Annotated in this window: 52 protein-coding genes and 2 pseudogenes (1 of these 54 running past the window's edge); 31 read left to right on the top strand and 23 right to left on the bottom strand. The window is 71.7% G+C overall.

The features are described 5' to 3' along the window. Positions 1–654, bottom strand: partial view of a ricin-type beta-trefoil lectin domain protein gene (locus tag AB0M95_RS00270; protein ID WP_363757660.1) — the 5' portion only. It extends 456 nt beyond the left edge of the window; only the first 654 of its 1,110 coding nucleotides appear in the window; it begins with the start codon at positions 652–654; the stop codon falls past the left edge of the window. A gap of 447 nt (positions 655–1,101) precedes the next feature. On the opposite strand from AB0M95_RS00270, the gene AB0M95_RS00265 reads away from it, so the two are divergent. After that, on the top strand, positions 1,102–2,967 hold the full coding sequence (locus AB0M95_RS00265) for a glycoside hydrolase family 15 protein (protein WP_363757658.1): 1,866 nt from the start codon (positions 1,102–1,104) through the stop codon (positions 2,965–2,967). 118 nt (positions 2,968–3,085) lie between these two features. Here AB0M95_RS00265 and dmpG read toward each other — a convergent pair whose 3' ends face one another. The 3 genes from dmpG to AB0M95_RS00250 are packed head-to-tail and all read right to left on the bottom strand — an operon-like array spanning position 3,086 to position 5,876. Beyond that, positions 3,086–4,111 (bottom strand): 4-hydroxy-2-oxovalerate aldolase, encoded by a 1,026-nt coding sequence (gene dmpG / locus AB0M95_RS00260; protein ID WP_363757656.1) that lies wholly within the window; start codon positions 4,109–4,111, stop codon positions 3,086–3,088. Continuing rightward, positions 4,111–5,055, bottom strand: a complete 945-nt coding sequence (locus AB0M95_RS00255; RefSeq protein ID WP_363757654.1) for an acetaldehyde dehydrogenase (acetylating) — start codon at positions 5,053–5,055, stop codon at positions 4,111–4,113. Before AB0M95_RS00255 ends, dmpG begins: the two co-directional genes overlap by 1 nt. Then, entirely contained in the window at positions 5,052–5,876 is an 825-nt protein-coding gene (locus AB0M95_RS00250; RefSeq protein WP_363757652.1) for a fumarylacetoacetate hydrolase family protein, read from the bottom strand. The genes AB0M95_RS00255 and AB0M95_RS00250 overlap by 4 nt, the downstream gene beginning before the upstream one ends. A 69-nt stretch (positions 5,877–5,945) precedes the next feature. Here AB0M95_RS00250 and AB0M95_RS00245 point away from each other — a divergent pair, with 69 nt between their 5' ends. Continuing rightward, positions 5,946–6,707, top strand: a complete 762-nt coding sequence (locus tag AB0M95_RS00245) for an IclR family transcriptional regulator (RefSeq protein ID WP_363757650.1) — start codon at positions 5,946–5,948, stop codon at positions 6,705–6,707. Positions 6,708–6,856: 149 nt separating this feature from the next. On the opposite strand, the gene AB0M95_RS00240 is transcribed toward AB0M95_RS00245, so the two are convergent. Continuing rightward, positions 6,857–7,582, bottom strand: a complete 726-nt coding sequence (locus tag AB0M95_RS00240; protein WP_363757648.1) for a hypothetical protein — start codon at positions 7,580–7,582, stop codon at positions 6,857–6,859. Positions 7,583–7,870: 288 nt separating this feature from the next. Here AB0M95_RS00240 and AB0M95_RS00235 point away from each other — a divergent pair, with 288 nt between their 5' ends. The 3 genes from AB0M95_RS00235 to AB0M95_RS00225 are packed head-to-tail and all read left to right on the top strand — an operon-like array spanning position 7,871 to position 10,509. Beyond that, positions 7,871–8,800 carry a zinc ABC transporter substrate-binding protein gene (locus AB0M95_RS00235; RefSeq protein ID WP_363757646.1) on the top strand — a complete coding sequence of 310 codons (930 nt, stop codon included), beginning with the start codon at positions 7,871–7,873 and terminating at the stop codon, positions 8,798–8,800. A 21-nt stretch (positions 8,801–8,821) separates the two neighbouring features. Continuing rightward, positions 8,822–9,616, top strand: coding sequence for an ABC transporter ATP-binding protein (locus AB0M95_RS00230; protein WP_358525863.1), 795 nt, complete (start codon positions 8,822–8,824; stop codon positions 9,614–9,616). Next, complete coding sequence (locus AB0M95_RS00225) at positions 9,613–10,509, top strand: metal ABC transporter permease (RefSeq protein WP_363757644.1); 897 nt, start codon at positions 9,613–9,615, stop codon at positions 10,507–10,509. Before AB0M95_RS00230 ends, AB0M95_RS00225 begins: the two co-directional genes overlap by 4 nt. Positions 10,510–10,521: 12 nt before the next feature. On the opposite strand, the gene AB0M95_RS00220 is transcribed toward AB0M95_RS00225, so the two are convergent. Together AB0M95_RS00220 and AB0M95_RS00215 are read right to left on the bottom strand one after the other, a co-directional pair. Next, positions 10,522–11,301: a TIGR03943 family protein gene (locus tag AB0M95_RS00220; protein ID WP_363757642.1), complete on the bottom strand. Its 780-nt coding sequence runs from the start codon at positions 11,299–11,301 to the stop codon at positions 10,522–10,524. Continuing rightward, the gene (locus AB0M95_RS00215) at positions 11,286–12,296 is read right to left on the bottom strand and encodes a permease (RefSeq protein ID WP_363757640.1); all 1,011 of its coding nucleotides are present in this window, start codon (positions 12,294–12,296) and stop codon (positions 11,286–11,288) included. The genes AB0M95_RS00220 and AB0M95_RS00215 overlap by 16 nt, the downstream gene beginning before the upstream one ends. 311 nt (positions 12,297–12,607) lie before the next feature. Between AB0M95_RS00215 and AB0M95_RS00210 the strand changes: the two genes are divergently transcribed. The 7 genes and pseudogenes from AB0M95_RS00210 to AB0M95_RS00180 all read left to right on the top strand — a co-directional run bounded on the left by AB0M95_RS00210 (position 12,608) and on the right by AB0M95_RS00180 (position 19,146). Continuing rightward, positions 12,608–13,699 carry a sulfite oxidase gene (locus AB0M95_RS00210; RefSeq protein ID WP_358525868.1) on the top strand — a complete coding sequence of 364 codons (1,092 nt, stop codon included), beginning with the start codon at positions 12,608–12,610 and terminating at the stop codon, positions 13,697–13,699. A gap of 319 nt (positions 13,700–14,018) precedes the next feature. Next, positions 14,019–15,404 carry an ATP-binding protein gene (locus tag AB0M95_RS00205; protein WP_363757638.1) on the top strand — a complete coding sequence of 462 codons (1,386 nt, stop codon included), beginning with the start codon at positions 14,019–14,021 and terminating at the stop codon, positions 15,402–15,404. Between the two features lie 77 nt (positions 15,405–15,481). After that, the gene (locus AB0M95_RS00200) at positions 15,482–16,264 is read left to right on the top strand and encodes a hypothetical protein (protein WP_363757636.1); all 783 of its coding nucleotides are present in this window, start codon (positions 15,482–15,484) and stop codon (positions 16,262–16,264) included. Between the two features lie 22 nt (positions 16,265–16,286). Next, positions 16,287–16,952: a response regulator transcription factor gene (locus tag AB0M95_RS00195; RefSeq protein WP_363757634.1), complete on the top strand. Its 666-nt coding sequence runs from the start codon at positions 16,287–16,289 to the stop codon at positions 16,950–16,952. Then, positions 16,949–18,289 carry an ATP-binding protein gene (locus AB0M95_RS00190; RefSeq protein ID WP_363757632.1) on the top strand — a complete coding sequence of 447 codons (1,341 nt, stop codon included), beginning with the start codon at positions 16,949–16,951 and terminating at the stop codon, positions 18,287–18,289. Before AB0M95_RS00195 ends, AB0M95_RS00190 begins: the two co-directional genes overlap by 4 nt. 208 nt (positions 18,290–18,497) lie before the next feature. Beyond that, positions 18,498–18,593 (top strand): annotated as a pseudogene (locus AB0M95_RS00185) (sulfotransferase); the annotation flags it as partial. Positions 18,594–18,951: 358 nt separating this feature from the next. Beyond that, on the top strand, positions 18,952–19,146 hold the full coding sequence (locus AB0M95_RS00180) for a sulfotransferase (RefSeq protein ID WP_363757630.1): 195 nt from the start codon (positions 18,952–18,954) through the stop codon (positions 19,144–19,146). A 33-nt stretch (positions 19,147–19,179) separates the two neighbouring features. On the opposite strand, the pseudogene AB0M95_RS00175 reads toward AB0M95_RS00180, so the two are convergent. Then, positions 19,180–19,559 (bottom strand): annotated as a pseudogene (locus AB0M95_RS00175) (DJ-1/PfpI family protein); the annotation flags it as partial. Positions 19,560–19,739: 180 nt separating this feature from the next. Between AB0M95_RS00175 and AB0M95_RS00170 the strand changes: the two are divergent. The 6 genes from AB0M95_RS00170 (at position 19,740) to AB0M95_RS00145 (ending at position 26,693) form a co-directional block, all read left to right on the top strand. Next, on the top strand, positions 19,740–21,263 hold the full coding sequence (locus AB0M95_RS00170; protein WP_363757629.1) for an iron ABC transporter permease: 1,524 nt from the start codon (positions 19,740–19,742) through the stop codon (positions 21,261–21,263). Then, on the top strand, positions 21,260–22,303 hold the full coding sequence (locus AB0M95_RS00165; RefSeq protein ID WP_363757627.1) for an ABC transporter ATP-binding protein: 1,044 nt from the start codon (positions 21,260–21,262) through the stop codon (positions 22,301–22,303). Before AB0M95_RS00170 ends, AB0M95_RS00165 begins: the two co-directional genes overlap by 4 nt. A gap of 174 nt (positions 22,304–22,477) precedes the next feature. After that, positions 22,478–23,746 (top strand): sensor domain-containing protein, encoded by a 1,269-nt coding sequence (locus AB0M95_RS00160; protein ID WP_363757625.1) that lies wholly within the window; start codon positions 22,478–22,480, stop codon positions 23,744–23,746. After that, on the top strand, positions 23,734–24,381 hold the full coding sequence (locus AB0M95_RS00155; RefSeq protein ID WP_363757623.1) for a response regulator transcription factor: 648 nt from the start codon (positions 23,734–23,736) through the stop codon (positions 24,379–24,381). Before AB0M95_RS00160 ends, AB0M95_RS00155 begins: the two co-directional genes overlap by 13 nt. Before the next feature lie 106 nt (positions 24,382–24,487). Continuing rightward, on the top strand, positions 24,488–25,678 hold the full coding sequence (locus AB0M95_RS00150; protein ID WP_363757621.1) for a serine hydrolase domain-containing protein: 1,191 nt from the start codon (positions 24,488–24,490) through the stop codon (positions 25,676–25,678). 208 nt (positions 25,679–25,886) lie between these two features. After that, entirely contained in the window at positions 25,887–26,693 is an 807-nt protein-coding gene (locus tag AB0M95_RS00145; protein WP_363757619.1) for a sporulation protein, read from the top strand. 126 nt (positions 26,694–26,819) lie between these two features. On the opposite strand, the gene AB0M95_RS00140 is transcribed toward AB0M95_RS00145, so the two are convergent. Genes AB0M95_RS00140 through AB0M95_RS00130 form a run of 3 tightly spaced genes read right to left on the bottom strand, consistent with a single transcriptional unit; the run spans position 26,820 to position 28,901 of the window. Then, a complete protein-coding gene (locus AB0M95_RS00140; RefSeq protein ID WP_363757617.1) occupies positions 26,820–28,091 on the bottom strand; it encodes a cytochrome P450 in 1,272 nt (423 codons plus the stop codon). Between the two features lies 1 nt (position 28,092). Then, positions 28,093–28,293, bottom strand: a complete 201-nt coding sequence (locus AB0M95_RS00135) for a ferredoxin (RefSeq protein WP_358525891.1) — start codon at positions 28,291–28,293, stop codon at positions 28,093–28,095. After that, positions 28,290–28,901, bottom strand: coding sequence for a TetR family transcriptional regulator (locus AB0M95_RS00130; RefSeq protein WP_363757614.1), 612 nt, complete (start codon positions 28,899–28,901; stop codon positions 28,290–28,292). Before AB0M95_RS00130 ends, AB0M95_RS00135 begins: the two co-directional genes overlap by 4 nt. Before the next feature lie 232 nt (positions 28,902–29,133). Between AB0M95_RS00130 and AB0M95_RS00125 the strand changes: the two genes are divergently transcribed. After that, positions 29,134–30,243, top strand: coding sequence for a sensor histidine kinase (locus tag AB0M95_RS00125; protein ID WP_363757612.1), 1,110 nt, complete (start codon positions 29,134–29,136; stop codon positions 30,241–30,243). A 24-nt stretch (positions 30,244–30,267) separates the two neighbouring features. Here the strand turns inward: AB0M95_RS00125 and AB0M95_RS00120 are convergent, their stop codons facing one another. The 4 genes from AB0M95_RS00120 to AB0M95_RS00105 all read right to left on the bottom strand — a co-directional run bounded on the left by AB0M95_RS00120 (position 30,268) and on the right by AB0M95_RS00105 (position 33,713). Further along, the gene (locus AB0M95_RS00120; RefSeq protein ID WP_363757610.1) at positions 30,268–30,744 is read right to left on the bottom strand and encodes an ATP-binding protein; all 477 of its coding nucleotides are present in this window, start codon (positions 30,742–30,744) and stop codon (positions 30,268–30,270) included. Positions 30,745–30,884: 140 nt separating this feature from the next. Continuing rightward, positions 30,885–32,144 carry an ROK family protein gene (locus tag AB0M95_RS00115; protein ID WP_363757608.1) on the bottom strand — a complete coding sequence of 420 codons (1,260 nt, stop codon included), beginning with the start codon at positions 32,142–32,144 and terminating at the stop codon, positions 30,885–30,887. Positions 32,145–32,371: 227 nt separating this feature from the next. Continuing rightward, the gene (locus tag AB0M95_RS00110) at positions 32,372–33,313 is read right to left on the bottom strand and encodes a M56 family metallopeptidase (protein ID WP_363757606.1); all 942 of its coding nucleotides are present in this window, start codon (positions 33,311–33,313) and stop codon (positions 32,372–32,374) included. A 10-nt stretch (positions 33,314–33,323) separates the two neighbouring features. After that, complete coding sequence (locus tag AB0M95_RS00105; RefSeq protein ID WP_363757604.1) at positions 33,324–33,713, bottom strand: BlaI/MecI/CopY family transcriptional regulator; 390 nt, start codon at positions 33,711–33,713, stop codon at positions 33,324–33,326. A gap of 127 nt (positions 33,714–33,840) precedes the next feature. Between AB0M95_RS00105 and AB0M95_RS00100 the strand changes: the two genes are divergently transcribed. Genes AB0M95_RS00100 through AB0M95_RS00090 form a run of 3 tightly spaced genes read left to right on the top strand, consistent with a single transcriptional unit; the run spans position 33,841 to position 35,801 of the window. Beyond that, positions 33,841–34,578, top strand: coding sequence for a DedA family protein (locus AB0M95_RS00100; protein WP_363757602.1), 738 nt, complete (start codon positions 33,841–33,843; stop codon positions 34,576–34,578). Further along, positions 34,575–35,414, top strand: coding sequence for an undecaprenyl-diphosphate phosphatase (locus tag AB0M95_RS00095; protein ID WP_363757600.1), 840 nt, complete (start codon positions 34,575–34,577; stop codon positions 35,412–35,414). The genes AB0M95_RS00100 and AB0M95_RS00095 overlap by 4 nt, the downstream gene beginning before the upstream one ends. A gap of 54 nt (positions 35,415–35,468) precedes the next feature. Then, positions 35,469–35,801, top strand: coding sequence for a hypothetical protein (locus AB0M95_RS00090; RefSeq protein WP_363757598.1), 333 nt, complete (start codon positions 35,469–35,471; stop codon positions 35,799–35,801). Between the two features lie 16 nt (positions 35,802–35,817). Here the strand turns inward: AB0M95_RS00090 and AB0M95_RS00085 are convergent, their stop codons facing one another. Then, positions 35,818–37,959, bottom strand: coding sequence for an acetate--CoA ligase family protein (locus AB0M95_RS00085; RefSeq protein WP_363757596.1), 2,142 nt, complete (start codon positions 37,957–37,959; stop codon positions 35,818–35,820). 307 nt (positions 37,960–38,266) lie between these two features. Here AB0M95_RS00085 and AB0M95_RS00080 point away from each other — a divergent pair, with 307 nt between their 5' ends. Next, entirely contained in the window at positions 38,267–39,982 is a 1,716-nt protein-coding gene (locus AB0M95_RS00080; RefSeq protein ID WP_363757594.1) for a GAF domain-containing sensor histidine kinase, read from the top strand. A gap of 15 nt (positions 39,983–39,997) precedes the next feature. Here the strand turns inward: AB0M95_RS00080 and AB0M95_RS00075 are convergent, their stop codons facing one another. The 3 genes from AB0M95_RS00075 to AB0M95_RS00065 all read right to left on the bottom strand — a co-directional run bounded on the left by AB0M95_RS00075 (position 39,998) and on the right by AB0M95_RS00065 (position 41,775). Then, positions 39,998–40,402 carry a pyridoxamine 5'-phosphate oxidase family protein gene (locus tag AB0M95_RS00075; RefSeq protein ID WP_358525913.1) on the bottom strand — a complete coding sequence of 135 codons (405 nt, stop codon included), beginning with the start codon at positions 40,400–40,402 and terminating at the stop codon, positions 39,998–40,000. 34 nt (positions 40,403–40,436) lie between these two features. Then, entirely contained in the window at positions 40,437–41,096 is a 660-nt protein-coding gene (locus AB0M95_RS00070) for a response regulator transcription factor (RefSeq protein WP_363757591.1), read from the bottom strand. Positions 41,097–41,214: 118 nt separating this feature from the next. Beyond that, the gene (locus AB0M95_RS00065; RefSeq protein WP_363757589.1) at positions 41,215–41,775 is read right to left on the bottom strand and encodes a hypothetical protein; all 561 of its coding nucleotides are present in this window, start codon (positions 41,773–41,775) and stop codon (positions 41,215–41,217) included. Positions 41,776–42,118: 343 nt separating this feature from the next. On the opposite strand from AB0M95_RS00065, the gene AB0M95_RS00060 reads away from it, so the two are divergent. Together AB0M95_RS00060 and AB0M95_RS00055 are read left to right on the top strand one after the other, a co-directional pair. Next, on the top strand, positions 42,119–43,126 hold the full coding sequence (locus AB0M95_RS00060; RefSeq protein ID WP_363757587.1) for a nitroreductase family protein: 1,008 nt from the start codon (positions 42,119–42,121) through the stop codon (positions 43,124–43,126). A 195-nt stretch (positions 43,127–43,321) separates the two neighbouring features. Further along, positions 43,322–44,077 (top strand): serine hydrolase, encoded by a 756-nt coding sequence (locus AB0M95_RS00055; protein WP_363757585.1) that lies wholly within the window; start codon positions 43,322–43,324, stop codon positions 44,075–44,077. 111 nt (positions 44,078–44,188) lie between these two features. On the opposite strand, the gene AB0M95_RS00050 is transcribed toward AB0M95_RS00055, so the two are convergent. Continuing rightward, the gene (locus AB0M95_RS00050; protein ID WP_363757583.1) at positions 44,189–44,626 is read right to left on the bottom strand and encodes a pyridoxamine 5'-phosphate oxidase family protein; all 438 of its coding nucleotides are present in this window, start codon (positions 44,624–44,626) and stop codon (positions 44,189–44,191) included. Between the two features lie 236 nt (positions 44,627–44,862). Between AB0M95_RS00050 and AB0M95_RS00045 the strand changes: the two genes are divergently transcribed. Both AB0M95_RS00045 and AB0M95_RS00040 read left to right on the top strand, forming a co-directional pair. Beyond that, positions 44,863–45,534, top strand: coding sequence for a CBS domain-containing protein (locus AB0M95_RS00045; protein WP_363757581.1), 672 nt, complete (start codon positions 44,863–44,865; stop codon positions 45,532–45,534). Between the two features lie 384 nt (positions 45,535–45,918). Then, positions 45,919–46,794: a universal stress protein gene (locus AB0M95_RS00040; RefSeq protein WP_363757579.1), complete on the top strand. Its 876-nt coding sequence runs from the start codon at positions 45,919–45,921 to the stop codon at positions 46,792–46,794. A 74-nt stretch (positions 46,795–46,868) separates the two neighbouring features. Here the strand turns inward: AB0M95_RS00040 and AB0M95_RS00035 are convergent, their stop codons facing one another. After that, positions 46,869–47,555 carry a CBS domain-containing protein gene (locus tag AB0M95_RS00035; protein ID WP_363757577.1) on the bottom strand — a complete coding sequence of 229 codons (687 nt, stop codon included), beginning with the start codon at positions 47,553–47,555 and terminating at the stop codon, positions 46,869–46,871. Positions 47,556–47,632: 77 nt separating this feature from the next. Beyond that, positions 47,633–50,284: a GNAT family N-acetyltransferase gene (locus AB0M95_RS00030; protein WP_363757575.1), complete on the bottom strand. Its 2,652-nt coding sequence runs from the start codon at positions 50,282–50,284 to the stop codon at positions 47,633–47,635. Between the two features lie 267 nt (positions 50,285–50,551). Between AB0M95_RS00030 and AB0M95_RS00025 the strand changes: the two genes are divergently transcribed. Then, complete coding sequence (locus AB0M95_RS00025; RefSeq protein ID WP_363757573.1) at positions 50,552–52,468, top strand: multicopper oxidase; 1,917 nt, start codon at positions 50,552–50,554, stop codon at positions 52,466–52,468. Positions 52,469–52,516: 48 nt separating this feature from the next. Here the strand turns inward: AB0M95_RS00025 and AB0M95_RS00020 are convergent, their stop codons facing one another. Next, positions 52,517–52,945, bottom strand: a complete 429-nt coding sequence (locus tag AB0M95_RS00020; RefSeq protein ID WP_363757571.1) for an ATP-binding protein — start codon at positions 52,943–52,945, stop codon at positions 52,517–52,519. A gap of 728 nt (positions 52,946–53,673) precedes the next feature. Here AB0M95_RS00020 and AB0M95_RS00015 point away from each other — a divergent pair. The 3 genes from AB0M95_RS00015 (at position 53,674) to AB0M95_RS00005 (ending at position 55,699) form a co-directional block, all read left to right on the top strand. Beyond that, positions 53,674–53,976: a hypothetical protein gene (locus AB0M95_RS00015; RefSeq protein WP_363757569.1), complete on the top strand. Its 303-nt coding sequence runs from the start codon at positions 53,674–53,676 to the stop codon at positions 53,974–53,976. A 653-nt stretch (positions 53,977–54,629) separates the two neighbouring features. Then, entirely contained in the window at positions 54,630–55,460 is an 831-nt protein-coding gene (locus tag AB0M95_RS00010; protein WP_363757567.1) for a helix-turn-helix transcriptional regulator, read from the top strand. Next, positions 55,439–55,699: a DUF397 domain-containing protein gene (locus tag AB0M95_RS00005; RefSeq protein ID WP_363757565.1), complete on the top strand. Its 261-nt coding sequence runs from the start codon at positions 55,439–55,441 to the stop codon at positions 55,697–55,699. The genes AB0M95_RS00010 and AB0M95_RS00005 overlap by 22 nt, the downstream gene beginning before the upstream one ends. Positions 55,700–56,180: the final 481 nt, after the last annotated feature.

Raw genomic sequence — 56,180 nt, 5'->3', positions numbered from 1 at the left:
CGCCATCTTGTCGTAGCCGCCCTGGTTGGGGTGCACGCCGTCGGCGAGGTCGGCGGTGGTGAAGCCGGTGTGCATGTCGACCAGGTGGGTCCTCGGCCCCTTCTGCGCGACGACGCCGGGGACGGCCGCGTTGAACGCCTGGATCCGCGACTCGGACGTCTGGTCGGCGGCCGGTGTGATCTGCGCGACGAAGAGCTCCACCATGGGCTCGGTCGCCCGGATCTTGTCGATGAGCGCCGACAGCCGGGCCGGGGCATTGGCGACGTCGTAGTTCTGTGTCATGTCGTTGGTGCCGATGTGCAGCAGGATCGTGCGGGGCATGTAGCTGTGCAGCCAGCCGACGATGTTCGCGTCGATCTGGTCGATGCGCCACCCGCTGTGGCCCTCGTGGTCGTGGTCGCCGAGGGGCGCGGGCCCGTTGAAGCCCGACCCGACGAAGTCGACGGTGTGGCCTCCGGCGGCCATCCGCTGCCACAGGTTGATCCGGTAGCCGCCGGGCACGTTGAAGCCGTCGGTGATGGAGTCGCCGAGCGGCATGACCCGCACGCCACCGTTGGACTCGGCCTGGGCGGGGACGGCGGATGCCATCACCGTGCCGAGGGCGGCGGCGAGCCAGAGCACGGCGGCGCAGAGCAGCCTGAATGTACGTCGCATGCTGATCCTTTCGGCCGCGCCCATGCCGAACTCGGCGGGCCGCGTGACGACCGCGACCTGCCGGACCGGGGGAAGTGGGCGCGTTGGGAGAGGGGGGTGGAAAGGCGTGCCGAGCGTGGCGCTCGACGTCGCAGCAGGGCGCCATTGACCGGCTACATCGAACATGGCACGACAATTACCATCGAAAATCAACATTGATCAGATGTCAACGTCCGGTTAACGCGGTCCGATCCCAGAACCGCCCTCAATCACCCAAACCATCCGACCGCCCCGCCAAGCCCCGACTTCGCTCAGCGAGGAGCGTCGAGGGCGAGGGTGAGCTCGTTGAGGTATCCGACCGCCCCTTTTGTGGGGTCCTAGCGTTCGTGATCTGGTCTCGTCGAACTCTGGTGTCCGCTTGACCTGACGCAGACCCGGGCAGGCGGGCGGCGAGCATAGCGTGAAGGCATGCCAGCAGTGAGGGGCGAGGCGCCGGCGGAGGGGTTCGCCGGGCGCTACCTGCCCATCGCCGAGCACGGGCTGATCGGGGACCTGCGCACGGTCGCGCTCGTGGGCACCGACGGCACCATCGACTGGTACTGCTCGCCCCGGTTCGACGCCCCCAGCGTGTTCGGCTCGATCCTCGACGCCCGCCGGGGCGGGGCGTTCGAGCTCACGGCGGACGTGCCGTCCACCACCCGGCAGTTCTACTTCCCCGACACCAACGTGCTGATCACCCGGTTCCTCGCCCCCGACGGCGTGGGCGAGGTGCAGGACTTCATGCCCATCCCGGACGATCCCCGCGAGGCGAACCGGCACCGGCTGATCCGCCGTGTCGTCTGCGTGCGCGGCTCGCTGCCGTTCCGGGCCCGCGTGGCCCCCCGGTTCGGATACGGCACCGAGCCGCACACCCTGCGGCTGGAGCCTGGGGGACCCGAGGGGCCCGGGGGGTACGGCCAGGCCGTCTTCGAGGCCCCGTCCATGGGCATGAACCTGGTCGCCACGGTGCCCCTGGAGGCTGACGGCGCGGACGTGCGGGCGCGGTTCAAGCTGCGGGAGGGCGAGACCGCCGTGTTCGCCCTCGACCGGATCGACGCGTCGGTCGCGCCGCGCGGATGCCCGATCACCGAGGCCGACGAGCAGTTCACCGCCACGGTCGCCTACTGGCGGCGCTGGCTCGCCAACTCCCGGTACCGGGGCCGGTGGCGCGAGATGGTGCACCGCTCCGCGCTCACGCTGAAGCTGCTCACCTACGCCCCGACCGGGGGCATCGTCGCCGCGCCGACGAGCAGCCTGCCCGAGCGGATCGGCGGCGGGCGCAACTGGGACTACCGGTACGTGTGGATCCGCGACGCCGCGTTCGGCGTGTACGCGCTGCTCAGGCTGGGGTTCACCGAGGAGGCGGAGGCCTTCATGGGCTTCCTGTCCGAGCACGTCACCCTCTGCGACGAGGGCCCCTCCGGCCCACTGCAGATCATGTACCGCATCGACGGGAGCCGGGAGATCCCCGAACAGGAGCTGGACCACCTGGAGGGCTACCAGGGCTCGGCCCCCGTCCGCGTCGGGAACGCCGCCGCCGGCCAGCTCCAGCTCGACATCTACGGCGCCCTCATCGACTCGATCTACCTGTACGACAAGTGGGGGCAGCCGATCTCCAGCGACCGCTGGGACGAGCTGTGCGTCCTGGTCGACTGGGTGTGCGATCACTGGGACCAGCCCGACGAGGGAGTCTGGGAGACGCGCGGCGGTCGCCATGACTTCGTGTACTCGCGGCTGATGTGCTGGGTGGCGATCGAACGGGCGATGCGCATGGCCGCCCACCGCGGCCTGCCCGCCGACATCCCCCGCTGGCGGCGGGCCCGTGACCAGATCTACCGGCAGATCATGCGCCGCGGCTGGTCGCCCCGGCTGCGGGCGTTCGCCCAGTACCTCGACGGCGACATCCTGGACGCCTCCGTCCTGATGATGCCGCTGGCCAAATTCGTCTCGCCCACCGACCCCAAGTGGCTGTCCACCCTGGAGGCGCTCGGTCGCGTGCTGGTGTCGGACTCGCTGGTCTACCGCTACGACAGCCAGGCCAGCCCCGACGGGCTGACCGGCACCGAGGGCACGTTCTCGATCTGCTCGTTCTGGTACGTCGAGGCGCTCGCCCGCGCCGGGCACGTGGACGAGGCGCGGCTGGCGTTCGAGAAGATGCTCACGTACGCCAACCACGTCGGCCTGTACGCCGAGGAGATCGGCCACACCGGCGAGCAGCTCGGCAACTTCCCTCAGGCGTTCACCCACCTGGCCCTGATCAGCGCCGCCTTCAACCTGGACCAGGCCCTCGGCTGAGCCCCGCCGGGATCCGGACCGTCACCGTGAGACACGGGCCCGCGCCGGTCGGACGGGTGTCAACAGCCGATGCAGGGTGGATGCGCCGCCCGTCGCGGCTGAAGATCGCCTGCGACGGTCAGGCGGGCCGCTGCTCGCGCTCGGCGACGATCGTGAGCGCGATATCGACGATCATGTCCTCCTGGCCGCCCACGAGCCGGCGGCGGCCGCACTCCATGAGGATGTCGCGGACGTCGACGCCGTACCGCGTGGCGGCGGTCTCCGCGTGGCGGAGGAACGACGAGTAGACGCCGGCGTACCCCAGGGTGAGGGTCTCCCGGTCGACACGCACCGGACGGTCCTGCAGCGGGCGGACGATGTCGTCCGCGGCGTCCTGGAGCTGGAACAGGTCGCATCGGTGCTCGAAGTCCGAGAGGTCCGCGACCGCGATGAACGCCTCCAGCGGGCAGTTGCCCGCCCCCGCGCCGTGACCGGCCAGCGACGCGTCGACCCGGTAGACGCCATTCTCGACCGCGACGACGGAATTGGCGACCGACAGCGAGAGGTTCTCGTGGGCGTGGATGCCGATCTCGGTCCCGGCGTCGAGGACGTCGCGGTACGCACGGACCCGCGCGGCCACGTCGTTCATCGTGAGCCGGCCGCCGGAGTCGGTGACGTAGACGCAGTGCGCGCCGTAGGACTCCATCAGCTTCGCCTGCCGGGCCAGTTCCTCCGGCGGGGCCATGTGGGAGAGCATCAAGAATCCGGACACGTCCATGCCGAGTTCGCGCGCCGCGGCGATGTGCTGCGCGGAGATGTCGGCCTCGGTGCAGTGCGTGGCGACCCGGACGGAGCGTACGCCGAGGTCGTGGGCGTGCTTCAGTTCGTGGACGGTGCCGACACCCGGCAGCAGCAGCGTGGTGAGGCGGGCGTTCACCAGCACCGATGCCGCGGCTTCGATCCATTCCCAGTCCGTGTGCGACCCGGGACCGTAGTTGAGCGACCCTCCGGCGAGCCCGTCGCCGTGCGCGACCTCGATCGCGTCGACGCCGGCCCGGTCGAGCGCGGTGACGATGCGTTCGACGTCCTCCGGGGTCATCCGGTGGCGTACGGCGTGCATCCCGTCGCGCAGCGTGACGTCCTGGACGAAGATCGGGGTGCCCATCAGAGGCCCGCCTTCCCTGCCGCGATGCGCTCCGCGACCCGCAGGCCCGCGGAGGTCATGATGTCGAGATTGCCGGCGTAGGCCGGAAGGTAGTGCGCGGCGCCCTCGACCTCGAGGAAGACCGACACCTGGTGGGTGGGCCGGGAGGCGCCGTCGGCGAGGAGCGTCCCGACCGGCTGGTCGGCGGGGATCTCGGTGATCTGCACCAGCTGTTTGAGCCGGTAGCCGGGGACGTAGGCGGCGACGTCGGCGACCATCTTCTCGACCGAGCGCCGGATCTCCTCGCGTGCGGCCGGGTCCGGTGCCGTGACGAGGCAGAAGACCGTGTCCCGCATGATCATCGGCGGCTCGGCGGGGTTGAGAATGATGATCGCCTTGCCGCGGCGCGCCCCACCGACCTGCTCGATGGCGGCCGAAGTGGTCTCGGTGAACTCGTCGATGTTGGCGCGGGTGCCCGGACCGGCCGACTTCGACGCGATCGACGCGACGATCTCGGCGAACTCGACCGGCACCACACGGCTGACGGCGGCGACGATCGGGATCGTTGCCTGGCCGCCACAGGTGACCATGTTGACGTCGGGCGCGTCGAGGTGCTCGTCGAGGTTGACAGCGGGGATCACGTAGGGCCCGATCGCCGCCGGAGTCAGGTCGATCATGCGCTTCCCGAGCGGGGTCAGCTTCGCGGCGTTCACCTCGTGCGCCTTGGCCGAGGTCGCGTCGAAGACGATCCCGATCTCGTCGAAGTCCGGCAGCGCGATCAGCCCGTCGACGCCCTCGTGTGTCGTCTGGACGCCGAACCGGGCGGCGCGGGCCAGGCCGTCCGACTCGGGGTCGATGCCGACCATGGCACCCATCTCGAGGTGGTGCGCGCCGCGCAACACCTTGATCATCAGGTCGGTGCCGATGTTGCCCGATCCGATGATCGCGACCTTCGTCTTGCTCATGGTGCTGCTCCTTCGGTGAAGCGGACCGTCACGGTGCCGAGGCCGGACAGGGTGGCGGTGACGGTGTCGCCGGCGGCGACCGGCCGCATCGGACCGAGCGCGCCGGAGAGGACGACCTGCCCCGCGCGCAGCGGCTCGCCGAGGTCGCGGGCCATGCGGCCCAGCCACACGACCGCCTCGATCGGGTCGCCCAGGCAGGCCGCGCCGGTCCCGGTGGAGACCTCCTCACCGTCGATGCTCATCGACATCACGACGTCCACCGGCTCGAACTCGTCGAGGGTGCGGCGCTCCGTCCCGAGCACGTACGCGCCCGAGGACGCGTTGTCGGCGACCGTGTCGCCGAAGGCGATGTCCCACCCGGCGATCCGGCTGCCGCAGATCTCGAGCGCGGCGACGCCGTACGCGATCGCGTCCCGGACCTGTGGGGCGTCGAGCGGGCCGTCGGCCAGGTCGGAACGGAGCACGAACGCGATCTCCGCCTCGACCCGTGGCTGGAGGATCCGCCCGGCCGGGATCGCGTCCCCATCGGCGTACCCCATGTCGTCGAAGAGGACGCCGAGGTCGGGCTGGTCGACGCCGAGCTGCCGTTGCACGGCCTCCGAGGTCAGGCCGATTTTGCGGCCGACGATCCGGGCGCCGGCGGCGAGGCGGCGCCCGGTGAGCGCCGCCTGGACGGCGTACGCGGCGGCCAGGTCGTCCCGGCCGATCAGGTCCCGCACGGGGGAGCAGGGCACGCCGGACGCGGACGCCCCGGCGAGCCGCTCGACCGCGGCGGCGATGTCGGACTGGCTCGTGGCGGCGAGCCCGGTGGTTTCGGTCACACCCCCACTGTGCAGGCGGGCTCGAGCACGGAACCAGCACTTCGTCTCGTTCAGCGATACGCTGCGGGAGTGACGGAGACGGCCGACCTCGACACCGTGCTGGGCAAGGCGGTGACGATCCTGCGCGCCTTCCGGCCCGAGGACCGGGTCGTCAGCCTCGCCGAGCTGGTGCGGCGTACCGGCCTCCACAAGGCGACCGTGCACCGGCTGTCCAGCGGCCTGGTCACCAACCGCCTGCTCGACCGCGCCGACGGCGGCTACCGGCTCAGTGGCGGCCTCTTCGAGCTCGGGATGCTCGCCTCGCTGGAGCGCAGCCTGCTCGAGGTGGCGATGCCGTTCCTCCAGGACCTTTACGAACGCACCCACGAGACCGTCCATCTCGGGGTGCGGGAGGGGCACGACGTCGTCTACGTCGCCAAGATCGGCGGCCACCGCCAAGCCAAGGTGCCCTCGCGCCCAGGTGGGCGGATGCCGCTGCACTGCACCGCGATCGGCAAGGCCCTGCTCGCGTACGCCGGCGCCGACCTGCGGCGCGAGGTGCTGACCGGGCCGCTCGAACGGCGCACCCCGCACACCGTCGTCGCTCCAGGCATCCTCCGGCGCCAGTTGCAGCGCGTCACCGAGACCGGCGTCGCGTTCGAGCAGGAGGAGTCGGCCGTCGGGCTCGTGTGTGTCGCCGCGCCGGTTCTGGGGCGCGGCGACGAGCCGCTCGCCGCGATCAGCGTGGCCGGCCCCAGCCACAGGTTCCGGCCCGAGGGACACGTGACGGCGGTGCGCTCGGCGGCGGCCGCGCTCGGCAGCACACTGAGCCGGCGCGACCTCCTCCGCTGAACCGGCGTCTCAGAGGGCGCGAGTGATCGCGCCGGCCGTAGCCGTGAGCGCGGCGATGAGCTGCCTCGCGGCCGCCTGAGCGGCCCCGTCCGCATCAGAGCAGGCACGTCCCGGGCGGGCGTGCCTGCTCGCGCGTTCGCGGGAGGTGTTCAGGAGTGAGTCGGCGCGCCGGTGCTCGGGAGGCCTTCCGGCACGTCGTCGGGGGCGATGGCGCCCTCTCCGGGTGTGCTCTGCAGGTACACGTGCTGGTGGCCGTTGCCCGCGTCGATGTTGAGCTGGTCGAGTTGGGTCGCCGCGACCGACCACATCGCGATGCCGGCGGAGCGCTGGCGCGTGGCGAGGTCGATGATGGGCTGCCGCGCGTCGGCGGGCAGCTTCTCGGCGGCGGCGTAGGTGTCGACCGCGGCGGCGAGGGTGTTCACCGCGCTGCGGAAGCCTCCGCGCGCCACGTTGGTGGCGGTCGTCCCCGAGGGGGTGTCCGCGTGCCGCGCGACGGCCTCCTTGAGGGTGTTCTGCCAGGTCGCGAGGTCCCCGAGCGGCGCCGGTCCGGCGGGTTGCGGGTTCGAGGCCGGGTCCTTGGGGAATGCCGCGGTGAGCCCGCCCAGGACGCGGTTCAGATCCTCGGCGGTCTTGCGCGCGGACGCGGTGAGCTCGCCGATCTGCTGGACGTCCCGCTTGGCGTCGGCCTCCTGCATGTCGGCGATGGCGGCCTGCGTGGCGTCGGGGCGGCCGATCATGTACCCGATGGGCCCTGCGACGAGGGCGGCGACCAGTGCGGTGGTCAGGAGGGCGACGGGGCGGCGACCGGCCGGGGCGGGCTGCGTCGTGGCGGTTCGCGTGGAGGCCAAAGGCGACGGGACCGTCTTTCGGGCCAACGAAAGCTCCTCTTGACTCGGCCCCCCGCACGGCTGTGAGGCCGAAGATATCACTCCGCCCGGTTTTCCGCCTTTGTCCGTGCGTGGCGGATTGATCACCCCGAGGGGCCGGACACCGGACCTGCCTGCGGGTGTGGGCTCCTCGTCGGCGTGTGACGGGGAGATCGTCCTGGTGGTAAGGAGAACTCCTTTTTGTCATGGGTCGACCTGCGGCGATGCCGACTGCTACGGTTGCAGTTGATTGTCATTATCATTATCGAAAGGCCTGGTGTGCGTACCCTCCGTCGCGTGCCGCTCGCGAGTTTGGTGGCCGGGCTGGCCATCGTCGTCCTGACATCCTGCGCGTCGTCCGAAGGCGCGCCCTCCGAAGGCGGCTCGCCGTCCGCCGCGCCCGCCTCCTCACCGGACCGCGTTTCGGTGGTCGCGTCCACCAACGTGTACGGCGACATCGCCCGGCAGATCGGCGGCGACCGGGTCGACGTGGTGTCGATCATCAGCGATCCCTCGCAGGACCCTCATTCCTTCGAGGCCAACGCCCAGACACAGCTCCGGCTGTCCAACGCCAAGGTCGTCATCGAGAACGGCGGCGGGTACGACGACTTCGTCGACACCATGCTCAAGGCCGCCGGCAACCCCGGCGCCCAGGTGCTGAACGCCGTCACCATCTCCGGGAAGACCGCGCCGCCCGGCGGGGGGCTGAACGAGCACATCTGGTACGACCTCCCGAGCGTCGGCAAGATCGCCGACCAGATCGCGGCCGCGTTCGGCAAGGCCGACTCCACGGGCGCCGCCCAGTTCACGGCCAACGCGTCGGCGTTCAAGGCGAAGCTGGACACGCTGGTGAAGGATGAAGCCGACATCGCGGCCACGGCCAAGGGGCAGGGCGTCGCGATCACCGAGCCCGTCCCGCTGTACATGCTCGAGGCCTGCGGGCTGGTCGACCGCACTCCCGGGGAGTTCAGCGAGGCCATCGAGGAGGGCGGCGAGATCCCGCCGCGCGCGCTGCGCGAGACGCTGGCCCTGCTGACCGGCAAGCGGGTCGCCGCGCTGGTCTACAACGAGCAGACCGCCGGGCCGGAGACCGAGCAGGTGAGGCAGGCCGCGCAGAAGGGCGGCGTGGCGGTCGTGCCGGTCACCGAGACCCTGCCGCCGGGCAAGGACTACATCGGCTGGATGACCGACAACATCGCCGCCGTCCGCGGCGCCCTGTCCAGATAAGTCCAGATAAGTCAGGTCATCATGATCAGCTTGCGAGATGCCGCGCTGTCCTACGGCGAGCGGGTGCTGTGGAAGGACCTCACCCTCGACGTCGAGCCGGGCGAGTTCCTGGTCGTCCTCGGCCCCAACGGCTCGGGGAAGACGAGCCTGCTGCGGGCCCTGCTCGGCGAGGTCGCCCTGTCGGCGGGGACGATGACGATCGGCGGGCGGCCCCCGCGGCGCGGCAGCCCGCTGATCGGCTACGTCCCCCAGCAGAAGGCGATGTCCCCGAACATGCCGCTGCGCTCGCGCGACCTGGTGCGGCTCGGCATCGACGGCCACCGCTGGGGCATGGGCCGGGCCGGACGGGCGGTTCGCGCGCGCGTCGGCGAGCTGCTCGCCGAGGTGGGGGCCGAGTCGTACGCCGACGCCCCGATCGGGACGCTGTCGGGCGGCGAGCAGCAGCGCGTCCGGATCGCCCAGGCGCTGGCCACCGACCCGCGCATCCTGCTCTGCGACGAGCCGCTGCTGTCGCTGGACCCGCACCACCAGCGGGCCGTCGCCGAGCTGATCGACCGGCGTCGGCGCGAGCACGACACCGCGGTGGTGTTCGTCACCCACGAGATCAACCCCGTCCTGGCGATGGTGGACCGCGTGCTCTACTTCGTGGACGGCCGGTTCCGCGTCGGGACGGTGCGCGAGGTGATGACGTCGCGCACGCTGTCGGAGCTGTACGGGACGCCCGTCGAGGTGGTCAGCATCAGCGGCCGGATCGTCATGCCCGGGGCCCTGGCCTCGGGCCACCATCACCCGAGTGGCGAGGCGCGCGGACGGTGAACGGCGTGTGGCACCAGATCTTCAACTTCACCGACTACGGCGCGCTGCTGGCCCTGGTGAAGAACTCGCTGGTCGCCGGGGCGATCCTGGGGGTCGTCGGCGGGCTGGTCGGCGTCTTCGTGATGATGCGCGACCTGCCGTTCGCCGTGCACGGCATCAGCGAGCTGTCCTTCGCCGGCGCGTCCGCCGCGCTGCTGATGGGCGCGAACGTGGTCGCCGGGTCACTGGTGGGGTCGGTGGTCGCGGCGGCGGTCATCGGCGCGCTCGGCATGCGGGCGCGGGACCGCAACTCCATCATCGGCGTGCTGATGCCGTTCGGGCTCGGGCTCGGCGTGCTGTTCCTGGCGCTGTACAAGGGCCGGGCGGCGAACAAGTTCGGCCTGCTCACCGGCCAGATCATCGCCGTGGACACCCCTCAGCTGTCGTGGCTGGCCGCGACCTCGGCCGTCGTGCTCGTCACGCTCGCCGTCCTGTGGCGGCCGCTGACCTTCGCCAGCGTCGACCCGGAGGTCGCCGCCGCGCGGGGCGTGCCGGTCCGCGCGCTGGCGCCGATCTTCACCATCGTGCTGGGCCTGGCCGTCGCGATCTCCATCCAGATCGTGGGCGCGCTGCTCGTGCTCGCGCTGCTGTGCACACCGGCCGCCGCCGCGATGCGCGTCACCGCCTCGCCGGTGAGGGTTCCCCTGCTCAGCGTGCTCTTCGCCACCGTCTCCATGCTCGGCGGCACCCTGCTGGCGCTTGGCAGCAGCGTCCCCATCAGCCCGTACGTCACCACGATCTCGTTCACGATCTACCTCGCCTGCCGGGGTGTCGGCGCGGCCCGCGCCCGGGGCGCCTGGACCCGGCGCCGCGCCGCGTCCCCCGACCGCGTTGCGACGGTGAGGCCGAGCTGAGGCGGGGCGCGGCTATTCGTACGGTTCCGCAGGCTCTCTGATGCGCTCGATGCTCTCCGCCGCGAGCTCGGGGGCCACCATGCCGGTGGGTACCCCGGCCGAGGCGGCCGGGACGAAGGTGCCGGTGACCCGGATCCAGCTGTTGGGCGGCGGAGCCTCCGCTCCGCGCACGCGCGCGGTGAACGCGACCGCGTCCGCGGCGCAGCACGCCATCTGCATCCGGCCGACGTACCAGGCTCCGGCCTCGCCGTCGGTCACGAACCCGGTCAGGCGGATCCGGAGGCCGCGCATCGTCTCGGGGGCCGCCGCCGCCCGGCCGGCGAACTCGGCCATCGTCAGGTCGGTGATCCTGTCCGCGGGCAGGGGGAAGAACGCCTGCGCGGGCGGGGGAGGCGCCACCGGGCGTCCAGCCGTCCGCACGGCCGCGTACGAGCCGAGCGCGGGCGGGGCGATCACGAAGATCACCAGTACCGGCAGGCAGAGGAGCCAGGCCACACTCGGCCCTCGGCCGTGGTCGTGGCCTGTGGGGTCGTGGTCCGTGTGGCCGTCCGGACGCGCCGCCGCCTCCTCGGACCCGGCGTCCGCGTGCCCGGCCGCGGGCGACCAGAAATAACCGAGCAGCCGGACCGCTCCGAGGACCAGCATGCCGATCCCCGCCGCGATGAGGAAGGGCCGGAAGCCGGGCTTCACGTAGTTCACGTACGTGGAGGAGAACAGCGATATCTTCAGCGTCGCGCCGCCGAGGAGCGTGACCACCAGGCCCTGGGACATGCGGTTCACAACAGCACCCATCCGATGACGGCGCTCACCAGAACGCCGAGGGCGAAGGTCAGCGGGACGAAGCGCGTCGCGAAGCGGCGGCCGAAGGTCCCGACCTGCAGGGCGATCAGCTTCAGGTCCACCATCGGCCCCACGACCAGGAACGCGAGCTTCGCCGTCATGGGGAACGGCGTGAGGCCGGCGGCGACGAACGCGTCGGCCTCCGAGCAGATCGAAAGGATCACGGCGAGCACGGCCAGCGTGAGCACCGACAGCCACGGGACTCCGGCCAGCCCGCTGATCCACGACTGGGGGACGACGATGTTGAGCGTGGCCGCCGCGAGGCCGCCCACCACCAGGAAGCCTCCGGCGTGCAGCAGGTCGTGCAGCATCGCCTCCGCGAAGGCCTTCCACCCGCGGGCGTCGGCGGGGCGTACGGGGATGCGCAGCCAGTCCGTGCGTCCGAACCGCGCCCACGCCCAGCCGGCGAGGACGGCGACCAGCAGCGACGCGGCGAACCGGGCCACGACCATGAGCGGCGCGCCGGGGAAGGCCACGGCCGTCGCCACCAGCACCACCGGGTTGATCGCCGGGGACGACAGCAGGAACGCGAGCGCCGCCGCCGGGGTCACCCCGCGGGCCATGAGGCCGCCCGCCACCGGCACCGACGCGCACTCGCACCCCGGCAGCACGGCCCCCGCGAGCCCGGCCACCGGGACCGCGGCCGCCGGGTGGCGGGGCAGCGCCCGCGCCCAGAACGACGCCGGGACGAACGCGGTGATCACCGCGGACAGGGCGACGCCGAACACCAGGAACGGCAGCGCCTGCACGCAGATCGCGACGAAGATCGTCGACCAGGTCTGCAGCGCGGGCGACTGCACGTACGGCGTGAGCCAGATGGGGCCGGCGATCAGCAGGCCGATGACCAGTACGTAGACCAAGGGGATGCCGTCCGTCCGCGGCGCCTGCGCGGTGGACGGAAGGGGGTCGCGCGTGTCCGTGGGGGAGGCGACCACGCCGTCACTCATTCGTGAAGTGTGGCAGGGATTTCATGCTGGTACCTCCGGGAATGCCAACGATCGCCGGAACTGTAGGGGCGCAGGGTGAACGCAAGGTGGACGGCGCCCGCGCGCTCACCGGCGGGCCACACGTTGCGTGACGCGGACCAGACCGTCGAAGCCATCGACGGCGAGGAGTTGCAAGTCGCCTCCGCGTAGGCGCCACTTGAACGGTTTTGCGGGCCCGGTCGCCGTCGTTCGTTCCCTCCCGGTCTGGTACCTGCCGAGTAAAACGCCGCCCGCCCGCGGATCCACCCGGAGGACGGGGGTACGCACGTCATATGACCTTGTGGGGCAAGCGGGGCGACATGGTCGTGCACCGGCGGGAGCCTTTCAACGCGGAGCCGCCGCGGTGCGCGCTGGCCGGGCGTCCGATCACGGCGGTGGACACCTTCTACAGCCGCAACCACGGCCCGATCCCCGAGGCCGGCGAGGAGTTGTGGTGTCTGGAGGTCGACGGGCTGGTCCGGCGGCCGTTGCGCCTGTCCCTGGACCGGCTGCGCGAGGGGTTCGCGCGATGGGAGGTGACCGCGACGCTGCAGTGCGCGGGCAATCGCCGCGTGGACCTGCTGGAGGTGCGCGACATTCCCGGCCAGGAGCCGTGGGGACCCGGTGCGACCTCGACCGCGCGCTGGAGCGGCGTGCGCCTGGCCGACGTCCTGGCCGAGGCGGGCATGCTCCCCGAGGCGGCGTTCGTCGCCTTCGCGGCCCCGGACGTCTCGCGGGACGCCGACCCGCCCCAGCCGTTCGGCGGTTCGATTCCCGTGGCCAAGGCGCTGGCGGACGAGGTGCTGCTGGCCTGGGCGATGAACGACCGGCCGCTGCCGCGCGTCCACGGCGGGCCGTTGCGCGTCGTCGTCCCCGGCTGGATCGGCGCCCGCAGCGTCAAGTGGCTCCGGCGGATCACCGCGCAGGCCGAGCCGTCGCGCAACTACTTCCAGGCCGTCGCCTACCGTCTGCTGCCGCCTGACGCGGATCCCGCCGAGGCCAGGCCGGGCGACGGCGTGCCGTTGGGGCCGGTGGCGCTCAACTGCGACATCCTCTGGCCGGACGGCGCGGCCCCCGTGCCCGCCGGGCCGCTCCTGGTGACCGGCTACGCCTTCGCCGGCGACGACCGCAGCGTGACCCGGTTGGACGTCTCCCTGGACGACGGCCGCACCTGGGCGCAGGCCGAACTCGACGCCCCTGAGGGCCCGTGGGCCTGGCAGCACTGGCGGATCACCGTGGACCTGCCTCCGGGCGAGACCGTGGTCACCGCGCGTGCCTGGGACTCCACCGCCGCCCTGCAACCCGAGTCGCCCGAATCGCTGTGGAACCCGCTGGGCTACGTCAACAACGCGTGGGCACGCCTCCGCCTCGTCGGCCATCCCTGACGTCGCGCCGGAACATGTACCGTCCCGATTCGCGTAGGCCGAGAGGCGAAATTCACAAAAGGGATGAAACAGGCGCTAACCTGGCACTGGTGAGCCCGTCCCACAGCAGAGGACCGCGGCGCTCATTGTGTTGCGCAGATCACCGTGAGGGTCGGCCTCCGCGTCGAACCCGCGGTTCAGGACGGCCACCGAGCCCCTGAACGCGACGGTCGGTCTCGTGGTTCCGCGTTCCGATCATGCTGTGCGGGGGCCGAGCATGAGGATCACATCTGTTTTCTTTTCACGTCTGAAATCCATCCGCGCGCGGATCACCGCGCTGGTGGCGCTCATCGCGGTGGTGCTGCTGGTGCCGGCGTCGGTGGCGGCCGGGCTGGTGGCGCGTACGGTGATCAACCAGAGCGTGTGGCAGCACAGCCGCCGCCAGGCCGAGCTGACCGCCGCGGCGGTCCGCGCCCGGCGGCTGACCGGGGTGATCGTGCCGTCCACGCCCGGCGTCGACCTGGTGCAGGTGGTGGCTCCCGGCCGGCGGGTCATCGCCGCCTCGGCGCAGGCCCGGGGCCCGGCCCTGGTCGCAGCCTGGCCGGCGGCGGCGGACCCGGCGCAGGACGTGCAGGTGTGCCGGCCCCGCGTCCCGTGCCTGCTCATCTCGGCGCTGCGCGTGTCGCCCGCGGCCGGCTCGCCGGTCGTCTACGCCGGCAGGGCCGCGCCGGGCGCGATCTCGTCGGCGAAGCTGGACGGGTTGTTCGCCGTCGAGGCGATCCTGCTGGTCGCGCTGGCCACCTGGGCGGCGTGGACGGTTACCGGCCGCACGCTGCGCCCGGTGGAGGCCATCCGTTCCGAGCTCGCCCACATCACCGCCAGCGACCTGGACACCCGGGTGCCCCAGCCGAGGGGCGAGGACGAGGTCGCCCGGCTCGCCGGGACCATCAACCAGACCCTGGAACGCCTGGAACGGTCGCGCGACGCCGAGCAGCGGGTGCGCGCGGGGCTGCAACGGATGCTGGACCAGCAGCGCCGCTTCACCTCCGACGCCTCCCACGAGCTGCGCACCCCCCTCGCCGGGCTGCGCGCCCAGCTCGAGGGCGCCGAGCTGCATCCCGACGAGAGCGACATGCCGCACGTGCTGCGCCACGCGCTGCGGGACGTCGACCGCCTGCAGGCCATCATCACCGACCTGCTGCTGCTGTCCCAGATGGGCGCCGTCCATCCTGGCGATCTGCGCACGCTGGACCTGGGTGGGCTGGTGGCCGCCGAGACCGGGTGGCGCGAGGACGACCGGCACCCGGTCCGGCTCGACCTCGAGCCCGGCGTGCGCGTCGAGGTGGCGCCCGGCCTGATCGCCCGGCTGCTCGCCAACCTGCTGGACAACGCTCAGCGCCACGCGTCCGGCTGCGTCGGGGTACGGCTGAGGGCCGGTGGCGGCCTGGCCGAGCTGACCGTCACCGACGACGGGCCCGGCATCCCCGAAGCCGAACGCGAGGTGGTCTTCCACCGGTTCACCCGCCTGGACACCGCCCGCGGTCGCGGCCAGGGCGGCACCGGCCTGGGCCTGGCCATCGCCCGCGACATCGCCCACGCCCACCACGGCACCCTGGACATCGCCGACGCCCCCGCCCGCGGCGCCTGCTTCGTCCTGTGCCTGCCCCTGGCGGACGATGACGGCGAGCGGGAGCCGGCCGCGGCGGAACCCGTCGGCGAATCATGACAACAACCGGCAGATCGGGCACGTGACGGCTGATCGTAGTCAGGTCGTGTTCAGGTGGGGCGTGCAAGTCTCCCGCCATGACGACGACCACGACGGCTCGACGCCGGATGCTGAACAAGGTTCCCGAGGTCACGATCTACTTCTGGATCATCAAGGTCCTGTGCACGACGGTGGGGGAGACGGCGGCCGACTTCCTGAACCAGAACCTCGGGTTCGGGCTGACCGGCACCTCCCTGGTCATGAGCGTGCTGCTGATCATCGCCCTGATCGTCCAGTTCAGGTCCCGGCGGTACTCGCCGGGCGTGTACTGGGTCGCGGTGGTGCTGATCAGCATCGTCGGCACCCTGATCACCGACAATCTGACCGACAACGTCGGCGTCTCGCTGGAGGTGACGACCGCGGTGTTCGCCGTGGTCCTGGCGCTGACCTTCGCCGCCTGGTACGCCGCCGAGCGGACGCTGTCCATCCACACGATCCACACCCCGCGCCGCGAGGCCTTCTACTGGCTGGCCATCCTGTTCACCTTCGCCCTCGGCACCGCCGCGGGCGACCTCGCCGCCGAGCGTCTCGGCCTCGGCTACCTGCCCTCGGCGCTGATCTTCGGCGCGCTGATCGCCGTCGTGGCCGCCGCCCACTTCGTCCTGCGCGCCGGCGCGGTGCTGACGTTCTGGATCGCCTACGTCCTGACCCGCCCGCTCGGCGCCTCCCTCGGCGACTACCTGTCGCAGTCCCCGGACGACGGCGGCCTGGGGTTGGGTACCGTGGCCACCAGCGGGCTCTTCCTGGTCACGATCCTGGCGTTCGTCGTCTACCTCGCGGTGACGCGCAGGGACGCGACCCCGGCGGAGACCTCTGCCTGAGCCCGCGAGAACGGGGGTGAACGTGACGACGAAGATCGCTATCGTCGAGGACGACCTCGCGTTGCGGCTGGGGCTCGGCCGGGGGCTGCGGGAGGACGGTTTCGAGGTGGTCCTGTCCGCCGGGTCTGGAACCGACCTGCTGGCCGGCCTCGGGGAGGTCTGTCCCGACGTGTTCGTCATCGACATCGGGCTGCCGGACACCGATGGCCGCGACCTGGTCATGGCGCTGCGCGCCCGGGGGATCGGCGCGCCGGTCATGCTGCTGACCGCGCGCGGTCACGTCACCGACCGGCTGTCGGGGTTCCACGCCGGCGCCGACGACTACCTGCCCAAGCCCTTCCACTTCGAGGAACTGGTCCTGCGGCTGAGGGCCCTGGCCCGGCGCGGCCAGGGCCCCGCCGACCCGCCCGAGGGGCTCTACCTCGACCCGGCCGCCCACGAGGTCGGCCACGACGGCAACCGGGCCCCACTCACCCCGACAGAGTTCCGCCTGCTCGCGATCCTCCTGGCCCGGCGGGGAGAGGTGGTGCGCAGGCAGGCGCTGATCGCGGCGGCCTGGCCGTCCGGGGCGACCGTCCACGACAACACGCTGGACGCCTACCTGCTCAGGCTGCGGCGCAAGCTGGCCGACCTGGGCCGGCCGGACGCGATCAAGACGGTCCGGGGCGTGGGGTACCGCGTCGGATGATCCGCCGCAGGCTGGTCTTCAGCGCGGCCGCTCCCCTCGCCGTGGCGCTCGTCGCCCTCACCGCAGGCTTCTACGTCGTCCTGTCCTGGCGGCTGGAGCGCGACGCCGACCACGCGCTGCGGGCGCGGGCCGACGCGGCGGCGGGCGTCATCACGGTGTCCTCGGGCCGGCTCCACATGATCGAGACCCCGTTCGACGAGGCGCTGGACAACGGGGTCTGGGTGTTCGACGCCCGCGGCACGGTGGTGAGCTCGCCCGCCGCCGGCGCGCTGGACCGGGAGGCCCACGCCCTCGCCGGGGTCACCCGCCCGACGTTCCGCGGCCACGGTGGCGATCTGCGCTTCCTGGCCGTTCCCCTGCGCGAGTACGCCGCCCCGGGCGGCACCCTCGTCGTGGCCCTCTCCCTGGCCCCGTTCCTGGAGGCCGAGCACACGACGCTGGTCGCGGCGATCGTCTTCGACGTGTTGATCCTGGGGCTGGGCGCGGTGTTCGTGCGCCGCGCCGTGACCCAGGCCCTGCGCCCGGTGGCGCGGATGACCGACCAGGCGGCGCGATGGTCCGAGCACGATCTCGACAAGAGGTTCAGCCTCGGACCGCCGCGCGACGAGCTGAGCGGGCTGGCCGCGACGCTGGACAACCTGCTCGGCCGCCTGTCGGCCGCGCTGCGCCACGAGCAGCGCGTCACCGCCGAGATCGCGCACGAACTGCGGACGCCCCTGAGCCAGGTGCGGCTGGAGACCGAGGTCGCGCTGCGCCGCGACCGTCCCGCGTCCGAGCTGCGCGCCGCGCTCACCGAGGTGTCGAACGCCACCGACCGCATGACCAACGCGCTGGACACGCTGATCGGCCTGGCCCAGCGCGACATCCGCCCCGCCGGCGGCACGACGCCGGCCGGAAAGGTGGCGAGGGACGCGCTGCGCGCCTGCCGCGATCGCGTCGGCGGGATCCGCCTGGACCTCGAACGGGCCGGCGAGGGCGAGGTGCTGGTCGGCTGTGATCACGACGTCGTGCTGAGGATGCTGCAGCCGCTGCTGGACAACGCGCTGCGCTTCGGGCGCTCCGCCGTCACCCTGCGGGTGGGGCGGGAGGGCGGCGAGGTGCTGTTCCGCGTCCGCGACGACGGCCCCGGCTTCGCCGAGGACGAGCTGGAGGCGGTCCTGCGCCCGGGCGTCCAGGGCCACGCCTCGACGCCCGGCGAGGGCTCCGGCCTCGGCCTCGCGCTGGCCCGCCGCCTGGCGGAGGCGGCGGGCGGGAGTCTCACGCCGCGTGCGGGCGGGTCCGGCGGCATCGTCGACCTGCGGCTCCCGGTGGCCGCGGCGGTGAACCAGAGGGTCTGATCGGGGCGCCGCCGGAGTGCGGCTGAGCGTCCCCGCAGGGTCGCTCCCCGTGCGGCCGGGCGCCCAGGCCGCGCGACAAAACCCATCCCATGTTGAATTATCGCAATATCTGGGTACTCGACTAATCCGGTCGAGAACTAGAGAACTCGACCGCAGAATCCGCGCGGCGCGCACGAGGTCGGTGCCGCTGACCGACAGGAGCAGAGAGATGTTGACGGTGATCGGCGCGGGATTCCCGCGTACAGGCACCACGTCGCTCAAAGCAGCTCTGGACCGGCTGGGCTTCGGTCCCTGTTACCGAATTCGTCCGTAGTGCTTCGGCCTTCAGCTTCAGGCCGGGGGTGAAGCGGACTCTCCCGCGTAGCGAAGCGGGGAAGGCCGATCCGCCGCCAAGGCGGATCAGCGTCTGGTACGGTGAGCCGGTCAGGTACCGCCGGACGGGTGGGAACGGAGCCGGAAGACTCGAAAGCCTGTGGAGACTCGGTAAGACCATCTGCACGATGGCTCAGGTCGGTGAAGCAGGAAGCCACAGAAGTGCCGCATGCGCGGCAACAGGCTGAATCCCCGGTCCTTCAGGTCGGGGAGCGCGTCAACACATGTTCGAGGTCATCGTCCATCCTGAGCAGGCCGACCGGTAGCTCCCCGTCGTCCAGGGCGGTCCCGTGGACTGGGATTCGGTGTTCGCGGGGTACCGGTCGGCGGTGGACTGGTCGGCCGCCTGCTTCTGGCGGGACCTGGCGGACGCCTACCCGGACGCGAAGGTAGTCCTGACCGTGCGCGACCCCCGCCGCTGGTACAACATCGAACGCTTCCACCGCGAGGGCCGCCTGATCACACCGTTCGACCCCGCGCCCTAGCTCGGCCTCGCGCCGTAGGTGCGATGCCCCGGCCTACCCGGGCACGCGGTGCTCCGCCTTGGCGAACTGGTACAGGATCGCGCGGCAGAAGGCCGGGAGGTCGGCGGGAGAGCGGCTGGTCGTGAACTGGCCGCCGACGCAGACCCCTGGTCGACGACCGCCGCCCCGGCGTTGCGCAGGTCCGTGCGGATGCTCGGCCAGGACGTGAGGCGGCGGCCGCGTACCGCATCGGCCTCGACCAGTGCCCAGGGGCCGTGGCAGATCGCCGCGGTGGGCTTGCGCGTGGCGACGAACGCCTTCACGAACCCGACGGCGTCACGGTTCATCTGGAGCTGGTCCGTGTTCATGGTCCCGCCAGGCAGCAGGAGGGCGTCGTAGTCGCCGGGCGAGGCGTCGGACACCAGCCGGTCGACGGTCGCGTGAGCGTTCACAGGTCCGCGCCGGATTGGACACGAGGTCACGCGCGACCTTAGGTTTACCTGGCTTAGCTTTGCCTTGCCTTAGGGGATGTTGCGGATGCGTGGATACGGCCGGACGCGGCGGGCGGGCCTGCTCTGACCGGCACGGCCCTACGGGGCATCGCACGACGGAGGGTGCGCCGCGACGGGGCGTACCCTCCGGTCCTGCTCGCCCTGTGCGCGGTGGTCGCCCTCGTCACCGCCGTCCCGCTCTTCTTCGTCGTGGGCTACGCGGTGAGCGTCGGCTGGGACGAGGCATGGCGGCTGATCGTGCGCCCGCGCGTCGGCGAGCTGCTCGTCAACACGGTCGAGCTGACGCTCGGCTGCATGGTCCTGTGCGCCGGGCTCGGCTCGGCGGCGGCGTGGCTGGTGCACCGCACCGACCTGCCGGGACGCAAGGTCTGGCACGTGCTGCTCGCCGCGCCCCTCGCGGTCCCCGCGTTCGTCACGAGCTTCGGGTGGGTCTCGGTCACCGGCGCCGTCGAGAGCTACGGCGGCGCCCTGCTGATCGTGACCCTCGCCTACTATCCCCTGGTGTACCTGCCGGTGGCCGCGACCCTCCGGGGGCTGGACCCGGCCCTGGAGGAGACCGCCCGCTCGCTGGGCCTCGGCTCGTGGGCCGTCTTCGTCCGCGTCGTGCTGCCGCAGCTTCGCCCGGCCGTGCTCGGCGGGGCGCTGCTCGTCGGGCTGCACCTGCTGGCCGAGTTCGGCGCCCTGCAGATGCTGCGCTTCCCGACGTTCACCACGGCGATCTACGACCAGTACCGGTCGGCCTACGACGCCCAGTCCGCCAACATGCTGGCCGGCGTGCTCGTGGCGTGCTGCGCGGTGCTGCTGCTCGCCGAGCTGCGGCTGCGCGGCCGGCGCCGGTACGCCCGCCTCGGCTCGGGCGCGGCCCGGATCGCCCCGCCGGCCCGCCTCGGCCTGTGGACGGTCCCCGCGCTGCTCGCCGTGCTCGGCGTCGTCGCGCTCGGGCTCGGCGTCCCGCTGGCCAGCCTGGCGCACTGGCTGCTGGTCGGCGCATCCACGTCGTTCCCGGTCGAGACCCTGGTCCAGACGGCGGGTACGGCGCTCGGGCTCGGCCTGATGGCCGCCCTGGTCACGACGGTGAGCGCGCTGCCGGTGGCCTGGCTGGCGGTCCGCCACCGCGGCCGGGTCGGCAGCCTGCTGGAGCGCAGCACCTACATCGGCAACTCGCTGCCCGGCATCGTGGTCGCGCTGGCGTTGATCACGGTGTCCATCCGCTTCGTCCAGCCCGCGTACCAGACCACGGGGCTGCTGCTCGCCGCGTACATGATCATGTTCCTGCCCCGGGCGCTGGTGAGCGTCCGCGCGGCCATCGCCCAGGCCCAGCCGGTCCTGGACGACGTCGCGCACTCGCTGGGCGCCGGCACGGCCGCGACGCTGCGCCGGGTGACGCTGCCGCTGGTGGCCCCGGGCGTCGCCGCCGGCGCGGCGCTGGTCTTCCTCGCCGTCGTCACCGAGCTGACCGCCACCCTGCTGCTGTCGCCCACGGGCACGCACACGCTGGCCACCCAGTTCTGGAGCGAGGTCCGGGACGTCGACTACGGCGCCGCCGCCCCGTACGCCGTGCTCATGGTGCTGATCTCGGCTCCGGCGACCTACCTGCTCACCGCGACCGCCAGGAGGTCCACATGACAGGCCTGACCATCCAGGGGCTCGGCAAGAACTTCGGCGCCGTGGCGGCGCTGGCGGGCGTCGACCTCGACGTGCCCGCGCGCAGCCTCACCGCCATCCTCGGCCCCTCCGGCTGCGGCAAGACCACCCTGCTGCGCCTGGTCGCGGGCTTCACGACGCCCGACGCCGGCACGATCAGCTTCGGCGACCAGGTGGTGTCCGAGCCGCGCACGGCCGTCCCGCCCCAGCGGCGCGGCATCGGCTACGTGCCCCAGGAGGGCGCCCTGTTCCCGCACCTGCGCGTCGCCGACAACATCACCTTCGCCCTGCCCCGCTCCGCCCGCCGGTCGCGGGATCGGCTGGCCGAGCTGCTCGACCTGGTCGAGTTGGACTCCTTCACCGCCGAGCGGTACCCGCACGAGCTGTCGGGCGGCCAGCAGCAACGCGTCGCGCTCGCGCGGGCGCTGGCCCCGCGTCCCTCGATCGTCCTGCTCGACGAGCCGTTCTCGTCCCTGGACGCGAACCTGCGCCTGTCGACCGGGCGGACGGTCGTGCAGGCGCTGCGCGCCGCGGGCGCGACGGCGATCCTCGTCACCCACGACCAGGACGAGGCGCTGTCACTGGCCGACCAGGTCGCCGTCATGCGCGAGGGCCGGCTGGTGCAGGCCGGCCCGCCGGGCACGGTGTACGCCACCCCGGCCGACCCGGCCGTGGCGCGGTTCGTCGGCGACGCGGTGCTGCTGCCCGCCGTCGTCACCGGCGGGACGGCGCGGTGCGCGCTCGGCACGCTCGCGTTGCGCGGCGATTCCGCGCAGGGCGAGGCCCAGGTGCTGGTCCGCCCCGAGCAGATCGAGATCCTCGACGGCGGCGCGGGCGTGCCCGCCACCGTCGGGGCGGTGACCTACTTCGGGCACGACGCCACCGTCGCCATGATGCTCCAGCCGGACGGCCCGGAGATCGTCGCCCGGGTCAGCGGCGCCCGTACCCCTCACCCGGGCAGCCGGGTGCACCTCACCGTCAACGGCCCGGCCACCGCCTTCCCGTCCCCGGACGGCCCGTGACGCATCGGGTGCTCCCTGTTCGAGGTGCCGTCTGTCATGCCGTAAAAGCTACGAATCCCCGCTGTAGTCGACGATCCCGCCAACAGGGCACAAAAGGTATAGCAGGCTGTATTCTCGACCGGTGATCTGATGATGGCCCGGACAGGGGCATGCGCGCTGAGTCAGGAGCTGAGGATGCCGACCCACGCCACGGCCGGTCGCGGGCGCGCCCGCCCGCGGGACTTGACAGCCGGAGCCCGCACCGCGCTGGACGGCCTCGAACACCTCGTCGGTGGGCTCGGCACCGCGACCCTGGCGCTGTTCACGCTGATCGGCCTGGCCGCCGTCGCGGTGCTCTGCACCATCGGCGTGGGCCTGCCGCTGGCGCCCACCGCGCTGCGCGGCCTGCGGGCCGTCGCCGATCGCGAGCGGGCCAGGCTCTCCCGGTGGGGCCCGGAGATCGTCGGCCCCGAGCCGCCGCCGCCCGGGCTGCGTGCCGCCCTGGCGCGCCCGGCCACCCGGCGTGAGCTTGCCTGGGTCGCCGCCCACGCGACCCTCGGACTGCTCCTCGGACTCATCGGCCTGACCCTGTCGTTCAGCGCGATACGCGACCTCACCTTCCCGCTGTGGTGGAGGCTGCTGCCGCCGAACGAGTCCGGCGGCGCGGCCATGGGGCTGTGGAAGGTCGGCGACCTGCCCAGCGCCCTCTGGGTCTGCGCGCTCGGCGTCGGCTGGATCGCCCTCTTCGCGCTGTTCACGCCGGGCATGGCGCGGCTCCAGGCCTGGACCGGACGACGGCTCCTGGACGCCGACGCCGGTACCGACCTCGCGCTGCGGGTCGCCCACCTCACCGCGACCCGGGCGGGCGCGCTGGACGCGCACGCCGCCGAGTTGCGGCGCATCGAGCGGTCCCTGCACGACGGCACCCAGAACCGGATCATCGCCGTCACCGTCCTGCTCGGCGCGGCCCGCCGGGCGGTGGCGCGCGACCCGTCCACCGCCGAGGAGATCCTCGAACGGGCGCAGGACGCCGCCGAGCAGGCCCTCTCCGAGCTCCGCGCGGTGGTGCGCGGCATCCTGCCCCCGGTGCTGGAGAACAGGAGCCTGGCGGGCGCGCTGACCGGGCTGGCCGCCGCCTGCCCGGTGCCCTGCGAGGTCGACGCCGATCTCCCCGGCAGGTGCGCCGCGTCCGTGGAGGCGACCGCGTACTTCGTCGTGGCCGAGGCGCTCACCAACATCGCCAAGCACAGCCGGGCCCGGCACGCCACCGTCGCGGTCCACCGGCGCGACGGCCGGTTGAACCTCCGGATCACCGACGACGGCCGTGGCGGGGCGGACGACCGCGGCGGGTCCGGGCTCGGCGGGATCCGCCGCCGGGCCGAAGCACACGATGGGACGTTCATGCTGACCAGCCCCTCGGGTGGCCCGACCACCCTGAGTGTGAGCCTGCCATGCGGATCGTGATCGCCGAGGACGACCCGCTGCTGCGCGAGGGCCTCGCGCTGCTGCTGCGCGCCGAGTCGCTCGACGTCGTGGCCACCGCCGCCGACCCCGACGGCTTCCTGGCCGCCGTCGACGCCCACGAGCCCGATGTCGCCATCGTCGATGTCCGGATGCCGCCGACCCACACCGACGAGGGCATCGTCGCCGCCGTCGAGGCCCGGCGCCGCCGACCGGACCTGGCCGTGCTGGTGCTGTCGGCGTACGTCGAGCAGGCGTTCGCCACCGACCTGCTGTCCCACGGCGGCTCCCGCCTCGGTTACCTGCTGAAGGAGCGGGTCGGGCGGGTGCAGGAGTTCATGACCGCGCTGCACCGCGTGGCGGACGGGGGCACGGCCATCGATCCCGAGGTCGTCGCGCAGCTCCTGTCCCGCACGCGCCCGGACCGCCGGCTGGACCGGCTCAGCCCGCGCGAGCTCGACGTGCTGGCGCTGATGGCCGAAGGGCTGGGGAACGCCGCCATCGCCGAGAAGCTGTTCGTCAGCGAGGGTGCGGTGCACAAGCACATCCGCAGCATCTTCGCCAAGCTCGACCTGGCGCCCACCGACCGCACCGACCGGCGCGTCGCCGCCGTCCTGCACTACCTCGAAGGCAGGTAGCGCCAGCTGTACCCCGGGATTCCAGCGGGTGGGATCGATCGTGAGCCGGTCCCGCCGACATGCTGGGTGATGTCGCGAACGACCACATCGAGCAGGGAGTCCCCCGATGTCGTATCCCACCGTGAAGTCCCCCTCCACCAAGCGTCGCGGCCGGCTCGCCCTGGCCGCGGTGGCCATCGCCGCGCTGAGCGGGCTCGGCCTGACCGCCGGGCCGGCGAACGCGCAGCCCGCCGACCCCGTGCAGAAGAGCCTGAACGACTTGGTCCGCGGGGGCGCGTTCCCGGGCGCCCTGGCCGCGGTGCGGGACGCCGACGGGCGTACCCACAACTACACCGCCGGTGTCGGCGACCTGGCGACGAAGGCGAAGGTCCCGGTCGACGGACGGGTGCGCATCGCCAGCAACACCAAGATGTTCACCGCCGTGGTCGTGCTGCAACTGGCCGGCGAGGGCAAGATCGAGCTGGACGCGCCGGTCGAGAAGTACCTGCCCGAGCTGATCCGCGGCAACGGCAACGACGGTCGAGAGATCACCGTCCGCCAGCTCCTCCAGCACACCGCCGGCCTGCCGAACTACACGCTGTACTTCCCGCCGATCTTGGAGATCCAACACAAGTACAGCGAGCCCCGGGAACTGGTCGACGTCGCGCTGGCGCACAAGGCGACGTTCGCTCCCGGACAGGGCTGGCAGTACAGCAACACCAACTACGTCGTGCTAGGCCTGCTCGTCCAGAAGGCCACCGGCAGGCCGATCAGTGAGGAGATCACCAAGCGGGTCATCGAGCGGGCGGGGCTGCGGGACACGTACTGGCCCGGCGTCGGCGAGCAGGCCATCCGCGGCGCCCACCCCCATGGGTACGAGGCCAAGAAGCCCGGGGAGCAGGCCGCCGAGAGCGCCGAGAGCGCCGAGAGCATGGTGGACATCACGGAACTCGACCCGTCGTGGGGATGGGCGGCCGGGCAGCTCATCGGCTCCCCGAGCGACGTCAACCGCTTCCTCGTCGCGCTGATGAACGGCAGACTGCTCAAGCCGGCGGAGCTGGAGCAGATGAAGCACACGGTCAATGCCCCCGGTCTCCCGGCCGGGTGGACGTACGGGCTCGGGCTGGTCAAGATCAAGCTGAGCTGCGGCGGCTACGTGTACGGCCACGGCGGCGACATCGACGGCTACGAGTCCCGCACCGGCATCACCGAGGACGGCCGGGCGGCGACCGTGGTCGTGACCGCTCTGCCCACCGAGCAGAAGGCCGCCGAGAGTGTCATGGCCGCCTTCGACACCGCCTTCTGCGCCCAGAAGTAGGAGACCGAGGCCCCGGCGCGGCACGAGGGCTCACGAAGCGGGCGGCCGATGCGCCGCCCGCCCCGCCGCCCGGGTGATCGGCTTCCGAGGACGGGAGCAACACCACCTCGCGCGGGTATGTATCGCTTGAACGTGACATGACCTGGTCCTGACCGGAGCCGCCCTCGCGCACGGATCGCCGATGCGGGGGCCTCAGAGCGTGGTTGCGATGGGAGAAGTCGTGGTCTTCAAACGGATTCTGGGTGCGTTCGGTGTCGGCGCCCCGTCGGTGGACACCGTTCTGGCCGGCCCGCGGGTCGAGCCGGGGGGAGTGCTGGCCGGTGACGTGCGGCTCAAGGGCGGTGACTTCGACGCCCACATCGAGCACATCACCCTGGGCCTGGTGGCCCATGCGCAGTTGGTGCCCGACGAGGACATGCCGCGGCCCGACGACGACGAGTTCCTTCGCGTCCAGGTCTCGGGCCCCTTCATCCTGTGCGCCGGCGAGGAGCGCGCGGTCCCCTTCGAGATCGAGATGCCCTGGGAGAGCCCCATCAGCGAGGTCGGCGGCCGGCAGCTCGCCGAGATGGCGCTCGGCGTGCGCACCGAGCTGGCCATCGCCAAGGCGGTCGACAAGGGCGATCTGGACCCGCTCGCCGTCGAGCCCCTGCCCTCCCAGATGCGCGTTCTGGAGGCGCTCCTGAGCCTGGGCTTTCAGGTCCAGGCCGCCGACCTCGAACTCGGCTACAACTTCGGGGTGAGCCAGGAACTGCCGTTCTACCAGGTGATCGCGTTCTCCTCGCCGCCCCGGCTCGCCGAGGTCGTCGACGAGGTCGACCTCACCTTCGTCGCCGGCCCCTCCGGACTGGTGATCATCTTGGAGGCCGTCGAGCATGTCGCCGGACAGCTCCCCGCCGACGCCGGCATCCGCTTCCAGGTCGGCCACGAGGAGGCGCTGGGTACCGACTGGGCCGCCGAGCTGGACCGATGGCTGGCGGGCCTGACCGGCCACGGCGCCGCTCAGGGGGCGACCTGACCGGGGTCCCTCGGCCGTCTTCGCGGCGGCGGCCGCGCGTCGCCGTCGGCACGCGCGCCGTCTGATCGGCCCGCCGTGCGGCGCGGGAACCCGGGGCGTCCCGGCTCCCGCGCCGCACGATCCCGGTCAGCGGATGCGGAGCGGGAGCGTGCGCGGGCCGCGCACCTGGCCCGTGGCCCAGGTCACGGCCGACGGGTCCTCCAGGCTGAACGTGGGAATGCGCTCCAGCCAGACCTCCAGGGCGACCCGGAGCTCCATGCGGGCCAGGTGGGAGCCCACGCAGCGGTGGATGCCGAGGCCGAACGCGGCGTGCCTGTTGACCTCCCGGTCGAGGACGACGTCACCCGCCTGGTCGAACTGCGCCGGGTCGCGGTTGGCCGCCGGGAAGGACAGGAGGATCCAGTCGTCGGCCTTCATGTCGACGCCGCGCCAGTGCATGTCCTCCTTGACCAGCCGTGCCATCGTGACCGGCGCGTACACCCGGAGCAGTTCCTCCATCGCGGTGGGCAGGAGCCCGGGGTCGGCGACCAGCCGCTCGCGGTGCTCGGGGGTCTTCGCCAGGTGCCACAGCGACGCGCCGATCGCGCTCCACGTGGTGTCGATCCCGGCGATGAGCAGCAGGGACATCGTGCCGGCCACATGGGTCGGCTCCAGCTTCCGGCCGTAGAGCTCCACGTTCATGAGGTACGTCGTCAGGTCGTCGCGCGGGTTGTCGACGTGGTCGCGGATCTGCGCGTACAGGTAGTCGAACAGCGCTTCCAGCCGCTGGATGCGGTCCTCCGGCTGCCGGTTGACGCCCTCCAGCGCGTTCTCGACGAACTCGCGGAACCGCGGCCCGTCCTCAGGGGGGAATCCCAGCATGTCGGCGATGACCCGGATCGGAATGTGCTGGGCGTAGTCGTGGGCCGCGTCGACGACGTCCTGCCCCTCCAGCGCGTCGATCAGCGAGTGACAGAACTCTCGCGTCGCCTGCTCCCGTTCGGCGACGGCGTTCTTGGTGAACGCGGGGAGCAGCAGCTTGCGCGCGTCGTGGTGGAACGGCGGGTCGGAGGAGATCGGCGGGGCGCCGCCGATCGGCGCCAGCTCCTGGGGCGGCCGGAAGTTGCTCATGATGATCGCTCGGGACGAGAAGCGCTCGGTGTCGTAGGCGATGGCCGCGACGTCCTCGTACCGCGTCGGCAGCCAGCCGCCGCCGAACCGGCCGGTGTGCGCGATCGGGCAGCGCTGCCGCAGGTCGTCCTGGATGGGGTACGGATCGGCCGCCCACTCCGGCTCGGTGTGGGAGAAGTCGCTCGCCCAGTCCGAGACGGGCCCGGTGACGATCTCGTTGCGCGTCCCGAGGGCGCGATCGCTCAGCGTCTCGCGGAACCTCTCGCCGAAGTGATCCTCGACGCCCATGTCACGCCTCCTCGTGGATCTCGATCGCTCTTTCCGGGCAGTTGGCGACGGCCAGGCGCGCCGTCTGCTCCTCGCCAGGCGGCACGACGCCGTCGCCGAGAACCCGCCCGTAACCCTCGTCGTCCTCGCCGAACAGGCTCGGCGCGAGGTCGTAACAGCGGCCGTGTCCCTGGCACCGCTCGGTGTTGATCTTGACTTTCACTTCGGCGCTTCCCTCTGTGCTGTGGTGTCGGCAGGGGCGAACGCGGCGCCGACACGCGTGAGCAACGCGGTCCACTCCTCATCATCGACCGTGTGCATCTCGGGGGTGATGAGGGCACTGCCCATCGCGAGCAGCAGGCAGAAGTGGGCCAGCGCGTCCGGGGACACCGCGGAGTCAAGTTCGCCGCGGCTCTGGGCGACGCGCACGAGCTCGGTGAGCCAGTTCGCGCGCTCGCCGACGTAGTCACGCGTCGGCCGGGCGACGTCCTCGTCCCTGCGGGCCGTGACCAGCGCCTCGGCGATCAGGGAGCTCTTGGCCAGGCGCGGGAGCCGGCGCCCGGCGGCGACCAGCAGGTCCATGACCGGCCGGTCCGGGTCGGCGGCCAGCAGGTCCGCGAGCAGCCTGGGCCCGTGCGCCCGCAGCGCGGCCACGAGCAGCTCCGCCTTGGAGGCGAAGTGCGCGTACAGCGCTCCGTTGCTCACCCTGGCGGTGGACGCGATGTCGGTGACGCGCGTGCCCTCGTACCCTCGCCGCGCGAAGACCTCGGCGGCCGCGTGCAGCAGCCGCTCGCGCGTCTCGGCGGCGGTGACGCCCGCGATCCGCCCCATACGGTAATTAAATGATCATTCATTTGATACGTCAAGGCCTGCGTCATTCCTCCTGGGTATGCCGGGCCTGGACCCTCACCATGGCCGATTTCGCCCCGCGTGGACGCCGAACCCCGAGGCCTGCCAAGGACAGCCGCGGACAGGGGGTAATACCCACCTCCCGGTAACGGTGCGTCATTGGCAAAGTTGCAAAATAGGTCACATGGGCGGTAAGTCCTCAAGGATTGTCAGAATGTATCGATCAGCTCTGGTCGATTCGCTGCTCGCCGCCGCGGTCCTGGCCTTCACGATCCCGACGACGGCCATCGACCACGCATTCTCTCCGTGGGGGCGACCGCCGCATTGGCTGGGCTATCTGGTGGGGGCGATCACGGCGGCGACCATGCTGATCCGGCGCCGCACCCCCTGGCCGGCGATCATCGCCTCGGCCGTCTGCGCCTTCGTCACCGTGCAGACCGTACCGTTGATCCTGGCGGCCTTCTCGATGACGTCCGAGCACCGGGTGCGCTCGTGGAAGATCGTCGCCCTGGCGCTCGTGGCGGTGTACGTCGTCGCCGACTACTTCAACCCGTACACCGACACATACCTGCCCCTCCCCGTCATCCGGGCGCTGACGCTGATCTACCTGCCCGCGCTGGCGGGTACCTGGGTATGCGAATACCGGCGGCTGATCGGTGAGCTGCGGGCAGGGGTGCGCGAGCGGGAGGAACTCGCCGCGTCGGAGGAGCGGCGCAGGCTGGCCCGGGAGTTGCACGACACGGTGACGCACGCGGTGACCGGCATGGTGCTCAACGCCGGGATCATCGGCGACGCCGAGGATCCCGCGGAGATTCCCGAGCTGGCGGCGGGCATCGAGGACAAGGGGGTCCAGGCGCTGGCCGAGCTGCGCCAGTTGCTCACCGTGCTGCGCCGGGACGAGGTGCCCGCGACCGGCGGGGTCGAGGCGATCAGCCGCCTGGTGAAGGACGCCGAAGCCGGCGGCCTGCGGGTCGACTGCCACATCGACCTTCCCAGCGAGCCGCTTCCGCCACAGGTGGAACACGCCTGCTACCGGCTCGTCCAGGAGGGGCTGAGCAACGTCCGCAAGCACGCGCCGGGGTCACAGGTCCAGATCACCTGCGAGCTGGAGGACGATCACGTGAGCGTCCGTGTGGACAACACCCCCCGTCAAGGGGACGACAGCCACGGAACGGAGAGAAGGGCCCCCTCGGTCGGAGGAGGCTACGGGCTGGCCGGCCTCAGGGAGCGCATCACCCTCGCGGGCGGCCGGTTCGCCGCGGGCCCGACTCCGGACGGCGGCTTCGCCATCACGGCCCGGCTCCCCCTGAGCGCCCGCCGGTGAATTCCGTCGCCGGATCGCCCGGTTTCAGGAGAGCCGGGCCCAGACCCGGTGGCCGTGCTCGCCGGAGCCTTCGTAGCCGACCTGGTCGGCCAGGGCCACGACGATGGCCAGCCCGCGGCCGAACTCGGCCACGGCCTCGCAGCGCGTGCCGAACCGCGGGGTGCCGCCCCGCCCGCGGTCGTAGACCGCCACGGTGACGACCTGACCGGTGCGGGAGACCTCGACGACGAACGTTCCCTGGTCATGGCCACTCCACGTGTGCCGGACGGCGTTGCCGGCGAGCTCGGAGGCGATCAGCTCGGCGTCGTCGCGGCGCGGGCAGTCGCCGAGCAGGAAGCGGACCATGTGGCGCGCGTGAGGGATCTGGTCGAGCGTGCCTGGAAAGGCGCGGCGCCAGACCATGCCGCCGCGCTGGGAATCGATCGTCGTCTCGATGAGTTCCGTGGGGCTCGGCGCGGGCTGTGGAAGTGCGGCGCGCGGGAGGTTCCGGACTTCCAACATCGCGTCCTCGGGGGGGTGGGAGGTGTGTCGCGGACGATGCCGGCCTCGGGACGCGGGGCCGGCGGGACGAATCTGATCGGATTAGGAGATCGGGACGAGTGATATTCGGACGGCGTGCACGAGCGGTGTTCAGGCGGTGGTCATACGGAGTAGACGTGGTCGCTGATGAGGCGGGCCGCGCCCACGACCCCGGCGGCGCCGTTCAGTTCCGACAGGACGATGGGAAGGTTGCCGGTGGCCAGGGGCAGCGACCGGCGGTAGACGACGCTCCTGATCTCGGCGAGCAGTACGTGGCCCAGCCGGGCCACCCCGCCCGCGATGATCACGAGCCCCGGGTTGAAGAAGCTGACCAGGCCCGCGAGGACCTGGCCCACACGGCGCCCGCCGTCCCGGATGAGCTGGACCGCCGTGGCGTCGCCCTGCGCGGCGGCCGCGGCGACGTCCTCGGCCGACAGCGTCCCGGCGGCGGCCAGCCGTTCCGCCAGGTACGGCGAGGCGCCCGAGCGCGCGGCGGCCAGCGCCTGGCGGGCCAGGGCCGCGCCGCTGAAATATGCCTCCAGGCAGCCGGTGTTGCCGCACGCGCACACCGGGCCGACCTGGTCGACCCGGATGTGCCCGATGTCGCCCGCGCTGCCCGACACGCCACGGTAGATCTTGCCGTCCACCACGATGCCGCAGCCGATGCCCGTGCCGATCTTGACGAGCAGGAAGTCCCTCACCTGGCGGGCCGGCCCGGCGTGCAGCTCCCCGAGCGCCATGATGTTGACGTCGTTGTCCAGCATGGCCAGGCAGCCGAGCTCCTGGCTGACTATCTCGCGCATCGGGTACCGGTCCCAGCCCGGCATGATCGGCGGCACGACGGGCACCCCTTCGGCGAAGCTGACCGGCCCGGGTACCCCTATTCCGGCCCCCTGGAGCTGCGTGAACAACCCCTGCTGCTTCAGCTTCCCGGCGAGGACCAGCACGCGGTCGAGCACGTGGGCAGGGCCGAACCGTATGTCGCACGGCTCGCTCACGTGGCCGAGCACGCGCAGCTCGCCGTCGGTGATCGCGACGTCGACCGAGGTCGCGCCGATGTCGATGCCGGCGAAGCGGGTGTCGCGCGACAGCCGGACCAGGCCCGAGCGGCGGCCGCCCCGGGAGGCCGCGAGGCCGTCGGTCTCGGCCAGCCCCAGCCCGACGAGCCGGTTGAGGGCGGCGTTGAGCCTCGCCCGCGACATCGGCCACGGGTCCGGGTACGCGGGGTGCGGGTACGCGGCGCCGGGCGGCAGCGCCGGGGAGCCCGCGGGGGCGGTGGAATCCGCGGTGAGATCCGCCAGCTCGGCCCGCGAGCGGGGCCCATCCCGCATCAGGCGCAGTAGCGCGGCCTGGTGCGAGTCCTCCGGCCGGTTCGTCTTCACCTACCACTCCTCGAGATAGCGCTTGCTCGGTGTAGGTGTTCGGGGGGAACGTACCGCGCTTTCGACCTTGCCGGGAAGGGCTTTTGGCGATTTGATTGGTATTTTTGTTGAAATAATCAAAAGTGGGCCCGTCGGTGAGGAACCCGAAATCGGTTTCCCATCGACCGGCCGACCATCATCGCAGGTGGGCGCCGATGTCGGCGAAGGCGGACTGCTCGCGGTCGAGGCTATTCGGCGCCGACGATCTCGAGCAGGAGGTGGAGGTCGTGCCCGGCCTCGGCTGTGGAGCAGGCCGCGATGGCGAGCAGTGCCGCGGTGGCGAGGACGAGGCCGGGGTGGCGGCGCAGGGGAGGGGCGAGGAGGGCGGCGACGCGGCGGGGGACCGGGCCGGCGCCGCCGAGCGGGCCGCGACGGCCGAAGATGCCGAGGGCCGCGCCGAGGCCGGGGGCGGTGGCGGGGGCGCGGCGGGCGGCCAGGGCCGCCTTGCCGACGGTGCGGGCGACCCGGGCCCGGTCACCGGTGACGGCGGCGGCGCGTTCGTCGGCCCAGCGTTCGACGGTGTAGGTGACGGCGGTCGCGAGCGGGCGCAGAAGGGGGTTGGCGGCGGCGCCCAGCCCCGCGAAGGCCACGAACAGGTAGTGGTGCGCCGCCAGGTGAGCCCGCTCATGCGCGAGCAGGATGTCGTGCTCGCTCTCCTCCAGCGCGTGGAGCATGCCGGTGGAGACGACGACGCGGCCGGGCAGCCCGGGCAGGGCGAAGGCGTCCGGGGTGTCGTCCTCCACGACGACGAGACCGTCGGGCGTGGGCATGCAGGCGGCCTCCGCGGCGGCGGCGACCAGCGTGCGGGCGCGTCGCACGAGCACGCGTGCCGCGGTGAGCACGGCGCCGCCGAGCAGCAGGCCGGCGACGAGGGCGATGGACGGTCCGGCGGGGTCGTCGCGTTGCGCGGCGTGGGCCGACCAGTGGCCGAGGTCGGCGAGCAGGGGGATGCGGATCAGCCCGGTGATGGTCAGCAGTCCCAGAGAGATGGTGGTCGCCGCCGCGAGCACCACCGCCGAGACGGTGAGCAGCCAGGTGGCCAGCCGGGGCTCACAGCGTTCGGACAGCGGTCGTGCGACGAGAGGGGCGAGCAGGGACAGCAACAGCGGGAGGTAGACGGCGACGTGCATACGGGGTCCTCTACCGATCCGGCTGCGGATCGGATCCGAGCAACTGGCGGAGCAGGTCCGCGTCCGCGCTGGACAGGCCGTCGGCGAAGCGGGCGAGGACGGCCTCCCGGTCGGGCCGCTCCTCCAGGACCGTCCGCATGCGCCGGGCGGCGAAGCCGGGGTCGTCGGTGACGGGCGTGTAGGCGTACGCCCGGCCGCGCGGGCTGCGGGTGAGCAACTGCTTGGCGTGCATGCGGGTGAGGATCGTGACCACCGTGCTGTAGGTCGGCTCACCGCCGAGGCGCTCGGCGACCTCGCCCGGGGTCAGCGCGTCGCCGGCCCGCTGGAGCAGGTCGAGGATCTCGGCCTCCCGTTCGCCGTTGGCCCGTTTGGGGCCCCGTCCCTGCGCGTTCGCACTCATGGGTTGTCGTTTCCTCACCCATCTTCTACAGTCGTGTAAAACTTCTACGGCGGTGTAAAAGCTGCCGTCTGCCCAGTTTGCCACGCGCCGGAGCCCCAGGGACAGCGCACGACGGAAGGACCCCCGGGTGTCTCACGCGCTCGACCTCCTGGACGCCGCCGCGCTGCTGTCGGCGTTCGGCACCGCGGGGGTCTTCCTGGTGATGTTCGCCGAGACCGGCCTGCTGGTCGGGTTCTTCCTCCCCGGAGACTCGCTGCTGTTCACCGCAGGCCTGCTCTGCACCACCCAGGTCAACGGCGTACAGCTCTCGCTGCCCGGGGTGCTGGCCGCCGCCGTGGCCGGGGCGCTGCTCGGCGCGCAGACCGGTTACCTCATCGGCCGCCACGCCGGAGGGGCCCTGCTCGCCCGCACCCGCAACCGTCACCTGCTGCGCGGCGCGGTCAGGGCCGAGGAACTGCTCGGCCGCTACGGCCACGGCAAGGCCATCGTCCTGGCCCGTTTCATCCCCCTGGTGCGTACCGTGCTGAACCCGCTCGCCGGAGCCGTGAAGGTGCCCACGCGCACCTTCACGGTCTGGCAGATCACCGGCGGCGTGGTGTGGACGGCCGGCCTGGTGCTGGCCGGGTACGGCCTGGGAGCGAGCATCCCCGGAGTTGACCGCTACCTGCTGCCCCTGGTCGGCGTGATCGTCGCCGTCTCCCTGCTGCCGCTGCTCGTGGAGGTGCTCCGGTCCCGCCGCCGCTCCCGTACGACCACGCAGCGCGCCGCCCTGAACGACGTCGGCCGCCCCGCACCCGCAGACCGCACGCACGAAGCGCGCCCCACCATGACACCCGAACGACCAGCGCGGAGACAGATCCCATGAGCGTCATCACCCTCGGCCAGGCCATCGTGCTCGGAATCGTGGAGGGGGTGACCGAGTTCCTCCCCATCTCCTCCACCGGCCACCTCAAGATCGCCGAAGGCCTGATGGGCATCCCCGTCGACGACACCGCGGTGGTCGGCTTCACCGCCGTGATCCAGGTCGGGGCGATCGCCGCGGTGCTGGTGTACTTCTTCACCGACATCGTGCGGATCGTCTCCGCCTGGGGCCGCGGCCTGGCCGATCGCCGGCAACGCGACCAGCATGACTACAAATTCGCCTGGTGGGTCATCTACGCCACCCTCCCGATCGTCGCCGTGGGTCTCCTCGCCAAACCGCTGATCGCGGGCTCGCTCGCCTCGCTGTGGGTGGTCGCGGGCTCGTTGATCGTCGGCAGCGGCCTGATGTGGGCGGCCGACCGGATGGGCCGCCACAAGCGCGGCGAGGGCGACACCACCTTCAAGGACGCGATGCTCGTGGGCTGCTCGCAGATCCTCGCCCTGCTCTTCCCCGGCTTCTCCCGTTCGGGCGCGACCATGTCCACCGCCCTCTTCCTGGACCTGGACCGGCTGGCGGCGACGAGGCTGTCCTTCTTCCTCGGCATTCCCGCGCTGACCGGCGCCGGCCTGTACGAACTCAAGGACGCCATGGCCGGCCCGGGAGTCGGCGCGGCGCCGCTCGTCGTCGGCACGGCCGTCTCGTTCGTGGTGGCCTACGCCTCCATCGCCTGGCTGCTGAGGTACGTCGCCCGGCACTCCTTCAACGTCTTCGTCGGCTACCGCATCGTCGTCGGGATCCTGCTGTTCGCGCTCCTCGGCACCGGAGCGCTGACCGCGTGATCACACGCCGCACCTACGGCGCCACCTGCCCCGCTTTGTCGTACACCACAGGCGGTGGTCGGCGTCGTCATCGCCCTGCTCGTCCTGCTCCCCGAAACCCTCGCCGCCGCCCGCAACGCCCGCCGCGGCCGTACCCAGATCAGCCTCAACCTCGCCCTGGGCTCGGCCATGGCCAGCATCGGCCTGACCATCCCGGCCATCGCGGTCGCCTCCATCTGGGTGGGCGGTCCGCTGCTGCTCGGCCTGGGCGCCACCCAGATCGTGCTCCTCGCCCTCACCGCGGGCGTCGGCATCCTCACCGTCATGCCGGGCAGAGCCACGCTGCTCCAGGCGGCGGTCCACCTGTGCCTGTGCGCCGCCTACCTCTTGCTGGCCGCCAACCCTTGAGCGGGCAGGACGGCTCTCACGGCGAGGGGGTGGCGGGGGACAGCCGAATGCGGGCGTCCACGGTCACCGCGCCCCCGGGGGTGACGATCACGGGGTTGAGGTCGAGTTCGGCCACGTCGGGCAGGGCGACGAGCAGGCGTCCCACCCGGGCGATCTGGTCGGCGAGCGCGTGGACGTCGGCCTTCGGGCGGCCACGGTAGCCGTAGAGCAGGGGGGAGCAGCGCAGGTCGGCGATCATCTCGCACGCGGTGTCCAGGCTGACGGGCGGGACGCGGAAGGAGCGGTCGGCGAGCAGGTCGGCGGCGACGCCGCCCATGCCCACCATGAGGAGCGGGCCGAACGCCGGGTAGTTGACGCCGCCGACGATGATCTCGACGCCCTCGGGGACCATGCGCTGCACGATCGCGCCGGTCATCACCGGCCCGACCGCCGCCTTCATGTCGTGGTAGGCGGACCGCACCGCCGCGGGCGTGGTGAGCCCGGTCCGGACGCCGCCGGCGTCGCTCTTGTGCACCGGTCCGACGGCCTTGAGCACGACCGGCGTCCCCAGGGCGGACGCCGCCTCGGCGGCGGCCTCGGGATCGTCCACGAGGATCGACTCGGCGACGGTCACGCCGTAGTGGCGCAGGAGCCGTTCGGTGGTGGCGGGGTCGAGCCAGCCGCCGCCGGGACGCTCGGCGAGCGCGTACCGGACGATCTCCGTGGCGGCCTGGTCGTCGTCCCGCGACGCGGGCTCCACGAGGTCGGCCGGGGTGTTGCGCCATTCCGCGTAGGCCGCGGCGCGGGCCAGCGCGCGGACGGCCTCCTCAGGGAAGGCGTAGACCGGGACGCGCCCGTCGATCAGGTCGCCGCCCGGGTCGTCGTGGCCCACGACGCACGCCACCACGGTCTTGGTCGCGGCGCGCGTCGCCTCGGCGATCGCCTTCCAGGTCGCCTCCAGGCCCGACCCGAAGGGCGGCGTGTAGACGACCAGGACGGCGTCCACGCCGGGGTCGGCCAGGACGGCCTCGATCGTCGCGCCGATCTGCTCGGCGGTGGCGTCGGCGGTCAGGTCCACCGGGTTGCCGAGGGCCGCCGCGGGTGAGACCTGGGCGGCGAGCGAGGCGGGCGGCGTGAGCGGCGGGACGATCAGGCCGTTCCGTTCGCACGCGTCGGCGGTCATCGCCTCGGGGCCGCCGGAATTGCCGACGATGGCGACCCTGCGGCCGGCGGGCAACGGTTGCGCGGCCAGCAGCCTGGCGATGTCCATCATGTCCCGCACGCTGTCCAGGCGGATGACCCCGGCCGCGCGCGCCAGGGCGTCCACGGCGACGTCCGGCGTCGCGGCGGCCGCGGTGTGCGAGCGCACGGCCCGCTCGCCCGCCCCGGACCGGCCGCTCTTGACCATGAGCACCGGCTTTCGGCGGCCCACCCGCGCGGCGATCCTCGCGAACTTGCGCGGGTTGCCGAACGATTCCAGGTAGAGCGCGATGACGCGGGTGGCCTCGTCGTCCTCCCAGTATTCGAGCAGGTCGTTGCCGCTGACGTCGGCCTTGTTGCCCACCGAGACGAACGAGGAGATCGGCAGCCGCTCCAGCAGTGCCGCGCCGACCGCGCCCGACTGCGACAGCGCCGCGATGCTCCCCTCGCGCGGGGATCGCGCGAGGAAGGTCGCGTTCATCCGGGCGGAGGTGTTCACGATGCCCAGGCAGTTCGGGCCGATCAGGCGCATGCCCGCCGACCGGCATATCCGCACCAGCTCGTGTTCGGCGTCCTGCCCGCCGTTCTCGGCGAACCCGGCCGTCAGCACCACCAGGCCCTTGACGCCGGTCGCCGCGCAGTCGCGTGCCACGCCGAGCACGGCGCCGGCGGGGACGGCGACCACGACCAGGTCGACCGGTCCCGGCAGCGCGCGCACGTCCGGGTACGCCTGGATTCCCGCCACGTGCGACGCCTTGGGGTTCACCGGGTACACCGGGCCGGGGAAGCCGCCGTCGACGAGGTTGCGCAGCACCTTGTGCCCGGCTCCCGACGGCCCGCGTCCCGCGCCGACGACCGCGATGGAGCCGGGCGCCAGCACGCGCGCGAGTGACATGTGCTCGGGCCGGTCGCCGGGTGTGAGCGGGCGCACGTGGGCGGTGGCGCCGTCGCGGAGCGGGACGTCGTGTTCCTCGGTCATGGCAGGTCTCCGATCCGGTGCGGGACGGCGATGCGCCAGGGGGAGCGGCCGGGCCGTGCCCGGGCCTGACGTGGTCATCGCGTCTCCTCGAGAAGTCCACCGCCACGATCTCCGTCCCGGGCGCCTGCGGGGCAGTGCCGGACGGCCCTCCCGAAAGTGACTTTGGTCTTCGACGGCGCCCGGGTCCGGAGCGGCGCACGGCCGGCCCCGCCTGGCCGGCCCGGCCGGGGCGGACCTTCGCGGAGCCGTTCCGCGCAGTCCGGGGTGCGGGATGGGCCCCGAGAGTGGGAGATGCGAGAATCCCGCCATGTCAGCTGATTCGTCGCCTTCGCTCGTCCCCAACATGCGGCTGGATGAGCTGCTGGCGGAGTTGCAGACCCGGCTGGAGGCCGTGCTGGCCACGCGGGACCGCGTGCACGCGTTGCTGGAGGCGGTGGTCTCGGTCGGCAGCGATCTTCAGTTGGAGACGGTGCTGCGCCGCATCGTGGCGACGGCGGTCCGGCTGGTGGACGCGACCTACGGCGCGCTGGGCGTGGTCGGCGAGGACAACACGCTGGTGGAGTTCATCCCGGTCGGCCTGAGCGAGGAGGAGATCGCCCGGATCGAGCACTGGCCGCACGGCCTGGGCCTGCTCGGCCTGCTGATCAAGGAGCCGGCGCCGCTGCGGCTGGCGTCGATCGCCGACCACCCCGAGTCGTACGGCTTCCCGCCCGGCCACCCGCCGATGGGCTCGTTCCTGGGGGTGCCGCTGCGGGTGCGCGAGGAGGTCTTCGGGAACCTGTACCTGACCGAGAAGCGGGGAGGGGCGGAGTTCGACGAGGATGACCAGGCGGTGGTGACCGCGCTGGCCACCGCCGCCGGCGTCGCGATCGAGAACGCGCGGCTGTACGAGGAGACGCGGCTGCGGGAGATCTGGCTGCAGGCGTCCTCGGAGGTGACGACGGCCCTGCTGTCGGGCGCCGGCGTGGGGGAGGTGCTGAGCCAGGTGGCCCGCCGGGTCCGGGAGATGTCCGACGCCGACCTGGTCATGCTCCTGTTCCCCTCCGACCCCGTCGGCGCCTCGTCCGGGACGTTGCGGGTGCGGATCGCCGAGGGCGCCGAGGACCTGGTGGACGCCGAGGTGGGCGTCGAGGGTTCGCTGCCGGGCGCGGCGTACGTCGACGGTGAGCCGCGGATGGTGAACGAGCTGGGCGACCTCGGCATCATGGCCCATCCCGGGCAGGCCACGGGGGCGGCGGTGTGGGGTCCGGGCGCGGCGGTGCCGCTGGGCGCGGCCGGATCGGTGCGGGGCGTGCTGGCGCTGGGCAAGCGTCCGGGCCGGTTGCCGTTCACGCCGTCGATGCTGCGGATGCTGCACGCGTTCGCCGGGCAGGCGGCCATCGCGCTGGAACTGGCCGAGGCCCGCCAGGACGCCGAGCGGCTCGGCCTGCTGGAGGACCGCGACCGGATCGCCAAGGATCTGCACGACGTGGTGATCCAGCGGCTGTTCGCGGTCGCGATGACGCTGATGAGCGCGGTGCGGCTGGTCGAGCACCCCGAGGGGTCGGCCAGGATGCGGCACGCGATCGACGAGCTGGACGAGACCATCCGGCAGATCCGCTCGACCATCTTCGCGTTGCAGACGCCCCGGGACGTCGCCGAGCCCGGCCTGCGGGCGCGCGTCGTCGAGCTGGTGGAGGGCGCGCGGGGACATCTGGGGTTCATGCCGGGCCTGCGGATGGAGGGGCCGCTGGACAACGATGTGCCCGCGTCCGTGGCCGACCAGTTGCCGGCGGTGCTGCGCGAGGCGCTGTCCAACGTCGTCCGGCATGCCAGGGCGTCCAAGGCCGACGTGGCGGTCACGGTCGGGGACGGGCGGGTCACGCTGGTCGTCCAGGACAACGGGGTCGGGCTGCCCGAGGACGGCCGCCGCAGCGGGTTGCGCAACCTGCGGGAACGGGCGGACCGGCTCGGAGGGGAGTTCACCGCCGAGCGGGTGGCCGAGGGCGGAACCCGCCTGACCTGGAGCGTCCCGCTCGGATGACCCCTGGCCGCCGGCTCACCCCAGGCGCCGCCCGGAGACCTGCTCGGCCTGGATCACGATGAAATGGTCCTGGCCGCCCGGCGCCCAGCGGATCAGGGGAAGGGCGTCGAGGCGTTCGATCTCCTGCGGCTCGGTCACTGCCCGGGCGTGCCCGACGACGGTGACCGACCAGCCCGTGCGGGTGGCGACCTCGATCTGGTCGGCCTCGAAGGCGACGACGGCGTTGCGGGTCGCGGCGGCGAGTTTGGATCCGCCGGCCGTGCGGATGACGATGGTCTCGCCGTACAGGTGGTAGTTCACGGGTTGCACGGTGGGCAGGGCGCGGTCGGTGAACACGATCCGCCCGACCGGCGTCGACGAGAGAAGGTGGAGGCACTCCGCGCGGGTCAGCACCAGCAGCCCGGCCGAATCGACTTTCATGCCATCCAGGGTGGGCCGTCGGGAGGGGGCGGGGTCAGGGACGAAGGTCATGCCGGTCGCGCCGTTCCGCCTTCATCCGCGCCGCCAGCGCCGCGGCCTGCGTACGGCGCTGCATGCTGAGCTTGGCGAGCAGGTTGGACACGTAGTTCTTCACGGTCTTCTCGGCCAGGAAGAGGTGCTCGCCGATCTGCCGGTTGGTCAGCCCTTCGCCGATCAACTGCAGGATCTGCCGCTCCTGGGCCGACAGCGCGGCCAGCGGGTCGGTCTTGGTGGCCTGGTCGCGCAGCCGTCGCAGCATCGTCGCGGTGGTCTGCGGGTCCAGCAGCGACTGCCCGGAGGCGACCGTGCGCACCGCGCCGACCAGGTCCGAGCCGTGGATCTGCTTGAGCACGTACCCCGAGGCGCCGGCCATCACCGCGTCGAACAGCGCGTCGTCGTCGGCGAAGGAGGTCAGCATCAGGCACGCCAGCTCCGGCATCCGGGAGCGCACCTCACGGCACACGTCCACCCCGCTGCCGTCGGGCAGCCGCACATCCAGCACCGCCACGTCCGGCCGCAGCGCCGGGATGCGGGCGATCGCCGACTCGGCCGTGCCCGCTTCGCCGACGACCTCGATGTCGTCCTCGGAGTTGAGCAGGGCCGCCACGCCGCGGCGGACCACTTCGTGGTCGTCGAGCAGGAAGACGCTAATCATGGCGAGAAATTTACGCCTGATCTCCCGTCGCCTGATAGGGACCAAGGTCCCGGGGACGGCGAAAGCCGGTGCCCTCCCCTCGCCAGGAGGGGTGGGCACCGGCCGAGGACCGGTGTGGTCATTTGAGGATGGGGAGGCGCTTGACCAGGGTGGTCTCGCCCCACCATCCGCCGATGCCCCAGGTGCGGCCGGCGTCGGCCAGGGCCAGGGCCGCGATGACGATGATGTAGACGAGGTGCTCGTCCAGGAAGGGGTTGGTCGCGAGGGGCAGTTCGGCCGCCCACATGAGCACCAGCAGCAGTCCGCCGGCGACGGCGGCGATCCGCATGCCGGCGCCGAGGATCAGCGCGACGCCGATGCCCAGCAGGCCGGTCATGAACAGCCAGTCGACCCAGGGCTGTCCGGCCAGGCCGCTGAACGCCGCGCCGAAGGTGTTCTCGGCGGTGCCCTTGAGGAACCCGGTGGTCGGGCTTCCGCCGTGGATCCACGCCTTGGCCGTGGGGGTGGCGAAGCCCCAGCCGAACAGTTTGTCGAGGAAGGCCCACAGGAAGAGCCAGCCGATGGCGATGCGGGCGACGGCGAAGAGGCGGTCGGCCGCAGGGTGGTCGACCTGCGCGGCGTGGACGGCGGGGGTGCGGTCGGCTGCGCCGTTCTGGTGGCGTCCTTCGAGGAGTGCCATGGCTGTGCTCCGTTTCAGTGCGGGGGTCACTGCTTTCTTGCTCACCTCAAGTTCACCGTTTCGGCGTCCTGGCGGGCAGTGCCGTCCGACGCGACCCGCTCGGCCGGACGTCCCTGGCGTCGTGGGACCTTCGGCTCTGCGGGGCATGCGCTCGTCGTCGCGAGGATCTTCGTCCCGCCGATCGGTCGGCCTCCGATCGACGAGATTTTCCACGGCCTTGCCGAGGTCTTGGCGCTGGGTGGGCATGGGACGTCCATAAGGCCTGACGGCTCGTGTCTTTCGCCTCTGAACCGATCGTCCCGCCGACGCTGGAATGGAGCCGCGAAGGGAGGTGGCGCCGCTCATGCACACGTCACAGGAGCTCCGGGCCGCGGTCGAGGCCGCGATCTGGGCGCCGTCGGTGCACAACACCCAGCCGTGGACGTTCGCGGTGACGGACGGCGAGCTCAGCGTTCGCGCGGACACCGACCGCCTGCTGCGCGTTTCCGACGCCGAGGGCAGGGAGATGCTGGTGAGCTGCGGCGCCGCGCTGTTCAACATCCGCGTCGCGGTGTGGGCGACGGGGCACCGTCCTGTGGTCCGCGTCCTGCCCGACCCGGATCGCCCGGGCCTGCTGGCGACCGTCCGTCTCGGGGATCGCCAGGACGCCGACGAGCAGACCCTGGCGATGAACGCGCAGATCCGCCACCGCCGCACCCATCGCGCCGGTTTCACCCGCAAGCAGGTGCCTGATGCGCTTTTGGAGACCCTGGTCGCGCAGGCCCGGAACGAGGGCGCCCGGCTGACCCCGGCCGTGTCCGAGGCGGTGGTGCGGGTGCTGGCGTCGGTGACGGCCGCGGCCCAGGACGTCCAGGCGGGGGACCGCGCGTTCGCCCTGGAGATGTTGCGCTGGGGCCGTCCCCCGGGGAGCAGGTACCGCGACGGCGTGCCCGCCGGCGCGTATCCCAGCGAGCCGCGGCGGACCCGGCCGCACTTCCCTCAGCGTGACTACGCCGGAGGACGTGCCTCCTGGGGCAGCGAGGAAGATCAGCGGACGGCGACCGCTCCCGGTGTCGTCGCGGTGCTGACCACGCCGGGCGACACACCCCCGGACTGGATGGCGGCCGGGCAGGCGCTGCAACGCGTGCTGCTGCACGCATCCGCGCACGGTGTCAGCGCCGCGTTCCACACCCAGGCGCTGGAGCTGTACCACTTGCGGGAGTTCGTCCGCCAGGAGCTGTGTTCCGGCGAGTACCCCCAGATGATCATGCGCCTGGGGTACCCGGCAGGCGAGACCCGCGCCGTCAGACGTCCGGTGAGCGACGTCCTGGAGGAGTTCGACCGCCCCGGCGCGGAAGGCACGTGCGCGTGACTCTAAAGATCCACGGCTATTTTACCTAAAGTGGGATAAATGCATTAATAAGCCCATGGCAGCCTAAAGTCCGTGCGTAACCCCAAAATTCTCCTGAGTGCATGCGCCGCCGCGTTGGCCCTGGTCACAGGCCTCTCGGCACCCTCCTTCGCCCAATCCGCCCAAGCACCCGCTCTTCCCGGCCATGCCAAGCCCGTGAACAACGCGCCGGAGGTATTCGGGCGCGCCGTCTATCTCCTGGACGCCACCCGTGGCAAGGCCCTGCTGGACGAGAACGCCACGAAGCGAATGCCGATCGCGAGCCTCACCAAGGTGATGACCGCCTACGTCGTCCTCAAGGAGGCCAAGCCCGGCGACAGCGTGCAGATCCGCGGGGAAGACGTGCAGTACGCCGAGGACGGCGGCGGCACGACCGCCGACCTGCGCCCCGGCGACCGGATTCCGGTCAAGGAGCTGCTCTACGGCCTGTTGCTGCCTTCGGGCGCGGACGCCGCCCACGCGCTCGCCCGCTTCTACGGCCACGGCGTCAGCGGGTTCGTCGGCAAGATGAACGCCACCGCCCGCCGGCTCGGGTTGTCCGACACCCGGTACGTCAACGCCGACGGGCTTCCCACCTCGGACGGTGACGGTTACTCCACCGCGAAGGACCAGGCCCGGCTCGCCGCGGCCGCGCTGCGTGATGAGACGTTCAGAACGGTGGTGTCCACGCGGAGCCACTCCGTGGACGAGTCAGAGCAGCACCAGGCCTACACCTGGACCAACACGAACAAGATGCTCGGAGAGCCCGGTGTGCTCGGCGTGAAGACCGGTTTCACCAACAACGCCGGTTTCTGCCTGACCTTCGCGGCCGACCGCGCCGGACACCGCCTGGTCGGCGTGATCCTCGGCGAGGAGATCTCCTCTCGACGCTTCGACACGGCCGCGTCGCTGCTGGACTGGGGCGCCGCCTGACAGCCGCCTGACAACGGACCGACGCGCGTCCACCGGCCACGGCCCCGGCGCACGTTACGCTGACTCGGCCTCCGTCAGAGCCGTTCGACGTGTTCGAGATCCCTGTACCGGTCAGAGGTTGTGAATGCGGCGCCCGGTGATGCGTACCGGGATGACCCGGACGTAGTGGTCGCGGTCGCCGCCCGCCCATGGGCGCACGTCCACGTCGGCGACGGTGGAGACCTCGTCGTCGGGGATGTGGTGCGCCGCGCCCTGGATCAGGACGCTCCAGCCTTCCTGGGCGGCCTCCTCGATGTGGTCCACCTGGAACGCGATCTTGATGTCGAGTCCGCGGATACCGGACCGCAGGTCCTGGTCCATGGCGCCGCCCTCCCGCGTGCGGAAGACGACGGTGCCGTCGAGGACGCGGTAGTTCACGGGCAGGACCGTCGGCCCGGGCGCGCCGCTGAAGGCCACCCGGCCGATGCCGCCGGGGGAGATCAGGCGCAGGCACTCCTCCCGGTCCAGTTCTTCCAGCACGGCTTCGGGCGTGTTCGCGTTCTCGGACATCGGATCGTCCTTCCCTGTCGTCGGTGTGTTCAGTGTCCCGAGGCAAGATCCGGTCCGGTACGGCCGATGGGCTCCTCTCGGTGAGGACCTTCGGCATCGGAGCCCGCCGGGCCCGGACGAACTGGACAGGTGCTTCCGGGCCACCATCTCACGACGGAAGCCCTTCGCGGCAGGGACGTTCGCCGCTGCCCCGCGCGATCACATCCGAGCACGCTGGGGGCGAAGGAGGAGTCATCATGACGATCGAAGTCGGGCAAGTAATGGGCCGCGTGGGCATCGCCGTCCAGCAGGAAGCGCCATTCGCCGAGATCCTGGCCACGATGAGGAAGTACGCGGTCGGCGCCGTCGCGGTCATCGATCGCGACCGCAGGCCGGTGGGCGTGGTCTCCGAGGACGACCTGCTGCTGAAGCAGACCACACCCGCGCACGGGAACACGGTGCTGGTGAGTCACCGGCGGCGGATCGAACAGCGCAAGGCCGGAGGTATCCGCGCGGGAGAGCTCATGACCGCGCCGGCGATAACGGTCACTCCTGGCACGCCGATCCGGGACGCCGCTCGCCTCATGCACGACCACCACGTGAAGCAGCTGCCGGTCATCGACCCGGTGACGGGCCGGATAGCCGGCACCGTGCACCAGTCGGACCTGCTGCGCGTGTTCGAACGCCCCGTGGAGGAACTCCGTCACGAGATCGCCACAGTGGTTCACGACGGGTTCGGGGTCGACCCCGCGACCTTGTCGATCGGCATCGCCGGCGGTGTCGTCACCATCCGCGGGGCGATGGAATACCCCCTCGACATCTCCTCGCTGCTGGACGCGGTCCGTGAGGTCGACGGTGTCGTCGCCGTCGTCTCCCATCTGACCTGTCCGCCCTGGCGGGGCGACGTCGTCCTGCCTCCGCTCCTGTGAGCCCGATCTGGGACCACGATGTGGCCGACGCCCCGGCGTGGTGGACGCCGGCCACATCGCCGCCAGGCCACGGCGGCGATGTGGCCGTGGCCTGGCGGCTGTGCGAACGCACGTGAAGCTGTGCCACCGCCGAGAGGACCAAGGTCCCGCCCGGTGAGGTCCGTGGGCTCTGGGGCCGGCATCCCCGATTCCTGGAGTCTTCCGAGAGCGCCCTCGAATCCTGGAGTTTCCCGATGGGCGTCCTTGACCTGTCGCGATGGCAGTTCGGCATCCATCCGCGACTGGACCTGGCCCGCCCAGGCGTGGCCCGGACCCTTCACCGAACCCCCGACGCCGGCGGCGCTTCAAGGCCGGCCGCCGGTGACGACATCGATGGGAGAGAACATGTCCGACACCTCCGCATCCACATCCGGCCAGGAGCGGACCGGCAAGCCGATCGTCGTCGGCGTCGACGGCTCCGAATCCTCCCTCGCCGCGGCGTGGTGGGCCGCCGAGGACGCCCTCCGCCGTGGCGCCGCGATCAGACTCGTGCACGTCCGCGAACCTCGGCCCGAGACGTCGCCGCCGCACCTCTGCGACGAGGTTCTCGACAGGGCGGTGGAGGCGATCAGGCGACGATCGCCGGCCATCCCGGTGACCCCATTCCTCGCGACCGGTGAGGTGGTCGGGACGCTGCGCCAGGAGTCGGAGAACGCCGTCGAGACGGTGATCGGCAGCCGGGGGACCGGTGGCTTCGCCGGCCTGATCCTCGGCTCCGTCGGGCTGGGACTGGCCGGTCACGCGGCCGATCCGGTCGTGGTCGTGCGCCGGCCCGCCCCCGCGATCTTCGGCGAGATCGTCGTCGGCGTGGACGGCTCGGCGCACTCGGAGGCCGCCCTGGAGTACGCCTTCGAGCAGGCACGGCTGCGCCCCGCGAAGCTTCATGCGGTCTACACCTGGCCGATGCCCATGCTGTCGCCGTACGCCGCGGGCTACACCGACGTGGTCGAGGGCGGCTTCGCCGAGGGCTCCCGCAGGGCATGGGAATTCGTGGCTCCGTGGCGTGACAAATACCCCGATGTCGAGTTCCAGACGACCACCGTGTGCGGGTACCCCGTCTCGGTGCTCACCGACGTGTCCCGGACCGCCGACCTGCTGGTCGTCGGGTCTCGGGGCCTCGGGGCGGTCGGCTCCGCCCTGCTCGGCTCGGTGAGCCACGGCGTCCTCCACCACGCCCACTGCCCCGTCGCGATCGTCCGCCCCCACCCGTCCGGCCGGTGACCGCGACCCGACCGGAACGGCCCCCGGACGGTGGTCCGGGGGCCGTTCTCATGCTCGGGTCTCATGCTCGGGTCTCATGCTCGGGCGGCGCTGGTCGGCCACTCCAGTTCGTCGATCACGTCGATCACTCCGTTGACCCGTTCGGCCATCTGGGCGAGCAGCCGCGCGTCACCGGCGGTGGCCATGCGCCCGGACAGCGTCACGACGCCGTCGTCCACCGACACGTCGACCTCTGGCATGTACGGCCAGAGAGCCCCGACGACGTCGTCGCGGATCTCGCCGGCGATCTCCTCGTCGCTTCTGAGGAACACCGTCAGCAGGTCGTGACGGCTGACGATGCCCTCCAGCCGGCCCTCGTCGTCCACGACCGGCAGGCGCTTGACGCCGTTCGCGCTCATCTGGCGCGCCGCGGTCACCAGCGAGGCATGGTCCTTGACCGTTATGGCGGGGCTGGTCATCAGCTCGGCGGCGACGTCACCGCGTGCCCGGTCCTCGGGGCCGCGACCTCGCCGCGCGAGCTGTTCGCGCAGCCGCGCGCTGAGGGGAGGCCGGTAGCCCTCGTGGTAGTACTGCCTTTTGAACTCTTCCTTGCGAAGCAGGTCGGCCTCCGAGATCATCCCGAGCACGTGCCCCTCGCCGTCGACCACCGGAACCGCGCTGACTCCGTGGTGGATCAGCACCTCGGCGACGTCCCGGAACGGCGTGCTCCCGTTGACGGACGCGACCTTCCTGGTCATGACGTCACGCACTTTCTTCCTCATGATCTGCCCCCCTGGAGCCGTCGAGCCCGACGGCGACCACTCCATCTCGTCTCATCCTCGAGGTTCCCGCCAAGGCGTCAGCGGAGTCGTCGCCGGCATGGGGACGGGCGCGGGGCCGCGGGCGCGAGCCTGATCCGGGCGTCCACCGCCACCGCGCCGGCCGATGTGACGATCACCGGGTCGAGGTCGATCTCGGCGATCTCCGGCCGGTCGTCCATCAGCCGTCCGACCCGGACGATCTGGTCGGCCAGCGACGCCGCGTTCGCCGGGGGCCGCCCGCGGTACCCGGAGAACAGAGGCGCGCACCGAAGCTCGCCGATCATCCGCGCCGCCTCGGCCCGGTCGATGGGCGGCACGCCGAAGGCGCGGTCGGCGAGCAGTTCGGTCGTGAAGCCGCCGAGCGCCACCATGACCAGCGGCCCGAACGTCTCGTGCGCGACGCCACCGATGATCATTTCGATGCCGTCCTTCGCCATGTGCTGCACGACCGCCCCGGTCATCGCGGGGCCGAGGCGCCCGGCCATCTCCCGGTACGCCTGGCGGACCTCTTCGGGCGTCCGCAGGTCCAGGCGGACGCCGCCGGCCTCGGTCTTGTGGACCAGATCGGGGCCACGTGCCTTCAGGACGGCCGGCAGTCCCACCCATGCGGCGGCCTCGGTGGCGGTCTCCGGCCCGTCGGCGCTCACCGAATCGGCCACCTGGACGCCGTACGAGGACAACAGGGCGGCCGCGGCGATGGTGTCGAGCCGGCGTCCCCCCGGGTGCGCGCGCAGATCTTTCCGGACGATCTCGCGTGCCGCCTGGACGTCCACGCGGATGGTGTCCTCGGGCGGTGTCGGCCGGGCCCGCCACGCGGCGTGGTCGGCGGCCTGGGCGAGGGCGTGGACCGCCTGCTCGGGGAAGGCGTAGCAGGGCACCTCGCCTTCGATCAGCCCGTCGTGTCCCATCACGCAGGCCACGACGGTCCGCCCCCGTCCCGCGGCGGCGGTCGCGACGGCCTTCCCGGTCGCGGCGAGGCCCGAGCCGAACGGAGGCGTGTAGACCACGAGCAGCGCGTCGACGGCCGGATCGGCCAGGACGATCTCGATCGCGGACGTGAACTCCCCGGCGTCGCCGTCCGTGCTGAGCTCCACCGGGTTGCGGACCGCCGCCGCGCGAAGGCGTGACCGCAGGGCCGCCTGTGTGGCGGGTGAGAGTTCCGGGACGCTGAGCCCTCGCTGCTCGCACGCGTCGGCGGTCATGGCATCCGGGCCGCCGGAGTTGCCCACGATCGCGACCCGGCGGCCGGACGGCAGAGGCTGGAAGGAGAGCAGCCGTGCGGTGTCCAGCATGCCCTGGACGCCGGTCTCGCGGATCACCCCGGAGGCGCGCAGCAGCGCGTCCACGCACACGTCGGGGGTGGCGGCCGCGGCGGTGCGGGAGCGTACGGTCCTGTCGCCGGAGGCGCTGTGCCCGGTGTTCACGACGATGATCGGCTTGGTGGCGCTGATCCTGCGGGCGATGCGGCCGAACCGGCGCGGGTTGCCGAAGGACTCCAGATACATGCCGATGACACGCGTGGCGTCGTCGTCCTCCCAGTATTCGAGCAGGTCATTGCCGCTGACGTCCGCCTTGTCGCCGACGGAGGCGAACGAGGAGATCCCGAGGCCGAGCTCGCCGGCGCGCTCGATCATGGCGACGGCGACGGCCCCCGACTGCGACATGAGACCCAGCGGACCGGCGGGAGGGGAATCGGGCAGGAAACTGGCGTTGAGGGAAGCGGCCGTGTTGACGATCCCGAGGCAGTTCGGGCCGACCAGGCGCATGCCCGCGTCACGGCAGATCCGCAGCAGCCGTCTCTCCAGGGATGCCTCACCGGCCTCGGCGAACCCCGCGCTCACCACCACCAGGCCATGGACGCCGTGACGGGCGCAGTCCCGGGCGACGTCCAGGACGGTGTCCGCCGGGGTCGCCACCACGACGAGGTCCACGTGCGTCGGTACCGCCGCGAGGTCGGGATAGGCGGGAGTGTGGCACACCTCCCTGGCACGGGGGTTGACCGGGTAGACGGGGCCGGGGAAGCGTCCGTCAATGAGGTTGCGCAGCACGCGGTGCCCGATGCCGCCAGGGTCCCGGCCGGCGCCGACGACGGCGATCGAGCCGGGGTTCAGCACGCGGGCCAGTGACGCGCGCTCCGCCTCGTGCATCCGCGTGTCGATCCTCCGCAGCAGGGCGGCGTCGGTTCCCGGGGTCAGACGGACCTCGATCTCGCTCTGGTCCGACCGCCGCCTCACTGGTAGACCGAGATCGTCGATGACCTGGAGCATCTGGCGGTTCTCCGCGAGGACGACGGCCACCAGCTCCTGGACGCCGCTCTCGGCGGCGTCCAGGGCGATCCGCTCCAGGAGCAGCATGCCGAGGCCCCTTCCCTGCGCCTGGTCGTCCAGGAGGATTCCGATGTCGGCATCCCGCGCTCGCGGGTCTGGGATGTATTCGGCCACACCGACCACACGGCCATCGATCAGCGCGACCACCGCGTGGCCTCGGTAGGCGCCGCCGGTGAGCCGGTCCATGTAGGCGTGCGCCGTGGCGGCGCCTCCGGCGAAGAAGCGCAGATACGCCGAGCGCTCGGAGGACCTGGACACGAGTGCGTGCAGGTCTTCCCGGTCGGAGGCGCACAACGGCCGGATGTGGGCGATTCCCCCGTCGCGCAGGAGGACATCGCATTCCTCGTCGATGGGTTGCGTCATGATCCCACCCTCGGCCGATGCCGCTATCCGCCGCCAGGGTCGACGGTCCCTATCGTCAGGGCCCTATCGTCAGGGCCCTATCGTCAGGGTCGCTAGTCCTGGGCACGGCCCCACGTCAGGATGATGCCCGGCCCGTTGGGTAGATATGTCCATATATGGGGCTTTGTGGGTCGCGCGGGTTCATCCGCTCGGCGAGCGTGCGTCCTGCCACACCGCGCCGCCGCGGTCCACGCCTCCCTCGTACCCGGGCCGGTGAGGGAGGGTGGGGTGTTCACAAGACGCGAGTTCCTGAAGGCCACGATCGGCGGGACGGCCGTCCTGCTTTACGACCTCGGAAGAGGTGTGGCCCCCCTGGCCTTGCTGAACCCTCGCGAGATCACCAAGTACGCCATGCCGCTGGCCGTCCCGCCGGTGATGCCGCCGCTGTCCGGCGAAGGCGAGCCGGTCGACCGGTACGCGATCGGGGCGCGCCGGCTCCGGCAGCGGATCCTGCCACCGGGCCACCCGCCCACCACGGTCTGGGGGTACGGAGCCGTGCGGGACCCGCGGACCTTCGCCAGCCCCGGCTTCACCATCGAGGCGATCGCCGGCCGCCCGGTCCGCGTCAAGTGGTCCAACGAACTGGTCGACGGAGACGGCGGTTACCTGCCGCACCTGCTGCCCGTGGATCCCACCCTGCACTGGGCCGACCCCGAGGCCGGACCCACCGGGCGGGACCGGCGCCCCCGCCTCCGCTCGACGCCCGGCCGCTATCGGGGGCCGGTTCCGCTGGTCACCCACCTGCACGGCGGGCACAGCGCCGACCACAGCGACGGGTTCCCCGAGGCGTGGTACCTGCCCCGGGCCGGGAATCTGCCCGCCGGTTACGCGACCGAGGGGTCCTGGTACGCGGAGTTCGCCGCCCGGTACGCCGCCGCGCACGGCGGGTCCTGGAGCCCCGGGTCGGCGGTGTTCCACTACCGGAACGAGCAGCGGGCCGCCACGATGTGGTACCACGATCACGCGCTGGGCATCACCCGGCTGAACGTCTACGCGGGCCTCGCCGGCTTCTACCTGCTGCGCGGCGGCTCCGCCGACCTCCCGCCAGGCGTGCTGCCAGGCCCGGCGCCCTCGGCCGGGGACGGCGGGCGCGGCCCCTACCACGAGATCCCGATCGTGATCCAGGACCGATCGTTCGCCGCCGACGGCTCGCTGTTCTACCCCGGGAGCCGTGTCTTCTTCGACCGCTTCCGCGGGCCGTACGTCCCGCGCAGCGACATCCCGCCCATCTGGAACCCGGAGTTCTTCGGCACGGCGATGATGGTCAACGGCCGCACATGGCCCTTCCTGGAGGTCGAGCCGCGCAGGTTCCGCTTCCGGTTCCTGAACGGGTGCAACGGCCGTGTCCTGGACCTGAAGATCGCGGCCGACCCCCTGGCCAGGCGTCCCGCGCCTGCCGCCCTGCCCTTCTGGCACATCGGCTCGGAGGGCGGCTTCCTGCCCGCTCCGGTCGAACTCGGCCGCGTGCTGATCGCCCCGGCCGAGCGGGCCGATGTGATCGTGGACTTCACCGGCGTGCGGCCTGGCACGGAGCTCTACCTGATCAACGAGGGCCCGGACGGCGCGTTCAAGGGCGACCCCCACGCGGCGCCGGCCGACCCGTCCACCACGGGGCAGGTGATGAAGTTCGTCGTGCGGGACGCGCGGGGACCCGACCGCAGCGTGCCGCCCGACCGGCTCACCCTGCCCCCGCTCACCCGGCTTGGACCGGCGAGCGTGACGCGAAGGCTCGCCCTGGTGGAACAGGACTCGAACGTCGTGCGCGGCGCCGGCCCCACGGCGGCCCTGCTCGGCACCGTCGACGGACGGGGAAGGCCCTCGCCGCGCATGTGGTCCGACCCGATCACCGAGAACCCCGCCGTGGGCGCCACCGAAGTATGGGAGATCCACAACTTCACCCCTGACGCCCATCCCATCCACGTGCACGAGGTCATGTTCCACGTCCTCGACCGCAGGCGCCTCGGCGGCGAGCCGCGGCCGCCCGAGCCGTGGGAGCGGGGGTACAAGGACACGGTCATCGCCTATCCGCGCCAGATCACCCGCATCGTGGCGAACTTCGACCGCGCGGGCCTGTTCGTCTGGCACTGCCACCTGCTGGAACACGAGGACAACGAGATGATGCGCCCCTACCGCGTCGGCCCCTGAGAGCCGCGATTCCGGTGGAGCACCCCGGCCTGGTCGGAGTGGTCGGCGTCAGGTGGCTTGAGGGGCGTTCGTGTGGGGGGACAGGTGCCATCGGCACCAGACCGTCTTGCCCTGGTCGTCGGGGAGTGGGGTGACGCCGGTGTCGTGGGCGAGGGCGCCGACGATGGCCAGGCCCCGGCCGTGCAGGGCCTCGATGTCGAGTTCCAGGTGGCGGGGGCGTTCAGGACCGTGGTCGGTGACGCGGACGCACAGGCCGTCGGTGTCGAGCCACAGGGACAGCCTGACCGGTGGCTCGCCGTAACTGAGCGCGTTGGTCAGCAGTTCACTCACGGTGAGGATCACGTCGTCGGCGATGGTGAGCAGTGCCCAGGTGGTGAGGACTTCTCTCACCATGGCGCGGGCCTTGCCGACCATCGACAGGTCGTCCGGCAGGTCCCAGCAGACGGTACGCAGACCGTCGTCCTGCGTCTGTGGCATCGGTGGTGCTCCACGGGTGTCGAATGGCCGGTAGGGGCCGGGTGGGGTGGACGGTGGCCCGTGGGGGCCGGGTGGGGTAGGTGGCCCCTATGATCGGCCGCCCGCGGGGCAGGCCGGTGGGGCCGAGGCCGGTACAGCACCGCTCGTTCGGCCGCGCGCATCAGGTCGCGCAACTCGTCGGTGGTGTCGGCCTTGAGGAGCACCGGGTCGGGCGTGGGCCAGGTGGCGGCGGCATAGAACTGTCGCGAGCCCACGCCGTACCAAACCGCCCAGACGGGCTCCAGTTGGTCCAACTGCTCAGCGGCGGCCTTCTGGGCCAGGTCCCAGGGGCGAGAGCGGACCTGCGCGGGCGCCGCGCCTGGCCGGTGCCGGCCCCGAGGGCGTGCCTCGAAGGCATCGTCCCGGTTCATGTCGCCACCTCCTGGCGCTGCCGATGGCGTCCGCCGCGCGGGACTCGCCCGCCTGACGGCTGAGGCCGGATCGCCATGGAATCCGCCGCGCCCGACGACTCCCGTCGCCGATGACGGCCAGGGAAGGCGACCGTGCGGTGTCCGGGGGAGACGGCGCGAGCGTGCTCGGGAGCGGTGACGGTGGCGTGCGCGACGGCAGGCGTTGGTCCATGAGAGAGGCCCGGAGCGTACTCGGGGTCGGCGTACGCCGGGGATGGGACGTGTTTCGGATCAAGGGGCGGGGCGTGACCGGAAGAGCTGGCGAGGGCGGGGGGAGGCATGCTGGAGCACGCTGTGGCGGTCCGGGGCTCCGTAGAGGACGCCGCGGTGATCCGGGAGGACGCCGTGGCGGTCCGGGGCTTCGCGGAGGAAGTCGTGGAGGTCCGGGGCGGGACGGGCGATGTCGCGTGGGGCCGGGTGGTGGGAAAGGAGGGAGGTTGCCGCCTGGCGGACGGCCGGAGGTCCGGCGGCAGGAGCGGACGAACGGGCCTGGCCCCCGTCGGCGGGCCGGACAGCCCCAGGCGCCGCCGGACGTTCATCCGGGCCTGGACCTGCGCGGGGGTGGGCTGCTGCCACTCATGATGTGCGCGATGGGGAAGGGACGTGGCCTCGTGGGCGTACGGCGGGTGACCGCACCAGCGGCAGCCGAGCGGCATCGGCGGCTCGTCGGCCTGCCAGCGGACGCGAATGACACGGATTCCCCTGCCGGGGAGGCGTCCTCTACTAGGGTTGTGCATCGGATCGGACCTCCAGAGTCCGCTCAAGGGGCTTGTCCCGGCGTGGTGTGCCGTGGCGAGCCCCGCTTCATTTACGGGGTTTCGGTCGCCGGAGGGTCGTGGGGCGGAGAAGTCGCGCCGTCGTACGGCGGGTGCGCGGCCCCCGGTTTCCCTGGAGTTGGTGACCGGGTTCGGCTTACCGGCCGGTGACAAATCCGTGTCCACCGGACGCACGGACTGCCCGCCAGAGACACGCCACCTCAACAATTCAATCTTCAATTTGCACCCCCTTATCCGGACATATCTAGCCCCTTTGTGTCACCGCTATCGAATGGCGCAGGTGCATATAGAGGACCAGGACCGCTGACGGCTTCCGCGTTTCCCGTGACTCTTCACAGAGTGCCTTCAGGTGGCTACGTTTTGCATCGAAAGTGCGGCCACACTATGGCGACACTTCGTGCCCTCGTGTGCCGAACCTGTGCCGGTGTGCCTCCCACCCCGTCGAATGGAGCCGAAGAAATGACTTCTTACGAGAACAATTCAGCCAATAAGTCGCTCCACCTCTTCGGGCCGGAGCTTCGTAAGTTCAGGCAAAGCGCTAATTTCACGCAAGACCAACTGGCTGCGGCCACCCGGTTCAGCCGAAGCCTGTTGGGCTTCATCGAGCGAGGCCAGCGCACGCCGAGCCGTGACCTGGCTCAGCGCTGTGACGATGCCCTTGAGGCAGGTGGAGAGCTTGTCCGCCTGTGGGTCAACCTTCGCGGCGAGGTAAGTCCTCACTGGTTCCGCGGGTGGCTAGGTATCGAACAGGAGGCGCACACGCTCCATACCTGGGAGCCGGTCGTGATGCCAGGCCTGCTGCAGACGGAGGAGTACGCGAGAGCCGTTATTCGCGGAGAACCAGGCATTTCTGATGAGCAAGTAGAGAAAGCGGTCATTGCTCGCATGGAGCGACAGGAGATCTTCGCTCGCGCCCATCCACCTATGCTGCGGGTGGTGCTGGATGAGCACGTTCTATACCGTTTGATCGGCAGCCAGGAGATCATGAATCATCAGCTACAGCGCCTCCTGGAAGCTGTAGAGTCCCCGCGAATCGGCATCCAGATCATCCCCATGACAGCAGGGGTGACCACCGGGGTCCTTGGTGGCTTCGTCATCGCACAGCTTCCAGGAAGCCCGGACACGGTATATATCCAATCGGCTGTCCACGGACATGTATCGAATCGTCCGGAAGATGTCGAAGCTATCCATGGCAGATACGACAGACTGCGTGCCGAGGCACAACCTCAGCAAGCGTCCATCGAGTTGATCAGGAAGGCGGAGAAGCGGTGGATCTCAGCAATGAGCTGAAGACGGCTGCTTGGCGTAAGGCCACCAAGAGCGGGTCTGATCAGGGGAACTGCCTTGAGGTGGCTCCGCTCTCCGAGGGGCGGGTGGGGCTGCGGGACACCGAGGCTCCGGAGAAGGCGCCCTTTGTGGTGAGTGCGAGCGTCTGGGACGCGTTCATCGACGGCGCCAAGAAGGGCGAGTTCGATTGCGACACGATGTCGCAGGAGGTGAGTGAGCCGAGGCGTATGGAGGCCCCCTGATCAGGGGTTCCTCGGCTCCGAGCTAGTGCCCGGAGCCCGTCCCCACTCTGGCATGCGTCGCGGGTAACTGCGGGGTGTGAAGCCCAGAGGGAAAGCCCAAGGGGCCCGGTTCCATCCCGGGCCTACAGGCGAGGGGAAGACCGAAAGGGCGAACACCAGTGAACCCTCGATGACACCTCGTTAGCCCTGGCCCTGGAGATGGGATGTGGCACCGGGGTAGGAGGACCTGTCGGCGAACACCGGCAATGGTGACCGGATGTCGAATGCCGGTCACGTGGGCACCGTGGTCCCGGGGGATAGAGGGCGCCCGACCCGGTCGTGTCTCACACCTGCGAAACGTGGTAACCCCGTCGGGGTCCTGCCGTGCGATGCGGTGGGTAGGCCGACCGTGATTGCGCCACGAGGCGCGGGTGTTGCGGATGGAGGTGAAAGACCGTCCATCGCCTTGCCGTCGTAGCGGCAGGGTGAAGCTGGAGGCAAC

Source organism: Sphaerisporangium sp. NPDC051017, assembly GCF_040683095.1.
Classification (GTDB): domain Bacteria; phylum Actinomycetota; class Actinomycetes; order Streptosporangiales; family Streptosporangiaceae; genus Sphaerisporangium.
The sequence above is the reverse complement of the archived record's forward strand: the minus strand, read 5'-3'. Positions and strand labels throughout refer to the sequence as shown.

Coding starts and splice junctions, on each gene's coding strand:
- AB0M95_RS00265 (WP_363757658.1), top strand. CDS start 1,102: ATGCCAGCAGTGAGGGGCGAGGCGCCGGCGGAGGGGTTCGCCGGGCGC.
- dmpG (WP_363757656.1), bottom strand. CDS start 4,111: ATGGGCACCCCGATCTTCGTCCAGGACGTCACGCTGCGCGACGGGATG.
- AB0M95_RS00255 (WP_363757654.1), bottom strand. CDS start 5,055: ATGAGCAAGACGAAGGTCGCGATCATCGGATCGGGCAACATCGGCACC.
- AB0M95_RS00230 (WP_358525863.1), top strand. CDS start 8,822: ATGATCAGCTTGCGAGATGCCGCGCTGTCCTACGGCGAGCGGGTGCTG.
- AB0M95_RS00220 (WP_363757642.1), bottom strand. CDS start 11,301: ATGGGTGCTGTTGTGAACCGCATGTCCCAGGGCCTGGTGGTCACGCTC.
- AB0M95_RS00215 (WP_363757640.1), bottom strand. CDS start 12,296: ATGAGTGACGGCGTGGTCGCCTCCCCCACGGACACGCGCGACCCCCTT.
- AB0M95_RS00210 (WP_358525868.1), top strand. CDS start 12,608: ATGACCTTGTGGGGCAAGCGGGGCGACATGGTCGTGCACCGGCGGGAG.
- AB0M95_RS00200 (WP_363757636.1), top strand. CDS start 15,482: ATGACGACGACCACGACGGCTCGACGCCGGATGCTGAACAAGGTTCCC.
- AB0M95_RS00190 (WP_363757632.1), top strand. CDS start 16,949: ATGATCCGCCGCAGGCTGGTCTTCAGCGCGGCCGCTCCCCTCGCCGTG.
- AB0M95_RS00165 (WP_363757627.1), top strand. CDS start 21,260: ATGACAGGCCTGACCATCCAGGGGCTCGGCAAGAACTTCGGCGCCGTG.
- AB0M95_RS00160 (WP_363757625.1), top strand. CDS start 22,478: ATGCCGACCCACGCCACGGCCGGTCGCGGGCGCGCCCGCCCGCGGGAC.
- AB0M95_RS00155 (WP_363757623.1), top strand. CDS start 23,734: ATGCGGATCGTGATCGCCGAGGACGACCCGCTGCTGCGCGAGGGCCTC.
- AB0M95_RS00150 (WP_363757621.1), top strand. CDS start 24,488: ATGTCGTATCCCACCGTGAAGTCCCCCTCCACCAAGCGTCGCGGCCGG.
- AB0M95_RS00145 (WP_363757619.1), top strand. CDS start 25,887: ATGGGAGAAGTCGTGGTCTTCAAACGGATTCTGGGTGCGTTCGGTGTC.
- AB0M95_RS00140 (WP_363757617.1), bottom strand. CDS start 28,091: ATGGGCGTCGAGGATCACTTCGGCGAGAGGTTCCGCGAGACGCTGAGC.
- AB0M95_RS00130 (WP_363757614.1), bottom strand. CDS start 28,901: ATGGGGCGGATCGCGGGCGTCACCGCCGCCGAGACGCGCGAGCGGCTG.
- AB0M95_RS00125 (WP_363757612.1), top strand. CDS start 29,134: ATGTATCGATCAGCTCTGGTCGATTCGCTGCTCGCCGCCGCGGTCCTG.
- AB0M95_RS00120 (WP_363757610.1), bottom strand. CDS start 30,744: ATGTTGGAAGTCCGGAACCTCCCGCGCGCCGCACTTCCACAGCCCGCG.
- AB0M95_RS00110 (WP_363757606.1), bottom strand. CDS start 33,313: ATGCACGTCGCCGTCTACCTCCCGCTGTTGCTGTCCCTGCTCGCCCCT.
- AB0M95_RS00105 (WP_363757604.1), bottom strand. CDS start 33,713: ATGAGTGCGAACGCGCAGGGACGGGGCCCCAAACGGGCCAACGGCGAA.
- AB0M95_RS00095 (WP_363757600.1), top strand. CDS start 34,575: ATGAGCGTCATCACCCTCGGCCAGGCCATCGTGCTCGGAATCGTGGAG.
- AB0M95_RS00085 (WP_363757596.1), bottom strand. CDS start 37,959: ATGACCGAGGAACACGACGTCCCGCTCCGCGACGGCGCCACCGCCCAC.
- AB0M95_RS00080 (WP_363757594.1), top strand. CDS start 38,267: ATGTCAGCTGATTCGTCGCCTTCGCTCGTCCCCAACATGCGGCTGGAT.
- AB0M95_RS00075 (WP_358525913.1), bottom strand. CDS start 40,402: ATGAAAGTCGATTCGGCCGGGCTGCTGGTGCTGACCCGCGCGGAGTGC.
- AB0M95_RS00070 (WP_363757591.1), bottom strand. CDS start 41,096: ATGATTAGCGTCTTCCTGCTCGACGACCACGAAGTGGTCCGCCGCGGC.
- AB0M95_RS00065 (WP_363757589.1), bottom strand. CDS start 41,775: ATGGCACTCCTCGAAGGACGCCACCAGAACGGCGCAGCCGACCGCACC.
- AB0M95_RS00060 (WP_363757587.1), top strand. CDS start 42,119: ATGCACACGTCACAGGAGCTCCGGGCCGCGGTCGAGGCCGCGATCTGG.
- AB0M95_RS00050 (WP_363757583.1), bottom strand. CDS start 44,626: ATGTCCGAGAACGCGAACACGCCCGAAGCCGTGCTGGAAGAACTGGAC.
- AB0M95_RS00045 (WP_363757581.1), top strand. CDS start 44,863: ATGACGATCGAAGTCGGGCAAGTAATGGGCCGCGTGGGCATCGCCGTC.
- AB0M95_RS00040 (WP_363757579.1), top strand. CDS start 45,919: ATGTCCGACACCTCCGCATCCACATCCGGCCAGGAGCGGACCGGCAAG.
- AB0M95_RS00035 (WP_363757577.1), bottom strand. CDS start 47,555: ATGAGGAAGAAAGTGCGTGACGTCATGACCAGGAAGGTCGCGTCCGTC.
- AB0M95_RS00030 (WP_363757575.1), bottom strand. CDS start 50,284: ATGACGCAACCCATCGACGAGGAATGCGATGTCCTCCTGCGCGACGGG.
- AB0M95_RS00020 (WP_363757571.1), bottom strand. CDS start 52,945: ATGCCACAGACGCAGGACGACGGTCTGCGTACCGTCTGCTGGGACCTG.
- AB0M95_RS00015 (WP_363757569.1), top strand. CDS start 53,674: ATGCTGGAGCACGCTGTGGCGGTCCGGGGCTCCGTAGAGGACGCCGCG.
- AB0M95_RS00010 (WP_363757567.1), top strand. CDS start 54,630: ATGACTTCTTACGAGAACAATTCAGCCAATAAGTCGCTCCACCTCTTC.